At 65.1% G+C, this 55,348-nt stretch carries 63 protein-coding genes, 2 pseudogenes and 1 riboswitch (1 of these 66 cut by a window edge); of the genes and pseudogenes, 32 read left to right on the plus strand and 33 right to left on the minus strand.

The window, feature by feature from the left end:
- Both B0T44_RS27090 and hpf read left to right on the plus strand, forming a co-directional pair.
- Window positions 1-362 (plus strand): phosphoribosyltransferase family protein (locus tag B0T44_RS27090; RefSeq protein ID WP_303246073.1); only part of this gene is annotated, 362 nt, incomplete at its 5' end.
- A gap of 238 nt (window positions 363-600) precedes the next feature.
- The gene (gene hpf, locus B0T44_RS10175) at window positions 601-1,281 is read left to right on the plus strand and encodes a ribosome hibernation-promoting factor, HPF/YfiA family (protein WP_077117049.1); all 681 of its coding nucleotides are present in this window, start codon (window positions 601-603) and stop codon (window positions 1,279-1,281) included.
- A 182-nt stretch (window positions 1,282-1,463) separates the two neighbouring features.
- Here hpf and bluB read toward each other — a convergent pair whose 3' ends face one another.
- The 6 genes from bluB to B0T44_RS10205 all read right to left on the minus strand — a co-directional run bounded on the left by bluB (window position 1,464) and on the right by B0T44_RS10205 (window position 8,422).
- Complete coding sequence (gene bluB, locus B0T44_RS10180; RefSeq protein WP_077117051.1) at window positions 1,464-2,084, minus strand: 5,6-dimethylbenzimidazole synthase; 621 nt, start codon at window positions 2,082-2,084, stop codon at window positions 1,464-1,466.
- A gap of 121 nt (window positions 2,085-2,205) precedes the next feature.
- Entirely contained in the window at window positions 2,206-3,459 is a 1,254-nt protein-coding gene (locus B0T44_RS10185; protein ID WP_077117053.1) for a fatty acid desaturase family protein, read from the minus strand.
- Between the two features lie 100 nt (window positions 3,460-3,559).
- Entirely contained in the window at window positions 3,560-4,972 is a 1,413-nt protein-coding gene (locus tag B0T44_RS10190; RefSeq protein ID WP_077117055.1) for a fatty acid desaturase family protein, read from the minus strand.
- A gap of 170 nt (window positions 4,973-5,142) precedes the next feature.
- Window positions 5,143-6,297 (minus strand): ferredoxin reductase, encoded by a 1,155-nt coding sequence (locus tag B0T44_RS10195; protein ID WP_077117057.1) that lies wholly within the window; start codon window positions 6,295-6,297, stop codon window positions 5,143-5,145.
- A 96-nt stretch (window positions 6,298-6,393) separates the two neighbouring features.
- Window positions 6,394-6,999, minus strand: a complete 606-nt coding sequence (locus B0T44_RS10200; protein ID WP_077117059.1) for a DUF6912 family protein — start codon at window positions 6,997-6,999, stop codon at window positions 6,394-6,396.
- A gap of 10 nt (window positions 7,000-7,009) precedes the next feature.
- The gene (locus B0T44_RS10205; RefSeq protein WP_077117061.1) at window positions 7,010-8,422 is read right to left on the minus strand and encodes a WS/DGAT/MGAT family O-acyltransferase; all 1,413 of its coding nucleotides are present in this window, start codon (window positions 8,420-8,422) and stop codon (window positions 7,010-7,012) included.
- A gap of 276 nt (window positions 8,423-8,698) precedes the next feature.
- Here B0T44_RS10205 and secA point away from each other — a divergent pair, with 276 nt between their 5' ends.
- From secA to B0T44_RS10240, 7 genes are all read left to right on the plus strand, one after another.
- Complete coding sequence (gene secA, locus B0T44_RS10210) at window positions 8,699-11,539, plus strand: preprotein translocase subunit SecA (protein ID WP_077117063.1); 2,841 nt, start codon at window positions 8,699-8,701, stop codon at window positions 11,537-11,539.
- Between the two features lie 296 nt (window positions 11,540-11,835).
- Window positions 11,836-12,453, plus strand: coding sequence for a Uma2 family endonuclease (locus B0T44_RS10215; RefSeq protein WP_077117065.1), 618 nt, complete (start codon window positions 11,836-11,838; stop codon window positions 12,451-12,453).
- 73 nt (window positions 12,454-12,526) lie between these two features.
- Window positions 12,527-12,709 carry a hypothetical protein gene (locus B0T44_RS10220; RefSeq protein ID WP_077117068.1) on the plus strand — a complete coding sequence of 61 codons (183 nt, stop codon included), beginning with the start codon at window positions 12,527-12,529 and terminating at the stop codon, window positions 12,707-12,709.
- Between the two features lie 35 nt (window positions 12,710-12,744).
- Complete coding sequence (locus B0T44_RS10225; RefSeq protein ID WP_077117070.1) at window positions 12,745-13,095, plus strand: hypothetical protein; 351 nt, start codon at window positions 12,745-12,747, stop codon at window positions 13,093-13,095.
- A gap of 229 nt (window positions 13,096-13,324) precedes the next feature.
- Complete coding sequence (locus B0T44_RS10230; protein ID WP_077117072.1) at window positions 13,325-13,648, plus strand: hypothetical protein; 324 nt, start codon at window positions 13,325-13,327, stop codon at window positions 13,646-13,648.
- Window positions 13,649-13,819: 171 nt separating this feature from the next.
- Complete coding sequence (locus tag B0T44_RS10235) at window positions 13,820-14,686, plus strand: WXG100 family type VII secretion target (protein ID WP_077117074.1); 867 nt, start codon at window positions 13,820-13,822, stop codon at window positions 14,684-14,686.
- A gap of 19 nt (window positions 14,687-14,705) precedes the next feature.
- Window positions 14,706-15,053: a hypothetical protein gene (locus B0T44_RS10240; protein WP_077117076.1), complete on the plus strand. Its 348-nt coding sequence runs from the start codon at window positions 14,706-14,708 to the stop codon at window positions 15,051-15,053.
- Between the two features lie 1,319 nt (window positions 15,054-16,372).
- Here the strand turns inward: B0T44_RS10240 and B0T44_RS10255 are convergent.
- On the minus strand, window positions 16,373-16,729 hold the full coding sequence (locus B0T44_RS10255) for a hypothetical protein (RefSeq protein WP_217697496.1): 357 nt from the start codon (window positions 16,727-16,729) through the stop codon (window positions 16,373-16,375).
- Window positions 16,730-17,235: 506 nt separating this feature from the next.
- Here B0T44_RS10255 and B0T44_RS10260 point away from each other — a divergent pair.
- The gene (locus tag B0T44_RS10260) at window positions 17,236-17,739 is read left to right on the plus strand and encodes a hypothetical protein (protein WP_139347821.1); all 504 of its coding nucleotides are present in this window, start codon (window positions 17,236-17,238) and stop codon (window positions 17,737-17,739) included.
- A 148-nt stretch (window positions 17,740-17,887) separates the two neighbouring features.
- On the opposite strand, the gene B0T44_RS10265 is transcribed toward B0T44_RS10260, so the two are convergent.
- Window positions 17,888-18,211 (minus strand): YbjQ family protein, encoded by a 324-nt coding sequence (locus tag B0T44_RS10265; protein WP_217697502.1) that lies wholly within the window; start codon window positions 18,209-18,211, stop codon window positions 17,888-17,890.
- 263 nt (window positions 18,212-18,474) lie between these two features.
- Between B0T44_RS10265 and B0T44_RS10270 the strand changes: the two genes are divergently transcribed.
- From B0T44_RS10270 to B0T44_RS10280, 3 genes and pseudogenes are all read left to right on the plus strand, one after another.
- Window positions 18,475-19,011, plus strand: a complete 537-nt coding sequence (locus B0T44_RS10270) for a VOC family protein (RefSeq protein ID WP_077117084.1) — start codon at window positions 18,475-18,477, stop codon at window positions 19,009-19,011.
- A gap of 23 nt (window positions 19,012-19,034) precedes the next feature.
- Window positions 19,035-19,948: pseudogene (locus B0T44_RS10275) on the plus strand (3-ketosteroid-9-alpha-monooxygenase, oxygenase component).
- 48 nt (window positions 19,949-19,996) lie between these two features.
- Window positions 19,997-20,464, plus strand: a complete 468-nt coding sequence (locus tag B0T44_RS10280) for an alcohol dehydrogenase catalytic domain-containing protein (RefSeq protein ID WP_077117086.1) — start codon at window positions 19,997-19,999, stop codon at window positions 20,462-20,464.
- Window positions 20,465-20,468: 4 nt separating this feature from the next.
- On the opposite strand, the gene B0T44_RS10285 is transcribed toward B0T44_RS10280, so the two are convergent.
- Together B0T44_RS10285 and B0T44_RS10290 are read right to left on the minus strand one after the other, a co-directional pair.
- Window positions 20,469-21,545 carry an alcohol dehydrogenase catalytic domain-containing protein gene (locus tag B0T44_RS10285; protein WP_077117088.1) on the minus strand — a complete coding sequence of 359 codons (1,077 nt, stop codon included), beginning with the start codon at window positions 21,543-21,545 and terminating at the stop codon, window positions 20,469-20,471.
- Window positions 21,542-22,726, minus strand: a complete 1,185-nt coding sequence (locus B0T44_RS10290; protein WP_077117090.1) for an LLM class flavin-dependent oxidoreductase — start codon at window positions 22,724-22,726, stop codon at window positions 21,542-21,544. Before B0T44_RS10290 ends, B0T44_RS10285 begins: the two co-directional genes overlap by 4 nt.
- A 303-nt stretch (window positions 22,727-23,029) precedes the next feature.
- Here B0T44_RS10290 and B0T44_RS10295 point away from each other — a divergent pair, with 303 nt between their 5' ends.
- Window positions 23,030-23,665 carry a TetR/AcrR family transcriptional regulator gene (locus B0T44_RS10295; RefSeq protein ID WP_077117371.1) on the plus strand — a complete coding sequence of 212 codons (636 nt, stop codon included), beginning with the start codon at window positions 23,030-23,032 and terminating at the stop codon, window positions 23,663-23,665.
- Window positions 23,666-23,699: 34 nt separating this feature from the next.
- Here B0T44_RS10295 and B0T44_RS10300 read toward each other — a convergent pair whose 3' ends face one another.
- Window positions 23,700-25,238: an acyl-CoA synthetase gene (locus B0T44_RS10300; protein ID WP_077117092.1), complete on the minus strand. Its 1,539-nt coding sequence runs from the start codon at window positions 25,236-25,238 to the stop codon at window positions 23,700-23,702.
- A gap of 272 nt (window positions 25,239-25,510) precedes the next feature.
- Window positions 25,511-25,714, minus strand: a complete 204-nt coding sequence (locus B0T44_RS10305; RefSeq protein ID WP_077117094.1) for a hypothetical protein — start codon at window positions 25,712-25,714, stop codon at window positions 25,511-25,513.
- Between the two features lie 218 nt (window positions 25,715-25,932).
- Here B0T44_RS10305 and B0T44_RS10310 point away from each other — a divergent pair, with 218 nt between their 5' ends.
- Both B0T44_RS10310 and B0T44_RS10315 read left to right on the plus strand, forming a co-directional pair.
- A complete protein-coding gene (locus B0T44_RS10310) occupies window positions 25,933-26,565 on the plus strand; it encodes a VOC family protein (RefSeq protein WP_077117373.1) in 633 nt (210 codons plus the stop codon).
- A 311-nt stretch (window positions 26,566-26,876) separates the two neighbouring features.
- Window positions 26,877-27,851 carry an alpha/beta hydrolase gene (locus tag B0T44_RS10315; protein ID WP_077117096.1) on the plus strand — a complete coding sequence of 325 codons (975 nt, stop codon included), beginning with the start codon at window positions 26,877-26,879 and terminating at the stop codon, window positions 27,849-27,851.
- Between the two features lie 44 nt (window positions 27,852-27,895).
- On the opposite strand, the gene B0T44_RS27095 is transcribed toward B0T44_RS10315, so the two are convergent.
- A complete protein-coding gene (locus B0T44_RS27095) occupies window positions 27,896-28,066 on the minus strand; it encodes a hypothetical protein (protein ID WP_175648025.1) in 171 nt (56 codons plus the stop codon).
- 400 nt (window positions 28,067-28,466) lie between these two features.
- On the opposite strand from B0T44_RS27095, the gene B0T44_RS10325 reads away from it, so the two are divergent.
- A complete protein-coding gene (locus tag B0T44_RS10325) occupies window positions 28,467-29,003 on the plus strand; it encodes a hypothetical protein (RefSeq protein WP_077117100.1) in 537 nt (178 codons plus the stop codon).
- Between the two features lie 54 nt (window positions 29,004-29,057).
- Here the strand turns inward: B0T44_RS10325 and B0T44_RS10330 are convergent, their stop codons facing one another.
- Window positions 29,058-29,333: a WXG100 family type VII secretion target gene (locus B0T44_RS10330; protein WP_081511896.1), complete on the minus strand. Its 276-nt coding sequence runs from the start codon at window positions 29,331-29,333 to the stop codon at window positions 29,058-29,060.
- A gap of 217 nt (window positions 29,334-29,550) precedes the next feature.
- Entirely contained in the window at window positions 29,551-30,150 is a 600-nt protein-coding gene (locus tag B0T44_RS10335) for a TetR/AcrR family transcriptional regulator (RefSeq protein WP_077117102.1), read from the minus strand.
- A gap of 29 nt (window positions 30,151-30,179) precedes the next feature.
- On the opposite strand from B0T44_RS10335, the gene B0T44_RS10340 reads away from it, so the two are divergent.
- The 3 genes from B0T44_RS10340 (at window position 30,180) to B0T44_RS27105 (ending at window position 30,981) form a co-directional block, all read left to right on the plus strand.
- On the plus strand, window positions 30,180-30,527 hold the full coding sequence (locus B0T44_RS10340; RefSeq protein ID WP_077117104.1) for a DUF6463 family protein: 348 nt from the start codon (window positions 30,180-30,182) through the stop codon (window positions 30,525-30,527).
- Between the two features lie 38 nt (window positions 30,528-30,565).
- The gene (locus B0T44_RS27100; RefSeq protein WP_175648026.1) at window positions 30,566-30,715 is read left to right on the plus strand and encodes a hypothetical protein; all 150 of its coding nucleotides are present in this window, start codon (window positions 30,566-30,568) and stop codon (window positions 30,713-30,715) included.
- Window positions 30,716-30,822: 107 nt separating this feature from the next.
- On the plus strand, window positions 30,823-30,981 hold the full coding sequence (locus B0T44_RS27105) for a hypothetical protein (protein WP_175648027.1): 159 nt from the start codon (window positions 30,823-30,825) through the stop codon (window positions 30,979-30,981).
- A gap of 95 nt (window positions 30,982-31,076) precedes the next feature.
- Here B0T44_RS27105 and B0T44_RS10350 read toward each other — a convergent pair whose 3' ends face one another.
- On the minus strand, window positions 31,077-31,526 hold the full coding sequence (locus B0T44_RS10350) for a hypothetical protein (protein WP_077117108.1): 450 nt from the start codon (window positions 31,524-31,526) through the stop codon (window positions 31,077-31,079).
- Window positions 31,527-31,642: 116 nt separating this feature from the next.
- Window positions 31,643-31,757: riboswitch (cobalamin riboswitch) on the plus strand.
- Between the two features lie 11 nt (window positions 31,758-31,768).
- Here B0T44_RS10350 and B0T44_RS10355 point away from each other — a divergent pair.
- A complete protein-coding gene (locus tag B0T44_RS10355) occupies window positions 31,769-32,605 on the plus strand; it encodes a (2Fe-2S)-binding protein (RefSeq protein ID WP_245839476.1) in 837 nt (278 codons plus the stop codon).
- An 87-nt stretch (window positions 32,606-32,692) separates the two neighbouring features.
- Here the strand turns inward: B0T44_RS10355 and B0T44_RS10360 are convergent, their stop codons facing one another.
- A complete protein-coding gene (locus B0T44_RS10360; protein ID WP_077117110.1) occupies window positions 32,693-33,286 on the minus strand; it encodes a sugar O-acetyltransferase in 594 nt (197 codons plus the stop codon).
- A gap of 81 nt (window positions 33,287-33,367) precedes the next feature.
- On the minus strand, window positions 33,368-34,303 hold the full coding sequence (locus B0T44_RS10365) for a VOC family protein (protein ID WP_139347823.1): 936 nt from the start codon (window positions 34,301-34,303) through the stop codon (window positions 33,368-33,370).
- Window positions 34,304-34,690: 387 nt separating this feature from the next.
- On the opposite strand from B0T44_RS10365, the gene B0T44_RS10370 reads away from it, so the two are divergent.
- Window positions 34,691-35,695, plus strand: a complete 1,005-nt coding sequence (locus tag B0T44_RS10370; RefSeq protein WP_077117115.1) for a hypothetical protein — start codon at window positions 34,691-34,693, stop codon at window positions 35,693-35,695.
- Between the two features lie 145 nt (window positions 35,696-35,840).
- Complete coding sequence (locus tag B0T44_RS10375) at window positions 35,841-36,293, plus strand: NUDIX domain-containing protein (protein WP_077117117.1); 453 nt, start codon at window positions 35,841-35,843, stop codon at window positions 36,291-36,293.
- A 150-nt stretch (window positions 36,294-36,443) separates the two neighbouring features.
- On the opposite strand, the gene B0T44_RS10380 is transcribed toward B0T44_RS10375, so the two are convergent.
- Both B0T44_RS10380 and B0T44_RS10385 read right to left on the minus strand, forming a co-directional pair.
- Window positions 36,444-36,725 carry a hypothetical protein gene (locus B0T44_RS10380; RefSeq protein WP_077117377.1) on the minus strand — a complete coding sequence of 94 codons (282 nt, stop codon included), beginning with the start codon at window positions 36,723-36,725 and terminating at the stop codon, window positions 36,444-36,446.
- Window positions 36,726-36,930: 205 nt separating this feature from the next.
- Window positions 36,931-37,119, minus strand: a complete 189-nt coding sequence (locus tag B0T44_RS10385) for an LbetaH domain-containing protein (RefSeq protein WP_077117119.1) — start codon at window positions 37,117-37,119, stop codon at window positions 36,931-36,933.
- A gap of 228 nt (window positions 37,120-37,347) precedes the next feature.
- Here B0T44_RS10385 and B0T44_RS10390 point away from each other — a divergent pair, with 228 nt between their 5' ends.
- Window positions 37,348-37,854 carry a VOC family protein gene (locus tag B0T44_RS10390; protein ID WP_077117121.1) on the plus strand — a complete coding sequence of 169 codons (507 nt, stop codon included), beginning with the start codon at window positions 37,348-37,350 and terminating at the stop codon, window positions 37,852-37,854.
- A 35-nt stretch (window positions 37,855-37,889) separates the two neighbouring features.
- The gene (locus B0T44_RS10395; RefSeq protein ID WP_077117379.1) at window positions 37,890-38,708 is read left to right on the plus strand and encodes a MerR family transcriptional regulator; all 819 of its coding nucleotides are present in this window, start codon (window positions 37,890-37,892) and stop codon (window positions 38,706-38,708) included.
- Window positions 38,709-39,006: 298 nt separating this feature from the next.
- Here the strand turns inward: B0T44_RS10395 and rsgA are convergent, their stop codons facing one another.
- The 3 genes from rsgA to B0T44_RS10410 form a co-directional block, all read right to left on the minus strand.
- Window positions 39,007-40,056, minus strand: coding sequence for a ribosome small subunit-dependent GTPase A (gene rsgA / locus B0T44_RS10400; protein WP_425436859.1), 1,050 nt, complete (start codon window positions 40,054-40,056; stop codon window positions 39,007-39,009).
- Window positions 40,005-41,315 carry a 3-phosphoshikimate 1-carboxyvinyltransferase gene (aroA, locus tag B0T44_RS10405; protein WP_077117383.1) on the minus strand — a complete coding sequence of 437 codons (1,311 nt, stop codon included), beginning with the start codon at window positions 41,313-41,315 and terminating at the stop codon, window positions 40,005-40,007. The genes rsgA and aroA overlap by 52 nt, the downstream gene beginning before the upstream one ends.
- 61 nt (window positions 41,316-41,376) lie before the next feature.
- Entirely contained in the window at window positions 41,377-42,882 is a 1,506-nt protein-coding gene (locus B0T44_RS10410; RefSeq protein WP_077117123.1) for an aldehyde dehydrogenase family protein, read from the minus strand.
- Between the two features lie 165 nt (window positions 42,883-43,047).
- On the opposite strand from B0T44_RS10410, the gene B0T44_RS10415 reads away from it, so the two are divergent.
- On the plus strand, window positions 43,048-43,848 hold the full coding sequence (locus B0T44_RS10415; RefSeq protein WP_077117385.1) for an SOS response-associated peptidase: 801 nt from the start codon (window positions 43,048-43,050) through the stop codon (window positions 43,846-43,848).
- A gap of 96 nt (window positions 43,849-43,944) precedes the next feature.
- Here the strand turns inward: B0T44_RS10415 and B0T44_RS10420 are convergent, their stop codons facing one another.
- Both B0T44_RS10420 and ybaK read right to left on the minus strand, forming a co-directional pair.
- Window positions 43,945-44,379: a hypothetical protein gene (locus B0T44_RS10420; RefSeq protein WP_139347824.1), complete on the minus strand. Its 435-nt coding sequence runs from the start codon at window positions 44,377-44,379 to the stop codon at window positions 43,945-43,947.
- Window positions 44,380-44,474: 95 nt separating this feature from the next.
- Window positions 44,475-44,966 carry a Cys-tRNA(Pro) deacylase gene (gene ybaK / locus B0T44_RS10425; RefSeq protein WP_077117127.1) on the minus strand — a complete coding sequence of 164 codons (492 nt, stop codon included), beginning with the start codon at window positions 44,964-44,966 and terminating at the stop codon, window positions 44,475-44,477.
- A gap of 300 nt (window positions 44,967-45,266) precedes the next feature.
- Here ybaK and B0T44_RS10430 point away from each other — a divergent pair, with 300 nt between their 5' ends.
- Window positions 45,267-45,929: a sigma-70 family RNA polymerase sigma factor gene (locus B0T44_RS10430; protein ID WP_077117387.1), complete on the plus strand. Its 663-nt coding sequence runs from the start codon at window positions 45,267-45,269 to the stop codon at window positions 45,927-45,929.
- A gap of 20 nt (window positions 45,930-45,949) precedes the next feature.
- Complete coding sequence (gene rsrA / locus B0T44_RS10435) at window positions 45,950-46,243, plus strand: mycothiol system anti-sigma-R factor (RefSeq protein WP_077117390.1); 294 nt, start codon at window positions 45,950-45,952, stop codon at window positions 46,241-46,243.
- An 86-nt stretch (window positions 46,244-46,329) separates the two neighbouring features.
- Here rsrA and B0T44_RS28690 read toward each other — a convergent pair whose 3' ends face one another.
- On the minus strand, window positions 46,330-46,404 hold the full coding sequence (locus tag B0T44_RS28690) for a 50S ribosomal protein bL37 (protein WP_139347842.1): 75 nt from the start codon (window positions 46,402-46,404) through the stop codon (window positions 46,330-46,332).
- A 145-nt stretch (window positions 46,405-46,549) separates the two neighbouring features.
- Here B0T44_RS28690 and B0T44_RS10440 point away from each other — a divergent pair, with 145 nt between their 5' ends.
- The 3 genes and pseudogenes from B0T44_RS10440 to B0T44_RS28530 form a co-directional block, all read left to right on the plus strand.
- A complete protein-coding gene (locus B0T44_RS10440) occupies window positions 46,550-46,765 on the plus strand; it encodes a biotin/lipoyl-binding carrier protein (protein WP_077117130.1) in 216 nt (71 codons plus the stop codon).
- Window positions 46,766-46,797: 32 nt separating this feature from the next.
- A complete protein-coding gene (locus tag B0T44_RS10445) occupies window positions 46,798-48,312 on the plus strand; it encodes a sensor histidine kinase (protein WP_077117132.1) in 1,515 nt (504 codons plus the stop codon).
- A 149-nt stretch (window positions 48,313-48,461) separates the two neighbouring features.
- Window positions 48,462-48,800, plus strand: a pseudogene (locus B0T44_RS28530) (hypothetical protein); the annotation flags it as partial.
- Window positions 48,801-48,826: 26 nt separating this feature from the next.
- Here the strand turns inward: B0T44_RS28530 and B0T44_RS10450 are convergent.
- Entirely contained in the window at window positions 48,827-49,081 is a 255-nt protein-coding gene (locus B0T44_RS10450; RefSeq protein WP_011211115.1) for a WhiB family transcriptional regulator, read from the minus strand.
- A gap of 251 nt (window positions 49,082-49,332) precedes the next feature.
- Complete coding sequence (locus tag B0T44_RS10455) at window positions 49,333-50,298, minus strand: diacylglycerol/lipid kinase family protein (protein WP_077117136.1); 966 nt, start codon at window positions 50,296-50,298, stop codon at window positions 49,333-49,335.
- A 260-nt stretch (window positions 50,299-50,558) separates the two neighbouring features.
- Between B0T44_RS10455 and B0T44_RS10460 the strand changes: the two genes are divergently transcribed.
- Complete coding sequence (locus tag B0T44_RS10460) at window positions 50,559-50,975, plus strand: hypothetical protein (protein ID WP_077117138.1); 417 nt, start codon at window positions 50,559-50,561, stop codon at window positions 50,973-50,975.
- Between the two features lie 44 nt (window positions 50,976-51,019).
- Here B0T44_RS10460 and B0T44_RS10465 read toward each other — a convergent pair whose 3' ends face one another.
- The 5 genes from B0T44_RS10465 to B0T44_RS10485 form a co-directional block, all read right to left on the minus strand.
- A complete protein-coding gene (locus B0T44_RS10465; protein ID WP_081511898.1) occupies window positions 51,020-51,583 on the minus strand; it encodes a GNAT family N-acetyltransferase in 564 nt (187 codons plus the stop codon).
- 184 nt (window positions 51,584-51,767) lie between these two features.
- Window positions 51,768-52,367 (minus strand): acid phosphatase, encoded by a 600-nt coding sequence (locus B0T44_RS10470; RefSeq protein ID WP_245839475.1) that lies wholly within the window; start codon window positions 52,365-52,367, stop codon window positions 51,768-51,770.
- Between the two features lie 38 nt (window positions 52,368-52,405).
- Window positions 52,406-52,927 (minus strand): nitroreductase/quinone reductase family protein, encoded by a 522-nt coding sequence (locus B0T44_RS10475; protein WP_077117142.1) that lies wholly within the window; start codon window positions 52,925-52,927, stop codon window positions 52,406-52,408.
- Between the two features lie 304 nt (window positions 52,928-53,231).
- Window positions 53,232-54,458 carry an Rv3212 family protein gene (locus B0T44_RS10480; protein ID WP_077117144.1) on the minus strand — a complete coding sequence of 409 codons (1,227 nt, stop codon included), beginning with the start codon at window positions 54,456-54,458 and terminating at the stop codon, window positions 53,232-53,234.
- Window positions 54,459-54,484: 26 nt separating this feature from the next.
- Window positions 54,485-55,348 carry the 3' portion of a DEAD/DEAH box helicase gene (locus B0T44_RS10485; RefSeq protein WP_077117146.1) on the minus strand. The gene runs 900 nt beyond the window's last position, so the window shows 864 of its 1,764 coding nt (coding positions 901-1,764); its start codon lies beyond the right edge, outside the window — the gene reads right to left on this strand; the stop codon is at window positions 54,485-54,487.

A 55,348-nucleotide genomic window follows, 5' to 3' on the forward strand; every position in this document is an offset into this window, starting at 1 on the left:
AGCCGATGCGGCAGCTATCGATCAGCTGGTTCACCATGTGGACGCTGCTGGTCGCGCTCGCCGGATACACGGTGCTGCGCACGGCGCAGGCGGCGCAGCGGTGGCTGGACGATTGCCGGGTCGTGCCCGCGTTGCGGGTGTGGTGGGGGGTACGCGACTCGGTGGGATTGTCACCGAGTGAGCGCCAGAACAACCTCCGCGGCAGCTTCACCATCGACCCGGCCACCGCAATCAGGGAAAACGCGCAGGTAGTTGTGGTAGACGATGTGCTGACGACGGGGGCGACGGCCGCCGAGGCGGTCCGCACGCTGGCCCGGGCCGGAGTATATGCCGGTGCCGTGCTGGTTACCTGCGCTGCTTGACTTGGGGAAATTTGCGTGAACAGTGGCGAACCTCCGGTCGGCGTACTACCGTCGCGGTCACACACCCGAACTGGGAGTTTGGAGGTGGGCCTCGGACGTTTGGTGCCGGCCGACTACCTGTCGTTCTTCGCCGGCATTGTTCAATCCCGCCGCACGCGTTCTTCAGTCGTGCGGCCAGATCCGGGAGGTACGCGTGACGACTTCTTCACGACCTTCAGTGCAAGACAAAGCCCCTTCGATGCCGAGCACCCGGCAGCCAGAGCCACCCGCGGTGGACCGGCCGGTTCAGACCCGCGCGGATATCGTGGTGAAGGGCCGCAATGTCGAGGTTCCCGACCACTTCCGAATTTATGTAGCGGAGAAGCTATCTCGGCTGGAGCGCTTCGACCCGTCGATCTTCCTGTTCGACGTCGAGCTGTTCCATGAGCGCAACCGTCGTCAGCGTAAGAACTGCCAGCGCGTCGAGATCACCGCGCGCGGCAAAGGCCCGGTGGTGCGTGCTGAGGCGTGCGCGGACAGCTTCTACGCAGCGTTCGAATCGGTGACCGCCAAACTGGAGAGCAGGCTGCGCCGGACCAAGGATCGCCGCCGCGTGCATTACGGCGACAAGACGCCGGTATCGGTCGCGGAGGCCACCGCGGAACTGGTGGACGATTCGCTGTTGGAGCGAGCGGACGAGCGCCGGTATGGCGGTAGGACCGGTAGTACCGTGTCGGAGGAGGTCGATTACGCGGCCGGGCCAGGCCATATCGTGCGCACCAAGGTGCACCCGGCGACACCGATGTCGGTTGACGATGCCCTCTATCAGATGGAGCTCGTCGGCCACGATTTCTTCCTGTTCCATGACAAGGAAACCGATCGCCCGTCGGTGGTGTACCGGCGGCACGCTTTCGACTACGGCTTGATCCGGCTCGCCTAGGCGTGCGTACCTCCGCCTTCGCTCCGGGCGTACCTCCGCCTTCGCTCCGGCCATGCGCTTTGATGTGTACTTTTTGGTCGGCGCGGCGGAGGGTAGTTTCGCTGCGGCGTTAGGTGCGACTAGCTGTCGATAGCTCACTTCCGGCCGGTGCCCGTGTTCGGGTGCCGGCCGGTTTCGTGGTGTCAGCGGCGGTAGGTCTCCTGATGGACGGCGTCGGCCAGGGGGCGGCGGGCTCGCCAGCCGAACCGTTCCAGGTCGGGCACCTGCTGGAACTCGTGCACCGGTCCCACGCACAGCCAGGCGACCGGCCGGATATCGGCGGGCAGGCCGACCAGTGTGGCCAGGTGTAGCGGATCGTAGAACGACACCCAGCCCACACCGATACCTTCGGCGGTCGCGGCCAGCCACAGGTTCTGGATGGCGAGGACCGTCGAGTACAGCCCGGTTTCCGCAACGGTGGCGCGGCCGAGGATATGCGGTCCGCCGCGGGCATCGTCGTGGGTGACGACGACGCCGGTGCCGCTTTCGGTGATGCCTTCGATCTTGATCGGTGCGAACGTCGTCGCGCGCTCCGGCGGCAGCGATCGCGCGAACTCGAGCCGTTTCTGGGCGACATGTGCGGCGAAGGCGGATAGCGTTGCGGTTTCTTGCACCACCACGAAATCCCATGGCTGCGAATTGCCGACACTGGGCGCTCGATGCGCGGCTTCCAGAATCCGCCACAGGGTGGCGTCGTCGATCGGGGTGCCTGTGAACTCCGCGCGCACATCCCGGCGCGTCCGAATCGCCTCGTAGACACTCATATCCGCGCACACGAGATCAGTCAATCACGACGGGCCGACGGAACGCAGCACGCCCGGGTGTTCGCCGGAACTCAGCAGGGAGTGCCAGCGAAGGCATATGTATCAGCCGACGGGCTACATATCAGCCGATGGGCAGTGCGCGCCGGACGAAACGCCGCCGCCCTTCCGCGAGTGCGGTACGCAAACCGCGCCGCCGCCCGGTAACGGGGTCGATGCTTGCCGTCGTCTTCCCGTGGAATCTGCGTTCCGACGCGGTTTCGGGTGCGTCGTCGGTGGTGTGGCGCAGGTATTTGTTCGGCAGCGACAGCTTCAGGATGGTCCGCCACGATTTGAAGTACTGCACCGGCAGCGAACCGGTGGTGTAGGGCAGATCGTATTTATCGCACAGGGCCCGCACCCGGACCGCGATATCGGCGTAGCGGTTGCTGGGCAGATCGGGGAACAGGTGGTGTTCGATCTGGTGGCTCAGGTTGCCGGTCATGAAGTGCATGACCTTGCCGCCGGTGATATTGGCGCTGCCCAGCATCTGCCGCAGATACCACTCGGCATGGGTTTCGTTGTCGATATCGGCCTTGGTGAACTTCTCCGCGCCGTCGGGGAAGTGGCCGCAGAAGATCACCGCGTTGGTCCAGACATTGCGGATCATATTCGCGGCGATATTCGCGGTGAGCGTGGACAGGAACGCGGGACCGGTCAACAGCGGGAAGACTACATAGTCCTTCAGTGTCTGCTTACCGATCTTCGCCAGCACCTCGTCGCGTTTGCGCTCGAATTCGGCGCGTTCTGGGGTGCCGGGCTTGTACCTGCCCGCGGCGAGTTTGCCCAGTTCCAGATGCTGGATGGCGACACCGTATTCGAACAGCAGCTGTAGCACCAGGTTGTAGATCGGGTTGCCGATATTGAACGGCTTCCACCGCTGGTCACGGGTCACCCGCAGCAGCCCGTACCCGATATCGTCGTCCATGCCGAGCACATTGGTGTATTTGTGGTGCAGGTAGTTGTGCGTGATCTTCCAGTGCGCGGACGGGCCGGTATTGTCCCATTCCCAGGAGCTGGAGTGGATTTCCGGATCGTTCATCCAGTCCCACTGCCCGTGCATCACATTGTGCCCGATCTCCATGTTCTCGATGATCTTGGCGGTGCTGAGCAGGGCGACGCCGGCCAACCAGGCCGGCGGCAGGAAGCTGGCGAAAAGCACGCCGCGGCCGCTGATTTCCAGTGCACGCTGCAGCCGGATCACATTGCGGATATAGCGGGCGTCCTTCTCTCCACGTGTGGATTCGATGTCGCGCCGGATCGCGTCGAACTCCGCACCGAGCGCCTCGACATCGGCTTCGGTGAGGTGTGCGTATTCCTTGACATCCGAGATCGCCATGGCGGTTACAGTACCGTAGGTTACGGAACCGTAGGTAGGTGGCCGGGGGCCTGGATAATGTGGTGAATCTACTATTGCGCGGCTGGCGTGCGGATGATAGTCAGCGCCGCCGCGTCGGCCATATCCGCCGCCGCTCGCTCCCTGCTTTCGCCCGCAGCGCCGCCTTGGCTTCGCGCAGCACTTCCTTTTCGTGCCTTGCTTTGTGGCGCAGCGTTCGTTCGGCCTCGCGCAGCATTTCCTTCTCCTGCCGGGCCTTCTCCTGCAGGGCGAGCTTCGCCTCCCGCAGCGCCGAACGCAGCCCACGCCGTGTACCGGTCAGCGGGTCGATACCCCACGGCAGGTTCTCCGCGCCAGGAAGGCTCGCCGAGGTGCCCAACGTGATCCCGGCGAATTTGCGTTCCGACGAGGTCTCGGGGGCATCGTCGGGAGTGCGGCGCAGGAACCGGTCCGGAAGCGCGAGCTTGTGGATGGTGCGGAAGGCGAGCAGATACTGTTTGCCCAGCGAACCGGTGGTGTAGGGCAGATCGTATTTATCGCACAGGTCCCGCACCCGCGCCGCGACCTCCGGATAGCGGTTGCTCGGCAGATCGGGGAACAGATGATGCTCGATCTGATAGCAGAGGTTGCCGCTCATGAATGCCATCGCCGGCCCGGCCTGGAAATTGGCGCTGCCCAGCATTTGGCGCAGATACCATTCGCCCGGGGTTTCGTCGTCGAGCTGTTCGATGGTGAACTTCTCCGCCCCGTCGGGGAAATGCCCGCAGAAGATCACCGCGTACGCCCAGAGGTTCCGCACCAGATTCGCGGTGGCGTTGGCTTTGAGAGTGGAAACGAACGCGGGGCCGGTCAGCGCGGGATAGATCAGGAAATCCTTGGCCACTTGACGGGCGATCTTGCGCCCGAATGCCATATTCGGTTCGGATTTCAGCTGCCAGCGAGGGACCTCGGCCAACTGCTTTTCGATGCCCCAGTCGTGGAGTGCGATACCCCATTCGAAGCCAGCAGCCAGGATCAGATTGGCGATCGGCTGCACCAGATGCAGTGGACGCCACGGCTCATCGCGGGTCATCCGCAGAATGCCGAAACCGAGGTCCTCGTCCTTGCCGAGCACATTGGTGTAAGTGTGATGGGAGTAGTTGTGCGCTCGCCGCCACTGCGCCGACGGGCCGGTCATATCCCACTCCCAGGTGCTGGAGTGGATTTCCGGGTCGTTCATCCAGTCCCACTGGCCGTGGCTGATGTTGTGCCCGAGCTCCATGTTTTCGATGATCTTGGCGACCGAGAGCAGCGCGGTGCCGGTGAGCCACGCCCAGCGGTTACGGCTGCCGAACAGCACCGCGCGCCCGGCCAGTTCCAGGCCGCGCTGCGCGGCGATCGTGCGGCGGATGTATTTCGCGTCGCGTTCACCCCGTGATGCCTCCACCGAACGGCGGATCGCGTCGAGCTCCTGTCCCAGCGCCTCCACATCTGCGGCGGTGAGGTGAGCGAATGCTCTGATGTCGGTGATTGCCACCGGCGTCCCTTCTGTGCTCGAACCCGAGGTTCGAATGAAACCCGACAGCGGGCATATGTGGCCGATCCAGTCTGGGTGACTTGATACGGCATACCGTCCGATTCCCCGCCGAACGGCATCTGGTCCCGAGGGTACCCGGTCGCGGGTGTCCTATGTGGTCGGCCGCAGCCTCACACGTCCAGCGTGCAGTCTCCGGCGGCCGCGGAGACGCAGGTCTGCACCTTTTCGCCTTCGCGGCGTTCGGCGCCGTTGCGGAGATCCCTGGTGTGACCGGCGGAGATGGTGACCACGCAGGTCTGGCAGATCCCCATCCGGCAACCGAAAGGCATCTGCACGCCCGCCGCTTCACCGGCCTCCAGCAGGCTGGTCGCGCCGTCGGCCTGCGTGCTGCGACCCGTGCGGCTGAAGGTGACGGTGCCGCCTTCGCCGACCGCCGACCGTTCCACCTCGAACCGCTCCATATGCAGCCGGTCCCCGATACCCGCCTGCTGCCAGTGTTTTTCGATTTCGTCCAGCATCGGCAGCGGCCCGCACGCCCACGTCTCGCGTTCCTGCCAATCCGGGCAGCGCTCGTCGAGGTCGGCGAGCCGGAACTTGCCGTGTTTGCCGGTCAGGTGCAGATAGGAGGTGAAACCGGTCCTGCGCTCATCCAGTGCGCGCAGTTCCGCGCCGAACATGGTGTCATCGGCGGTGCGGGCGGAATGAATATGCACCGCATCGGTGAAACTATCGCGCCGATCCATGGTCCGCAGCATCGACATCACCGGGGTGATACCGCTGCCCGCGGTGAGGAAAAGCACCTTCGGTGGCGGCGGTGCGGGCAGCACGAACCCGCCCTGCGGCGCGGCCAGCCGCACGATGGAACCCACCGGAACCCCGCTCACCAAGTGGCTGGACAGGAACCCTTCCGGCATGGCTTTGACCGCGATGGAGATGACCCGTTTGCCGTAACGTTCATCGCTCCAGTCGGGCGGGCAGGTCAGTGAATACGACCGCCAATGCCAGCGGCCGTCCACCAGGATGCCGATGCCGATGTACTGGCCCGGCTGGTAGGTGAAGTCGAAACCCCAACCTGGTTTGATCACCAGCGTCGCCGAGTCGGCGGTTTCTTTGCGCACGTCGACCACCCGGCCGCGCAGTTCCCGCGCCGACCACAGCGGATTCGCCAAATGCAGATAGTCGTCGGGCAGCAGCGGTGTGGTGACCCGTGCGACCGCGCCGCGCAGCATATTGAGTTTGCCGCCGCGCTCGGCCACCTCCGCCGCCGGTGCCTCCAGCCATTCGCGGACGCCACGCAACGTGATATCGCCGAGTTTTCTGCCCATTGCCGCCGTTCGTCTCCCTGTTCCCGCGCCGTCGACGCGCTGTTGGCGACTAGGTTACGGCATCGTAGGTTGGTGTGGGTGGCGCAGTCGGGACGCTCAGAGCAGATCGAGCAGGAACGGCAGCTCCTGAGCCGCATACCAGGCCAACTGGTGGTCTTCGGCGTCGCCGAGGACGAACTCGGCGTCGGGGTCGCCGAGGTCGGCGGCGTCGATCACGTCCACGGCTTTGGCGACCGCGGGTTCGGCCTCGGCGAGGTCGACGTGCACCGAAGCGATGCGGTCGTAGGAGATCGGCCCGGACAGGCGGACCACAGCGTCGTCGAGGTCGGGCCGCAGCGTGACACCGGTGACGTCGGCGGCCACCACCGCCCGGCGATACACCGGACCGCTCGAGCGGGGGGCCGGGCGTGCGGGCTCGGCGTCGGCGACCGTGCTGTCGTCGCTGGGCTCCTCGGACTTCTCAGCTGCCGCATCGGCGGTGTCGTCGCTGGTGAGCGCGTCGCGTTCGGCCGCGATCAACCGCAGCGCGGCCCGCGCCGCCTCACCCATCGCGACCTCCGACAGTTCCTCGTCGTCACCGGATGCATACGCCTCGCGCAGCGCGGGGGTCAGCGCGAAAGCGGTGCCGCCGAAGGCACGCAGTTCCCGGTCGGCCACCAGATCGCGCAGCATCGGAATGGTCGCGGGCACATACACCCGCATGGTCTTGCGCTCAGAGGCAGGCACCGAGCATCTCCTCCATGGACTCGGGCACCGACGCGGCCAGCACCCCGATATCGGCCATCGCATCGCGATCGGCGTTGAGACCGTAGAAGACCCGCCCGTCATAGGACGTGATCCCGATACTCGACGCCTGATTACGCAGCAGCGGCGACACCGGATACATCTCCAGCATCCGCGCGCCGCCGATATACATCGGCGTCTGCGGACCCGGCGCGTTGGTGATCACCAAATTGAACGTGTTCTCTGCGAACGTACTCGCCGCCCGCACACTCATCGCATGCAGGCTCGCCGGGGCGAACCCGGCCATATGCACCAGGGTGCGGGCACGCACCCCGCGCCTGGATTTGCCGTCGGCGTCACAGGCATGCGCGATATGCGACAGCCGCATCACCGGGTTGGGTTCCCCGACGGGCAGGTCGACCAGGAACGACGACACCGTGCTCGGCGCGCGCAACTGGTCTTCGGCGCCTTCGGCATACACCGACATCGGCACCACCGCGCGCAGCACACTCGGCTCGGTCAGCGCCTTCCCCCGCGACAGCAGCCAGTTACGTAGCGCGCCGGTCAGCACCGCGAGGATGACGTCGTTGATGGTGCAGCCGTGCTCCTTGTGGATCTTGCGGTAGTCCTCCAGCTCGGTCACCGCCACATCGAACCGGCGATGTTTGCAGGTGGGGGCGTTGAGCGGGCTTGACGGAGTACCGCCCGTGGCCGAGCGCACCGCCTTCGCCATCGACTCGACCGCCTTCTCTGTCGCGCCGACCACACCGAAAACGTTCGCTCCCACACCGCGCAGCACCTCGACGGCCTCACTCGGCTGCGCGGCCAGATGACCGAGCGCGCCCAGCAGCAGATCGGTGTCGCTCGGCTCGTGCTGCGGATGCCAGGCATCGTCGGCGAGTACGCGCGGCGCGGGGCCGGTGTCCAGGATCACGTGCCCGATCTCCAACGCGGTTTCGCCGTCGACCAGCGCGGAATGGGATTTGGTGAACAGCGCGCACCGCCCGCCCGCCAGACCCTCGATCAGGTACATCTCCCACAGCGGCCTGCTCTGATCCAGTTGCCGCGACGCCAGCCGGGAAATCAATTCGTGCAGCTGCGCGTCGCTGCCCGGCGCGGGCAGCGCCGAGCGCCGGACGTGATAGGTGATGTCGAACCGGCTGTCCTCCACCCAGACGGGCCTACCCAGCGACAGCGGTATCTCGCGCACCTTGCGCCGGTAGCGCGGCACCAGCGGCAGCCTGGCCTCCACCAGGTCCAGCAGGGTGGCGTAGTCGAGGACAGGGCCGGTTTCCGCACCGGAATCCCCGGCCAGGATCGCCAGCGACCCGATATGGATCGGGTTGCTGGTCGATTCGAGCCGGTAGAAGGACGCGTCCTGCGGTGTCAGCCTCGTGATCACGCTGTGCGGTGCTCCCTTCGATGCCGGTATTCAGCCATTGTGACCCCGTGACAACTGCTGCTGCCCGTTTCTGTGATTAATTCCGGTGTGAGTTGCCACGCTGTTGGGAAAGATTGGTGGCCTGCCGCTCGCCGACGCCTACCATGGGGGCCGCATTACCATAGAGCCAGCTGCGGCTTTCGTACGCAGCGAGCTGCGGCTTCCGCGCTGCGTGAGCCGTCCCCCGGGTGGGTCCCGGGCGACCGACAACCATCGACCAGAGGACTGACGAGACTCGTGCCTGCGCTGACACTGACGAGGTTGCTACGGATTGGTGAGGGTCGCATGGTCAAGCGGCTCTCCCACCTTGCCGACGAGGTTATCGCGCTCGAGTCGGAGTACGAAGACCTCACCGATGCCGAGCTGCAGGCCAAAACCGGCGAATTCAGAGAACGCTACGCCGACGGCGAAGCCCTCGACGACCTGCTGCTCGAGGCGTTCGCGGTGGCCCGTGAGGCATCGTGGCGGGTGCTGAACCAGAAGCATTACAAGGTGCAGATCATGGGCGGCGCCGCGCTGCATCTGGGCAATATCGCCGAGATGAAGACCGGTGAGGGCAAGACCCTGACCTCGGTGCTCCCCGCCTACCTGAACGCGATCAGCGGCGACGGTGTTCATATCGTCACCACCAACGACTACCTGGCCAAACGCGACTCCGAGTGGATGGGCCGTGTGCACCGCTTCCTCGGGCTGGAGGTGGGGTCGATCCTGTCCGGTATGACTCCGGTGCAGCGGCGGGCCGCCTACAACGCCGACATCACCTACGGCACCAACAACGAGTTCGGTTTCGACTACCTGCGCGACAATATGACCCATTCGCTGGACGACCTGGTCCAGCGCGGGCACAACTTCGCCGTGGTCGACGAGGTCGACTCCATCCTCATCGACGAGGCCCGCACCCCGTTGATCATCTCCGGTCCCGCCGACGCCTCCAGTAAGTGGTACGGCGAGTTCGCGCGGATCGCGCCGCTGCTGAAAAAGGACCTGCACTATGAGGTCGACATCAAAAAGCGCACCATCGGCGTGCACGAGGCGGGCGTGGAGTTCGTCGAAGACCAGCTCGGTATCGACAACCTGTACGAGGCCGCGAACTCGCCGCTGGTCAGCTACCTGAACAACGCCATCAAGGCCAAGGAGCTCTACACCCGCGACAAGGATTACATCGTCCGCGACGGCGAAGTGATCATCGTCGACGAGTTCACCGGCCGCATCCTGGTCGGGCGCCGCTACAACGAGGGCATGCATCAGGCGATCGAGGCCAAAGAGGGGGTGCAGATCCAGCCGGAGAACCAGACCCTGGCCACCATCACCCTGCAGAACTACTTCCGCCTCTACGACAAGCTGTCCGGTATGACCGGCACCGCCGAGACCGAGGCCGCCGAGCTGCACCAGATCTACAACCTGGGCGTCATCCCGATTCCGACGAACAAGCCGATGATCCGCGTCGACGCCGCCGACCTGATCTACAAAACCGAGGAAGCCAAGTTCGCGGCCGTGGTCGACGATGTGGTGGAGCGGCATCAGCAGGGTCAGCCGGTGCTGATCGGCACCACCAGCGTGGAACGCTCGGAGTATCTGTCCAAACAGTTCACTCGACGCGGTATCGCGCACAGCGTGTTGAACGCGAAGTACCACGAGAAGGAAGCCGAGATCATCGCCCAAGCCGGTCTTCCCGGCGCGGTGACCGTCGCAACGAATATGGCCGGTCGCGGCACCGACGTCGTGCTCGGCGGTAACCCCGACATCATCGCCGATATCAACCTGCGCAAACAGGGCCTGGACCCGGTGGAGACGCCGGACGAGTACCAGAGGGCCTGGTTGCCGATGCTCGATCAGGTGAAGGCGCAGGTCGCCGAGGACGCCGAGGCGGTGCGTGAAGCGGGCGGACTGTATGTGCTCGGCACCGAACGGCACGAGTCGCGTCGTATCGACAACCAGTTGCGCGGTCGTTCCGGCCGTCAGGGCGACCCGGGTGAGTCCCGGTTCTATCTGTCGCTGGGCGACGAGCTGATGCGCCGGTTCAACGGCGCCGCGCTGGAAGCCATCATGACCCGGCTGAGCCTGCCCGACGATGTGCCGATCGAGGCGAAGATGGTGTCCAAGGCCATCAAGAGCGCGCAAACGCAGGTCGAGCAGCAGAACTTCGAGATCCGCAAGAACGTGCTCAAATACGACGAGGTGATGAACCAGCAGCGCACCGTCATCTACAACGAGCGCAACCGGATCCTGCGCGGTGAGGACATGGAAGGCCAGGTCCAGAACATGATCACCGACGTGATCACCGCGTACGTCACCGGCGCCACCGCCGAAGGCTACGTCGAGGACTGGGACCTGGAGAAGCTGTGGGGCGCGCTGAAAACCCTGTACCCGGTGAGCATCGACCACCGCGACCTCACCGGTGAGACCGAGATCGGCGAGGCAGGCGAGCTCACTCGCGAGGAACTGCTCGAAGCCCTGCTCGACGACGCCCACGACGCCTACGCCAAACGCGAACAGGAAATCGACGGCCTGGCAGGCGAGGGCAGTATGCGCAACCTGGAACGTCAGGTGCTGCTGTCGGTGCTGGACCGCAAATGGCGGGAACACCTCTACGAGATGGACTACCTCAAGGAGGGCATCGGCCTGCGCGCCATGGCGCAGCGCGACCCGCTGGTCGAATACCAGCGCGAGGGTTTCGACATGTTCATGGCGATGCTGGAGGGCCTGAAGGAGGAGTCCGTCGGCTTCCTGTTCAACCTGCAGGTCGAGGTACAGCAGCCGCAGCCAGAAGGCGTCTCCGTCGACCCCGGCCTCCGTTCCCCGGTGGGCGCGCTCGCCGGCTCCCAACCCGCCTACCCCGACCAGCACCCGGTCGGCAACGGCGCCGCCCCCGCCGCGCTACGCGCCCGCGGTATCGACCAGTCCGGCCCCCGCGGCCTCAGCTACTCGGGCCCCGACGAGGGCGGCCGCACCGCGGTCCACAGCGACACCGAGGAGTACGGCGCGGACGGTGCCCAGGGCACCCGCCGGGAACGCCGCGAGGCCGCCCGCGCCCAGACCAAGCCGAAGCGCGCCCCGAAGAGCCGCCGCAAGCACTGAGCGTCGACCGACGAAGGCGCCCACGAGAACTCGTGGGCGCCTTCGTCGGTCCACCGTCAATCTCACGAAGATATACGCGGAGGTTTTGCAGAAGCCGCACGCACCGAGAACGCCTAGACCGTTGACGTGATGATTGCGTCGATGTGTTATTGGGTTTGTGCTGTTTCCGACGCCCGCTGTTGACGGCAGTGGACGCTGAGGTGCTGGCTCGAGTTCGACGAGTCACCGCACCTGGCTCTGGGATAAGATCGGTAGCATTTCTGCAGGTGAACACCGTCGGTTGGAGAGGTGGAGCTGTGAGTGCCGCACTCGACGTCAGTTCCTCCTTCGGGCTGGGGCCCTACACCGCGGAGGACCTTCACAACAGCCCTGACGAGGGGAAGGGTTTCGAACTGTGGAACGGATGGCTGATCGAGAAGATGTCGCCGTCGCTGCGTCATAACCGAATGAGCCGAGGCCTCCGTCACCTGTTCATCGAAGCGGCCAGGCGCGCGGAAGCCGACGTATTGGTCGACGGGGGCGACTACGAGTTCACGTTCCCCACTGGGATCCGCATACCGGATGTCTTCGTTCTCGACGCGAAAGCGGAGGAGATCGGAGTCGCGGACGACGAAACCTACATCGACCCGGCCAACCTGCTATTGGTGGCGGAGGTCGTCTCCCCCAGGAGCGGGAGCGAGGCGCACGACCGCAAGATCAAACGGGATGAGTACGCGCTCGCCGGTATCCCGCACTACTGGATCGTCGATTTCCGGCCCATTCCGCGGATCGAGGCACTCGACCTCGAGCACGGCCGCTACGTCCGCAGCAGCATGGTGACCGGTGACGAAGTGCTGGTCGTAGAAAGGCCTTTCGAGATCAGTGTGTCGCCGACGGTGCTGTACGAACTCGGCCGCCGCGACTTCGCCGGCTAGCCTGATCAGGCTTCGAGGTTGTCCGGCTGTGTGCGCATGCCTGTGAGACGGCGGTGATGTCGAATGAGGCGTTGTGCGCGACCACCGGCAGTCCGGCGATGATGTCGAGCACTTCGGGCCAGCGTTGGGCGAAGGTGGGCTACCGCGTCACCCCCCCGCCAGCGACCTGTATTCGCTGGGCTGCCTCATTCACGAAGAGCGCTACGCCCTCGCCGCCATCATCCCCAACGCCGCCGACACTTACGCAGCTAAGTAGCTGCCGCCTGGTCCCTCGGCGGCGAACACCGCCGCGTGGAAAAGGAATACGCTGCCCTCGTCGACGCCTACCTCCGCGTCGAAGACCGCTACAGCACCTCTGCCTGGGACTGCCGAGCCAACGCCGCCCCCAGCCGCCTCGTCATCGGCCACATCGCCGAAGGTTTCGCCGCCCTACACATCCTCCTGGACGAAGTAATCGCCGCCACCGGCGACGGCTCCGACCACGTTCTCGAATTGCGCCTCGAAATCGGCGAACTACTTTCCAACACAGACAAAGCGGCAGCGAGGGCCTTCCTCGAACCGCTGTACGACGACCTGTGCCTGATCAAAGGCCCCGACGACGAACTGTCCCAGTGCGTGGCAGAACTACTGAAAAACCTGTGAGCAAAGCCAGGCCCTCATCCGACGCCGCACGTAGGACATTCAGTCTGTGTACGAAGCGGGGCCCGGCGCTGTCTCGACAGGGCAGCGGTGTGAATCAGCTTCTGCGACGGAAGCCCCATAGGCGGGTCCCCTCGTAAATGTTGCTCCAAAGAGCGGAAGATGTTTGACTGGCGGCGAAGCAGGAGCCACGCCGCCGACGCTGTGACGTGGCAGGTGGGAAGAGGTATGCATGGGGGGCACGCGTCGCTCTCGAAGTCTGGGCAAGATTGCTGTCGTCATCACGCGGATCGGCGCTCTGCTGGCCGAAGGGCTGTTGCGCCGTGAACTTCTGGTGGGTGCTGTTCTGCTGTCGTCGTTCACGGTCGTGATGGGTCTGACCTCGGATGGTGCTGCGTGGAAAGCGGGCTATTGCGCGGCGGGTGGGCTAGGAATCGCAGCATCGTTCGTTGTTATGCGTAGGGAATGGCGGCTGCAGTGGTTGGGTTCCGTCGGCATATGTTTGTTCAACGTGATACTGCTGGTTGTGCACGGGAGACTTTCCGGGAAAATTTGAAACTCTTACACAAAATAATACCTACTAGGGGACGTAATGGCACCGGTGACCGCAGTTGAGATCAGCGACCTTCGTGGTTGGGCCGCTCAGGTCGGACGATCCGGAACTCATCTTTTCGAAGGTCATAATTATGCTATTCGGAATGTAAACGATCCAGATTTTGGTCGTATTATGAATCTGATCAAGAGCGACTACGAGACTCTGCTTCCGGCTCTGCATGATGTGCTGCTGGCGAGTAGCGAGAATATGGATAAGGCCAAGCTGGCATTAGAGATAACGGCCAACGACTACGTTGACGTCGACCGGAAGATCGCCGGGTCGCTCGCCGGTCCGGACAGTAACGTGCCAGTCGACGTTGTCGACGACGGCGCCGCCGACGGTTTCGGTGACATATCTTCCCCTACCGAACATCTAAAGGATCCTAACAGGGGTGACAAGGAGATGCCGAAGGTGTCATTCGGTATCGCATGGGACAAGGTATGTGACCTGTTGGTTATGTTGGGTGCATCGGACCCCCGGACGAAGGTCGCCGCGTTGCTGGCGGGCGATATTCCCAAGACCACCGGCCAGGCCGACGCCTGGCGAAAGCTGGCCGAGTTCGTGGACGATGTGCAAGGCAACCTCGCGGCCGGACAGACCGCGATATCGAAAACATGGACAGGCGAAGCGTCGACGGCCGCGGCTGGGCACTTTCAATCGTGGAACACGAAGTTCGATCGTATCGAGTCGATTATGAAGAAAACCGCGCAATACCTCGATGATGCTGCCGGGCAGGCGGTGAATCTGGCGCAGAATGCGACCGACACTTTCGTATTGATAGTGAGTCTGCTCACCGCAGCGTTCACGAAGGCGTCCATCCCGCTCTACGGGCAGGCCTATCTGGCTGCAAAAGGGTGGGAGGCTTTCAAGCTCTACAAAGCTGTGGTGACCGTGCTGAACCTGTTTCTCACATTGTTGCGCACAATCAAGAACCTGTTCGTATCGGCGATCGGCGAGTTCAGTAGGGAGTCGCTGCCGAAGCCGCCGCAGGTCCGATGAAGGAGTCAGGAGTACAGTTATGGCAATAGCGGACCGAGGTGACGAGTTCGGTTCCGTCCTGGAAGAGCTCACATCAGCGCTGAGCGACTTGAAGCAGGAGGTAGAACGGCTCGCCCAGGGGAATGTGACGACCGCAGAAGAAGCTCGGCAGTTGCAGGAGTTAGCCGAGTCCGGTGAGTTGGGCCCGGAAATGGAACAGGCAGCCGGCTTAGTTGTCAGCGGCGCAGAAACGTGGGATTCGCTGTTCTCCGGACAGTCGGCGAACTCGTCTCTGCTCTTTCCTGTCATGGAAGCAAATGCTGCCCGCTATGGAGCGGATTTCAGTGCGAAAATCAGGTCGGAGCCCGAACCCGATGTAGTGGAATGAACGGCTTCGTCAACGTCCCTCGCCACGACTCGGCCTGTCGTTGGTTATAGGCGTGGAGGGCTAGCAGCGCGGCGTCGCAGACGAAGAACCGGTCGTTGCGTCCTTCGGTGCGTGGGCGGATCAGCCCGAGCTGGACCAGCTTCTCGAGGCCTTCGTTCGCTGCTTGATATGACACGGTGTGCAGTTCGGCGGCCGGCCTGGCGGTGCGCATCGGGTATCCGATGAGGTCGGGGCGATGAGAGCTGCGGCACTGCGCGATGGATCAGTCCCGGTAAATCTTTACGTAAGCGTTTGTAGCGGTCCCGATACTCATGGGACCCAAGCATGAGGCTGTGCTGTGACCGGATGGACTGAAGGAGCCACTCCACGAGCCTTGGTAAGGGCCGATGGCCATGAGTGGAAAGGCATTAGGCACGCCGTGCAGGCCGAAACACTCGACGATCAGAGCGTACTCCCGCCCAACGGGTGCGTCGTTGTCGTGGCATGTTGCCGTCGCGCTGACCAGGTCCCGCGTGGTGACGCAGTCCTGCGGCGCGGCTTGGGCCGTACCGGAGCCGAGTACCGTGGCGAAGGCCGAAGCCGAGGCGGCGGCAAGGATGATTCGTGCGGCGGCGGTTGTCGTCCTTCTCATGCGGAATCCCATCTTCGGAGTTTCTTGACCATCGCTTGCGTACTGTGAGCTGTTACGAATAGTGGGACAACGACCGTGGCAGGCGGCATCGATCCACTGCCGCGAGCCGGCACCAACTCACTGGGCTCAATCGGGGCTGCCAAGGGATAGGTCATGGAAGCCAAGCAAGATCGCGGCGTCGGATTTCACCTGATGCGACATTCGTCCGGCTGGGACCGACATCGAGATCCGCTGACAGACCACGTCACAGACCGCCGACAGAACCATCTGTAGGCCTTCTTTCCTCGATAGGTGTTGCTCTGAGAGCCGCAAAGCGATTGGCTGGCAGCACGTTCGGGGTCACGTCGTCGCAGCCGAGGCATGGCAGATGGGAAGGTACGTATGGGGCGCGCGTCGCTCTCGGAGTCCCGGCAAGATTGTTACCGCAACCACGCGGAACGGCGCTCTGTTGGTCGAAAGGCTGTTACGCCGTGAATCACTGGTGGGTGCTGTTCCGCTGTCGTCGTTCACGGTCGTGATGGGTCTGGGTGGTTACTGCTGGTTGTGCACGGAAGGCTTTCGAGAGCGCCTCTGAGAACTCAGCCTCGGGTGCGTTTTGAAGCTTACTCGGTCTTGACCCTTATCTTCGGGGTCGTATCCGGCTGCGGTGTGGCGCGTTCGACCGTCGCGGTGAGCTTGGGCAGTGTGTCTACACATCAGGGCGGGCGAGCGCATCATCGAGCGGAACAGTGTTACGTGCGGCGAACATGCGGCGGGCGCGAAGTTCGGCCCGAGTCCGCGGCCGGTATTTCGGTTCTCGGCCGCAGCCGCACGGTTCGAAACCCTCGTAACGCAGTCCGGTGCCGACCACGGCAGCGACTACCGACCAGGCCCGGGTGTCACGGTGAGGGGGCGCCGCGAAATCATGCCCCGCACACAGCATAGGTGTACTGCATCGTGTGCAATGATGCGCTGTACCGGCCGTCGGCGGGTGCCGCTTGAACGACACTCGGCACTCCACGCACACATAGTGCAGTTTGTAGTGCACGAAAGCGTAGGTACACATGAAGCGACGGTATCCCGATTGGTCCGGCCCGGCCATCGCTTGACATCAGCGCTGGGGAGTTCCCGTTGGCCGACAACCTGCTCGGCTGACGCTGTGGGCCAGTGGTTCCATCTCGGTCAGGCCGGAATAGGCGAGTCGATTGCTCGTCATGCGTGGCGTCGCTATGGTGCGCTCACCGTGCACGATGCTCCCCGTCAGCTGGGCTCGGCGGGCGCGTGCGCGCAGGGCAGCCTGCCGATTCCTGGCACCGTCAATGTAGAGGGGCTCCCGGTGCGACTGAAGTTTCCACACTATCTGTCGTAACCCGAGAACCCCTGAGCCAGCGACTCTTGCCTGCTCGTGTTCGTCGTGCCCGGCTCGCACATCGCATCTGAGCCGACAGGCGCAGACGAATATCCGCGCACGACGACTTCGGGTCATTCTGTAGATCTCGCATGATGGTGTTCATGATCGGTAACGGTGACGAGGCCGAATCCGAGGTTGTGACCGCAGAGATGTTTGGACAGATGTCCATACGTGCTGTCGGCAACCTCAGGCAAAGCGGACAGGACGCCGGATGTCCGGTGTTCGCGGAGCGGATGGTGCAAGTACTACTGGACGGGCTGCGTTCACTGGACGAACTGCCACGCGATGATCCGTTCTGGCAGGGGACCAACCACTTGACCACGGTGTACAAATTGCAGAAGTACGCTCAGCAGCGGCTCGAACACACCCCCGAGGATCATGCTGCTCGATGGGCGTTGGTTGCCATCGATCTGGCATTCGGGGCCATCGACGGCGGTCTGTCCTGGCTCGGGCCGCTGATCGCGGACGACGTAGCCGTCGTCGACGCCGCGGTCATCATTGCGAACTGGGTCGAGGAACTGATCGGACTGGATGCCTCTGACGCGCTCCGCGCAGCCTGCGCTTGGGCTGATTCGGATAGGCTTCGCGCGCTGGCGCGAACCGATGACGGCCCGGCGATCCACCGCATACTCGCTCTACTCGGGCACACCGTCGTCGACGGCTAGTCCGTCATCTCTGTGCGCGCCGACCAATGGCAGGCGTTTCTCGCACCGACCTCGGCTTGCAGGCGGCGTGAATTGCCCTGCATGGTGGTGCTCTGCTAACGGTTCAGGTGACTGTCTATTAGCAGATTCAGCGGCAGACGAACCAGCGCTATGTAGCAGGTTGGATCACGATCGCGGTGCCGTAAGCAGCCACCTCGCTCATGGTGCCTGCGATCTCGTTGCAGTCGAAGCGCATCGCGATGACCGCGTTGGCGCCAAGAGACATGGCTTGCTGGCACATTCGCATGATCGCCTCGTGCCGGGACTGATAGAGCAATTGGGTGTACTCGGGGATTTCGCCACCGCCGAGCGACCGGAAACCGGCGGCGAAGTTCGAACCGAAGCTGCGACTGCGTACTGTCAGGCCGGCTACCTCGCCGAACACTCGCACGATCTGGTGTCCCGGAACATCGTTCATAGTGGAGACCAAGATCGGGAACTGTGGTCCCGGTGGCTGCTGCTGCGGGTGGGGCTGCGGCGGAGGTTGGTGCGGGTAGGGCTGGTTCACGTGCGAGATGTTACGGCTGAAGCGGTGCAACGTCCCCGGTCCCGCCCGGCGCGGACATGCGGTGTCGGCGGAAATGCTGCCTGCGCCGATGACACTTCCCGCTGACCGGGCGGTAGCGCTGCAGCACCCGCGGTGGCTCGGTTTACTTTATTGCCTGATCTCGTGTCGGTAGTCCTGAGGAGTTCCCGATGCATTACCCAGCCGCCGAACCCGTCATGCAGGTCGGGTATGTCGTTGCCGATCTGGACGCCGGCATCCAGCAGTGGGTGGAGCACACAGGGATCGGTCCGTGGACCGTGTTTCGTGGCGCGAAGCTCGATGGCCGCTACGCGGGGCGCGATACCACCGTGACCATGGACGTGGCGATGGGCTACACGGGTGAACTGCAGATCGAGCTCATGCAGATCACGTCCTCTACGCCGTCGCCATACGCGAACGAGACCGGTGTTCCGAAACTCGGCCCGCACCATATCGCCTGGATCACCGACGATCTCGATGCGTCGGTCGCGCAGGCGCGCGAGCGTGGACTCGACGTGCTGTTCGCGGCGGAAGGGCCGGGCACGAAGATCGCCTACCTGCAGTCCGCAGCGGAGCCGGGGGTCGTTTTCGAGTACATCCAGAGCGACGGGATGCGGGAGATGGTCGCCCACGGTATCGAGCAGGCGCGCACATGGGACGGCTCCGACCCTGTCCGCGTGGTGTCTCCGGACGTGCCGAATCGATGAATCGGATCAGCGGAAGGAACACGATGACCACCGAAAATGCCGAAGTCGACGAGGTCAGGCAGATCGAATCGGGTACCAACCCCCCGGTTCGCCCGAGGCTGGCATTGCCTTGGCCTGCTCCGGGGTTTCCAGGACGGCCGACCGCATCAGATCGATGCCTTCGGAACGTCGCTGGTGGTGTTCCAGTCCGAGTCATACGGCAAGCTGCACGTGTTGGATGCGTTCTGCCGGCATATGGGTGGCAACCTCGCCCACGGCACCGTGAAGGGCGATTCGATCGCCTGCCCGTTCCATGATTGGCGCTGGGGCGGCAACGGCAAATGCACCGGCATCCCCTATGCACTACGCCTTCCCCCGCTATTTCAAGGGTGTCTTCGAAGGACACGTCGCCACCCAGATCATGCACTCCACGCCGCGCCACGACATGGTGGTCGGCACCAGCTACGACGACCCCAATTCGACTCTGCGCTCGGAGGCGTCCTATTACGGACCGTCCTACATGATCGACCGCCTCTGCAGCGAGGCCAACGGCATGACCATCGAGACCATCCTGATCAGCTCGCACTACCCGGTCAGCCCGGACTCCTTCGTGTTGCAGTACGGCGCGATCGTGAAGAAGATCCCCGGACTGTCCGAGGAGGAGAACGCGACCATGGGAGCCAAGTTCGTCGAAGGCGTCGAGTCGGGCTTCGAACAGGACGTCGAGATCTGGAAGAACAAGGCGCGCACCGACAACCCACTGCTGTCGGAGGAAGATGGCCCTGTCTACCAGCAGCGCCGCTGGTACCAGCAGTTCTACGTCGACGTCGAGGACATCACCGACGATATGGTGCGGCGCTTCGAGTTCGAGATCGACACCACCCGCGCGGTGCAGAGCTGGGAAGCCGAAGTCGCCGAAAACATCGAACGCGCTGCCGGACAACCCGCTGAAGCCTGACCGCGAACCTGCGGAGCCCGCCACATCACCCTCAGCAGGAGACATGCTGTGAAAGCCATTACCTACCAGGAGTACGGCGAACCGTCGGTGCTGGCAGAGACCGACATCGCTGACCGTCCGATGGGGGCCGACGATGTTCTCGTCCGAGTGGTCTCCGCGTCGGTCAATCCCGTCGACTGGAAGACCACCGCCGGCTACCTGGCCGAATACGCACCGGTCCAGTTCCCCGCGGTGGCGGGCTCCGACCTGGCCGGAACCGTCGTCGCGGCCGGAGACAACGTCGCGGATTTCCGAGTGGGCGAGGAGGTCATCGGGTCTGTCCCACCATTCGTCGGCTCCTTCTCCGAGCTGGTGCCGGTTCCGTCGGCCCTTGTCACGAAGAAGCCTGCCGAGTTGAGTTTCACGGCCGCGGCCTGCCTACTGAGCATGCCGATCCGCGACACCCGCGCCGCCTACGAGCGTCTTCGCGCCGGCGGCATACACGGCAAAATCGCACTCGACCCAACCACCTGGTAACGGACTATCTGTCGGTCCGCGTGCCCGGCAGGACCAGAATTTTGACGTGCTTGTCGGGCTTGCGAAGCGCATCGAAGGCGTCCGCTACTGCGTCGAGACCGACGCGGCCGGTGATGATCGCCTCGGCGTCGATCTTGCCGTCGGCGAGCCGCTGCAACGTGATGTCGTACGCGTTCTCGTAGGGGCCGTGCCCGAAGTTGATGGCGATACGGCGGAACTGGCCGACCACCGGGATGATGATCTCGTCGTCGAACGGCGCGGCCAGCACCTGGATGCGGGAGTTGAACGGCAGCGTGTGCAGCAGCGAGCCCAGAATCCCGGCGCGGCCGCTGCACTCGTAGGCGATGAGGATTCCTTGGCCGCCTTGACCGACGAGGGTGTTGCTCTCGGCGACCATGCGGTTGTACACCTCGATGGGGTCTTCCTCGGTCGGGTCGACGACAACGTCGGCACCGAGCGCGGCGGCGAGTCCGCGGCGTTTGGGTGAGGGTTCGGAGGCGATGACCAGTGCGCCGCGGGCCTTCGCGGCGATGATGGCGCCGAGACCGATGCTGCCGCAGCCGATCACCAGCGCCGAGTCCGCGGCGGTGAGGCCGGACTGCTGCACGTGCATCTCGCCGACGTGCAGTGGTTCGGCGAGCGTGGCGTGTTCGAGCGAGAGGCTGTCCGGTACGTGCCGCACCCAGAACGCGTCGACGACGATGTGCTCGCCGAATGCGCCGTGGTAGTCGTTGGAGTAGCCGATGATCTTGGGAATGCCGGTGCTCGTGTCGGTCGCCAGCCCGATCCCGGCGACCCGGTCGCCGACCGCGAAACCGGTCACGTCCGGGCCGATCTCGGAGACGACGCCGGCGTACTCGTGGCCGAGGACCACCGGCCGGTCGGTGGCGAAGGTGGCCAGCAGGTAACCGGCGTTCTCGGCGACGTGGACGAATCGGCAGGGGTCCTTCGACATGCTCAGGTCGCTGCCGCAGATACCGCAGGCGGCGACGTCGATGCGGATCTGCCCCGGCCCCAGCGCGGGCGCGTCCGGAACCTCGGTCACCGTGAAGGTGCCGTCGTGGAACTGTGCAGCTTTCATGCCTGTGCTCCTTCGGGCTGGCCGTAGTAGTCGGTGTGGGCCTTGGTGAGCGCGCCGATCAGGCCGCCGATGAGGTGGTCGCGGTTGTCTTCGGCGAATTGCAGGCTGGCTTGGCGGCCGACGTTGCGGTGTTTGAAATGCGGGATGACCTCGGCGGCGAAGAGTTCGTAGCTGCGTTTGGTGTCTTCCCAGTCGGCCATGTCGACGTGCAGGATCAGCAGAGTGCCGAAGCCGCCGGTCTTCTCGATCAGCCGCTCGAGCTGCGCGATCGCCTCGTCCGGGGTGCCGATGATCGCCTGACCGAACTCGCCGAGGGTGTCGTTACGCCACTGGTCGATGATGCCGGCCGGGGTCTGCGCCCAGTCCGGGTTCTCGCCGGTCTGGCGGTTGACGTACGCCGCCATCGAACCGATCCGGCGACTGACCGCCCGCTCCGCCTCGCCTCGTGTTTCGGCGAGAAACATCGGGTTCACCAGGCGCCAGGTCGAGCGGTCCGCGATATGGCCGTGCTCGGCCGAGATCTTCTCGTAGACGCCCCAGTTGCGGTCGAGGGCGTCGAAACCGGTGGGGGAGCTGGCGGCGAGGGAGAGCAGCGACAGGCCGTGGGTGCCTGCGAGGACGGACCCGTTGGGGGAGACCGTGGATGCGGTGACGACCTCGATACCGGCCGGGTCGTAGGTGGGTAGCTGGGCGCGGGCGTCGCGCAGGGTGAACCAGTCCGTCTCCATATTGACGACCTCGCCGCGCAGCAGCGGCAGGATCGCCTCGAGCGCCTCGCCCTGGCGGCGGCGCTGGTCGATCGGGTTGATGCCCATCATGTGGGCGTCGAGGGGGATTTTGCCGGGGCCGGTGCCGAAGATGACCCGGCCGCGGGTCTGCAGGTCGAGTTGGGTGATCCGGTCCGCGGTGATCAGTGGGTGGTGGTAGGGCAGGGACACGACGCCGGTGCCGAACCGGATGCGCTCGGTGCGTTCGGCCGCCGCGGCGATGAACACGTCCGGTGCCGGGACGATCTCGGCGCCGGTGGAGTGGTGTTCACCCATCCATGCCTCGTCGAACCCGAGGTGATCGAGGTGCTGCATGAGATCGATATCGCGCCTGAGCTGCAGGGCGGGATCGGCGTTGAGCGGATGGTAGGGGGCGAGGAAGGCCCCGAAGCGGATCGACGCTGCGGACCACATGATGACATCTCCTGTCGGCGGGAAGTGAGCTGTGTCACTCGCTCTGACGTCATGTCTAGCATGGATCAACTGATCTAAAAAGAGACTGGGAAGAAAGCTGATGCTGCGCATATAGTGTTCCCGACCAGCGGGATACGGGTTTGACTGCTAAAGCTCGGGTACATAAATGGATCAGTCGAACCAGCCAGGCAAGCGAATCGGGTCCGAACGCACGGCGAAACACGCTGATCACTCGTGCACACCGAACTCAGTGGCCTATCTCCACCTGGCGTCACCGCGAAACCACGTGCCAAGCTCATGCACATGACCGCCTCCCGCCAAAACCGTCAAGGTGACGCGACCCGCACACGTCTGGTGAAGACCGCTGAACGGCTCTTCGCGGCCAAAGGGCTGGACGCAGTCTCCCTGCGGTCGGTCAACGCCGCCGCCGGCCTGGGGCCGTCGTCGGTCCACTACCATTTCGGCACCAAGAACGAGCTGCTCGCTGCAGTTCTGTTGGATATGGGAACAGCGGTCCGGGACCAGATCAGCGCCAACGTGGACGCACTCGCGGCCGATGAGCAACCGCCCACCGTAGATGCCCTGATACGTGCCGTTACCGAGCCCTACAAGGTACTTCTCCTCCGCCACCGCACTCGGGGTATGAGATGGATCAAGATCGTCACGCACATCTCGCAACAAGGGCATCCAGCCCTAGAGGCAACCGAACTGCGCCTTCGCGACCGTCTCCTCGAACAAGTTCGCCGAACCTTTCCCACCACCGACCCCGACCGGCTCGAGACCCGCTGGGCCATCGCACTGATGGGCTTCTTACAGGCACTGAGCCGGGCGGACGACTGGAGCGACGACCGCAAACCGCTGACGAGTGAACAGCTGATCGACTTCTACGAAGACCAAGTCACCTTCCTCATCGGCGGATCTCGGCAACTACTCGGATGAAGATCCCGAGGAGACCGTGGTCGAGGACACCACATCAGACCGGATCGAGTTCCCCCCGCAGCTCTCGCTTGAGCAGCTTGCCGCTCTGGTTACGCGGTAGCGCCGCGACGAAACGAATGCGCTTGGGCACCTTGAACGGTGCGATGCGCTGTCGGGCATGCTCGATGAGCACCTCGGCGGTGACCTCGTCCGGGTCGGCGTCGTCACGCAGCACGACGACCGCTGTCACGGCTTCGATCCATTTCTCGTCGGGAACGCCGATCACGGCTACCTCGGCGACCCCGGGATGTGTGTAGAGAGCGTCCTCCACCTCCCGGGACGCCACGAGGATGCCCCCGGTGTTGATCACGTCCTTGATCCGGTCCACGACCGTGATGTACCCCTCGGCGTCCCGGGTCACCATGTCACCGGAGTGGAACCAGCCGTCTCGGAACGCCTCCGCTGTGGCCTCCGGGTTGTCCCAATACCCGTGGCACAGTTGCGGGGAACGGTAGAGGATCTCCCCGGGCTCGCCGTCGGGCACGTCGTTGCCGTCGGCATCGACGACGCGCGTCTCGACGAAAAATACTGCGCGTCCACACGACGAAGGACGCTCCTCGTGCTCGTCCGGTCCGAGCACCGTGGCGAGCGGACCGATCTCCGACTGCCCGAAGCAGTTGTAGAAGCCGAGATGCGGATACCGCGCACGCAGCCGGTTCAACACGGTGACCGGCATGATCGATGCACCGTACTGAGCTTTCTTCAATGACGAGAGATCACGCGTGTCCAGATCCGGGTGCCCGGCGAGCGGAACCCACACCGTGGGCGCGAGGAACAGCGAGCCGATCCGGTCGGCCTCGATGCGGCGCAGGATTTCCGGGATGTCGGGCGACTGCATCAGGTGCACGGTCGCCCCCACCGACAGATAGGGCAGCATGAACACATGCATTCCCGCCGAGTGATAGAGCGGCATGCAGATCAGTGGGTTGTCGTCGGCGTCGAGTCCGAGCGCGATCACCGACGACACGTATTCGTGAATCAGAGCGCTGTGCGACATCATGGCGCCCTTCGGTTTCGACGTCGTCCCGGATGTGTAGAGCAGCTGGACGAGATCGTCGCCCGACACGTCGACGGCAAGCTGCGGTACGTCACCGCTGCGTGCGGATTCGAGCAGCGAATCGGCCGCGTCGCGCAGCGCGACGACGTGTTCGACCCCGAGGTCGACGCGGACCGTTTCGAGGTTCTCGAGCAGTCCGGGGTCCACCAGCACCGCTCGCGCTCCGGACTGTGCGAGCAGATAGCGTAATTCGTCACCGGTGAGCGCGTAGTTCACGGGAACGTGAACGAGGCCGGCGCGGGCACAGGCCAGGAAACCGATGACGTACGCGTCGGAGTTGACGCCGTAGCCGGCCACCCGATCGCCGGACCCGAGCCCGAGTGCGAGCAGGTAACCGGCGGCGCGGGTGACGGCGTCGTCGAGTTCGCGGTACGTCCAACTGCGATCGCCGAATATCAGGGCAGTGCGACCGGGCTGCCTGGCAGCGGCCCGCCGGAGTACTCCGTCGACGGTGGCGATGCGTGGATCCTCACTCATATGACGCACGTTATAGGACGTCCAACTATTGCGTAAGGGTTTCTTCCGCGAACTGGGATGTTGTGCGGCCCCCCAAGCGACGCCACTTCAGCTGAAGATCATCGATCATCCTTTTCGCCTCAGTTCGTCGCAACACAGCAAACCTAAAAGCTCGAGTGCGCTCGAGGTCAACGCCGCTGAAGCGACCCGGTGCTGCTGCTGGCGAACCGAGTCGTGCGGGTGCATCGGGACGCGTAACGGCGGCAACGATGTTCCCTCGCGACTGAAAGCTCCTAGCTGCCCGAACCGCTGGCCGACAGCGATTCCAGCAGGCAATCCCAGTGCGGGGCGCCACCAGGGCAGCCCGGGCTGGCGACGGGTTCCGACTTTTCCGCGGGTGCGGGTTCGAGAGGGATAGCGGAAGCCGGTACGACGGCGGCGAAGGGTGCCAGTGCGATTGCGCCGGCGAGGATTCCGGCTCGAAGGTGGGCGCGCATTATGGTTCCTTTCCGGCGGCGCGGGGAGCCGCCGGAGGAGACGCTATTGGAGGGGACGCCGGAGCTGGCAGCCCCGGGAAGTTCTGCCGCAGACGTCAGGGGCATCGCTGCCGCACGGGAAACCCACACGCGGGGCGTTCTTGTGCGGCGTGACCAGGCATCAGACTGATCAGGAATCGAGAAGCGCCGGGCACCGGGCCGGAATTAGCGTGATCAGCATGAACACCAAGACCGGCGTCAACACAGATATCACCATTCACCTCGAGGTGTCCGACCCCACCGCCGCCGAGGCCACCTACGCCGCTGCCTTCGGGTTGGGTGACAAACTGAGCTTCCGTGCCGCGCTGGAGCCAACGACCGGCTTCCGTGGATTCCTGCTGTCTCTGGTGGTGTCCCAGCCGAGCACCGTCGACAGCCTCGTCGGCACCGCGCTCGACGCAGGTTTCACGGAGCTGAAGCCGGCCAAGAAGAGTTTCTGGGGCTATGGCGGAATCGTGCAAGCCCCCGACGGGGCGATCTGGAAGGTCACCACGTCGAACAAGAAGGACACCGGCCCGGCCACTCGGGAAGTCGACGATGTCGTGCTGCTGCTGGGCGTCGAGAATGTCAAAGCCAGCAAGCAGTTCTACGTCGATCACGGCCTGGCTGTGGCGAAGAGCTTCGGCAGCAAGTACGTCGAGTTCGCGACCCCGGGGTCGCCCGTCAAGCTGGCGCTTTACGGTCGCCGCGCCGCCGCCAAAGACGCCGGTGTCTCCCCGGATGGCACCGGTTCGCACCGGATCGTCATCGGCAGTGCTACCGGTCCCTTCACCGATCCGGACGGATTCGTGTGGGAGGCCACGACAGTCTGAGGTCGGGCGGTCCGATGTGAACATTCACCGATCGGCAGGACGCGTGACCGGGACAACGGTCAGCAGACCATCCAGCCCGGCGAAAACCTTACATCGTGGTCGAGGCGTTCGGCGACGCGGTGGAGTGCGCACGCAGCGATTTCCGAGGGACGCAAGTTCGGCGACGCTAGACTGCATCCAGCCGACGCCGAGTTGATCTCGGGCAGCCGGTGACATCGATCTCCACAAAGTCATGTATTCGGCAGGGCCAGGTGTCTGATCGCGTTGGGGCTCGTCCGGTGCAGGGAGTCTGATTGGAGCAGGTAGGGGTAATGCTTTTCGGGAAACGGCGAGGTTGGCTGCGCAAAGCTATGACTGTTGCTTCGGTAGCGGTGCTCATGGCGTCGATCGGCGCCTCCGTGGCCAATGCCACGCCGGTTCGCACACCGGTACTGCGCGCACCGGCAGGCGGTTATGAGGAGCTGTTCGTGCCGTCGAGCATGGGGCCGATCAAGGTCCAGGTGCAGTGGGCTGCGCGCGGTGGGAGCGCGGCACTCTATGTGCTGGACGGGTTGCGGGCACCGAACGATCACAGTCAGTGGGTCAGCGACACAAACGCGCTGCGCCAATTCGCGGGCGATAACGTCACCTTGGTGTTCCCGGTCGGCGGCCGGTCGAGTTTCTACGCCGACTGGTATCGGCCGAGTCATACCAATGGTCAGAAAATAACCTACAAATGGGAAACCTTCCTGACCGAGGAACTGCCCGCGTTCCTGGCCGGATATGGGGTATCGCGGACCAACAACGCCGTCGTCGGGGCATCCATGGGCGGCAACGCCGCACTGATTCTGGCCGCCTATCACCGCGACCAGTTCAAATTCGCCGGGTCGTTCTCGGGTTTCGTGCACCCGACGTTCCCGCTCTGGAGCGAAGCCATGCGCGCAGCGATGTGGGACGAGGGCCACTTCAACCCCGACGACATGTGGGGCCCGCCCAGCGACCCCGCATGGGCCCGTAACGACGCCACCGTGCAGGTCGGACGGCTGCGCGGCTTGCCGATCTACGTCACCACCGGCAACGGCCTACCCGGTGCGCTGGACGCACACAACAGGGTGTCCGACACCACGAATGGGATGGGTCTGGAGATCCTCACGATGATCGCCGCCCAGATGTTCCGCGACCGAGCCGCCGCCCAGGGCATCCCCGCCCGCGTGGACATCACCAACGGCACCCACAGCTGGCCCTACTGGCAACAAGCCCTCGCCACAGCCCGCCCGATGATCCTCGACGCCCTCGGCGCGCACTGACTGCTCAGTCGCGCCCCGTTTCCGTTACCAGCCGGGCGGGCTGCCTATCCCATAGGGGTGCTTGCGAGCAGAAAGCCGAGCAGGGCAGTGACGGCGATGATGCCGGTACCCAACAGTGGCCAGACGTGCATCCTGGTGTTACGGGAAAAGGCGACCACGGCGCCGACCACGCCCACCCCGAAGCCCGCCGCAATGCCCAACCACGTCAGAACCATGGCAAGCAAGATAGGCGGGTGCGGGCAGTGGGGACCAGGGCTGCAAGAAGGTACCCCCAGCGGGAGTATCACCGACATGAACAAGGCCAGCAGCGCCGTACCGCACAGGACGATGAACAACACGGCCGTGGCGGCCACCTGTCGGCCAGATACACTGGTACGCGTTTGTTTCGACATATCTCAAGGCTGGCGCACCACCAGCGCCGAAAGAATGCGTGTCACTACTCCTCGGCATGCGTAGTATCCCCCCACTGCGTTGAGCCCTCGAGGCACGTTGTGCGGCGACCGACCGGCCTGTGCAGCGCAGAAGAACCGTGCGCGTCCGCGTAGAAGTACTCAGGTCAAGCACCTCCCATCCGGCAATACTCGAAGCCGCAACTTGTTCGAGAGAGAAGGTGCTGTGAACGACGGTTTCGACGGTATGCGGGTGTCGGCGGTGATCACCGGTACGGCAATCCTGTTGGTACCGCTGGTCGACGCGGCGATTCGCCTCGCGACTCCAGGATGGATATTGGCTTTCGTGTTCCTCTACGGGGCGCCTATCTGGATGCTCGTCTACGCTGCGCTGATCTGGATGGCGTGCGGCTTGTTCTCGTCGACCAGCAGTTTCGCGGAGGCCCCGAGAACACCTCGGGCGATCGTGCTGGCACTGCTGTGGGTATATCTGGCCGGTCTTACCTTCTTCTGCTGGTTCATGTCCGACGGCGGAGACGCGGACGACTGGCAGTCGCCGGTGAGTCTGCTGCTCAGGGTGGACGGGTCCAACAGCAGTACACCCGAATACCTGAACCGGGCCCAGGAACTGGCGGTTCCCGCGCTGCTCATCGGCCTCGCGGCGGTGCTTGCCGCAATGATCGGATACGGCGTCGTCGTCTGGCGCCAGCGTCGACGGGACCGGGCGTACCTGACCGCCGCCGGTGTGGAAGTACAGCCATGACGGAACGCTGCTCATCGTGAGCCGGTGAGTCGGCAGACTCAGCCGAGATACCGCTCAGGTTCCTGATGATGCGTTCTGCGGTTCGTTTGTGCCATTTGTTCTTCGAGCGGGTGAAAGGTTCCACTTGCTCGCGGATGCCTCGGCGTTGTCGTCGAGTGCGACGGTGGTGTCGGCGATCGCGTCGAGCATCTCGGCGACGGCTTGCCGGACTTCGGCCCACCCTTGCTCGAACCGGGAACCCTGCCTGCCGGTCCAGGTGGCGATGAGCTGGTCGACGTCGGCATCCAGCGAATCGAAGCCGGATTTCAGGGAAGCGAGGATGTTCTTGATGGCCGCGGCGCGGCGACCAGCTCGGGAGTCGTCACGTTCGGCGGCTGTCCCTCATTCGAGGCTGCTTGGCTCATGATTCCCTCCCCACATCGGCACCGGACCGAAACGATCTCCTGGTCGAATGCCCGACTACTGCAGTGTGACTCGCGGTTCCAACGCGATCAACCGCTGACGTTCTCGCTTGTGCCGCGACCCGCCCGCTCAGGTTGGCATCGAGCTAGCGGGTGGCGGGTCGTCGGCTGAATTCGCGTATGACGGCGGACGATGCGGTGGCGACGACATCATCGACCCAGTCCGGGATCGGGGCTGCGCGGGCGATGAAGTCGCGGACCAGGCCGTATGGGATGGCCTTGACTGCGGCACCCGCGATGGTCATAGCGCGTTCATCGGCGGCGCCTAATTGCTTGGTGACGGCGTCGCGCAGGGCGGCGTTCATATCGTTGTTGACGGTGGCGATCCCGGTTCGCAGGTCGTCGGGCCCGGTCTCGAGCAACTCGTCGCGGTGGAACATCTTCATCGCCCGCGCCTCGGTCGGGTGATCGCGGCAATAGCGCGGCAGGTACGTCGCGGCGGCGAGGAGCGGGTCGGGTCCGGACAGCGCTTCGATGAGACCGGTCTGGAAACGGCGGATCGAGCGCAGCCATAGTCGCGCGAGCAGCTCGTCGCGGGAAGCGAAGCGCACGTAGATCGAGCCGGTTGGTATGCCGGAGGCGGAGCTGATCGCGGCGATTCCCGGTCGGGTGATCGCCGGGTCGGCGAGCAGATTGCGGGCGGCATCGAGGATCTGATCATCGGTGAAGCGCCGGGGTCTTGCCACGGGGACAGCCTAGGACATAGTTTTAGAATATGGATTCAAAAACAAAGTTCCCGGTAGTCGGCAGCATGCTCACCTTCATCGGAGCGGCCCATACCGCGCTGGGCGTTGTCATATGGGCCACGAAAGACCAGGACATCGAGCTGTCGTTCTGGTTCACCGCGTTCGGCGTCGCCGGAACCGCCCTGGGGGTCGCGGTCATCGAAGTGGAGCGAGCGCGCGGCCACGTCACCGCGCCGATCCTCGCCGCGACCGCGGTACTGGCCGGTTTCGGACTCGCCTTCGAGCCCGTATCTGGCTTCCTCACCGTCCTCGTGCCCCTCGCCGCCGGCGTCGGCGGCTGGATCAGGAGGCGGAATATCGTGACCGCCGTGGCCTAGGGCGCTAGTGACCGGATCACCCAGGAGGGGAGTCGCGAATGACACAGTGGCGGGACACCACATCGGCTTCGGCGCAAACCGACTTGGACGGCTTGCTGGACGCGGCGCTCGATATGGCCGAAGGCAGGCCGGCGGAGCGGGGAGCTTCTTTCCGTTCGGCGTGGTGGTGGACCGGGACGGTGCAGTAGAGGCTGACGCGGACGAATCCGCTTCGGCTCGAGCAGCTTCCGAGCAGCTGGTACGCGCCATACCCGGGATGCGCCGGGATGTCAGGCCGGCTGCGATAGCGACTGATGTGCGGCTGCCGGAAATCGGCGGCGACGGAATCAGCGTCTTTCTCGAACATGCCGAGGGAGTGGCGCTGAGCGTTCTCGAGGCGTATCGGTTGGACGCGGGTGAGGTGGTTCCGGGAACGCTGGAAGCACATTCCGAACGCCGCCAGATCTGTAGTTGACCGGGGCTTTCTGCTTCGGTCGGCCTCACCAGTGTGGTTCCGGTCGGTCATCTTCCCGCGCAACCGGTTTCAGTAGAAGCCTGTGGTTCGGTGCGTCATGCGATCTGTTGTCCATCTCCTGGTGCGGGGCGGGTGCCTCTGCGGCGGCTCACCACGGCCGTGATCAGGCCCGCCGCGACCAGGATCTGCCCCAACATCAACGATGCAGGCAGAAACAGCAACTCCCATCCAGTTGAGCCGTATTTCTGCGACCACACCACGATCGCGATGGCCAGAACGCAGGTGATCACGTGCCCGAGTGCCATCAACGTGCCAGCCCACGCCCGATCGACGCGCCGCACCAATCCGATCGTGAATCCAATCGTGCCCGCGATGGCTCCTACCAGCGCGGCGGCCAACCCGACCGGTGTCGGGAGCACCACCATCAGCTCGAAATAAGGGCCGGGCTCGATCACCCCGGTGGTTACCAGCTGCGGCGCCGTGAACAGCAATACCGATGCAGTGCACAGCACCGAGACGACCGATGTGGTCGCGAGTGTCTTCATGTCGGCAAACTATCCGAGACTTGCCAGGTTGCTCGGCAAGTTCCTGTCGCACAGTGTGCCGGAGCCACCCTGCCGGCCGGGGCGAGCTGCCTGTGCACCCCGGGCATAATGAACCGAAGAATTGCTGACATCCGAGTAGGGGAAGTCCGGTGCAAGTCCGGCGCTGACCCGCAACGGTAAACCGTCGATGCGACGGTGAGCCCGATTACCTGCCCGGATGTTCGCGACTCCCGAATATCGCCGTGGTCTGCGAGACGGAGTCCGGCAAGGCGGTGTGGGCTGCGCTCCCCGCGTGCGGTCTGCGTGTTGCGCCACTCGAGCAGAACGACGAGGTCGACATGTCCCGCCGCCGTGCCGCCACCATGGTCGCCGCGCTCACCGACGCCTATACCGTCGCCGCTGCCGCGCTCGGTGACTTCGCCGCCACCATCGACATCCCCTCGGCTTCGCTGCCGGGAACGCTGCTGACCGACCCGGCATGGCTGGCCGACCGCGTCGCCGACACCGGTCGCCGCTGGGACTGCGCCGACCCGCGGACCAACGGCACCCTGTGGTGGTATTCGGCCAGCTCCACCTTCGTCGCGGCGCCGCTGGCGATGCTGCTCACCACCGGATACGCACCAGATCCCGACCCCACTCGGCTGCGGATCTCGCTACGCGACTACGGGTATCTCGCCGCCGTCCGGTCCGATCGGCTGCTCGGGTCGGTCGACGAGCTCGCGCCCGCCCTGCACGCGGCCTGCGCTGCGATCATCGTCCCGCTCTCGGCGGTATCGGGCGCAGCGCCGCGGGCACTCTGGGCGATCGTCTCCGATTCGATCGCCAACCGTGCGCTCGGCATCGGCCGCGAAACCGGCCGTGTCGCCGACGGGTGTGCGCTGGCCGCCGCACTGTCCGCTCCGCCATTGCTGCCACCGCGGTACATCGACCTCACCAGTCCTGCCGGCCAGCGACGATTCGTACGCCGCAGTTCATGCTGCCTGATCTACCTGGCCACCGACAGCGACAAATGCTCGAGCTGCCCGCGCCGCAGCCCCGCCGATCGGGAAACCGCGCTGCTCCGGCATGTGCCGGGCTGACTGGTAGTTTCTTCGCCAGCAACGGTCGCACGATCGTGTCCAGAAGAATTCGGGTTCGGATAGCTCTGGCAACGCTCCAGGAAACAGTCAGCCTTGATCGGCGACCGTGATGGTGCGGATCACCCGCGCCGGGTTCCCGACGGCAACCACGTTCGGTGCCAGATCAGCGGTGACCACCGAGCCGGCACCGACCACCGTGTTCTCGCCGATCGTGACACCGGCCAAGATGATCGCGCCGCTTCCCAGCCACACGTTGTCACCGATGGTGATCGGTGCGGCTGATTCCCATTTCGCTCGGCGTTGTGCGGGATCGATCGGATGAGTGGGCGTGAGCAGTTGGACGTTGGTGCCGATCTGCACATCGTCTCCGATCGTGATGGACGCGACATCCAATGCCACCAGGCCGAAGTTGACGAAAGAGCGGGCCCCGATACGAATGTTGCTGCCATAGTCGACCCGCAGGGGAGGGCGGATCTCCGTGTCGGCGCCGAACTCGCCGAGCAACTTCGTGAGCAAAGCGTGCCGCTGGGCCGCTTGACGCATCGGTGTGGCATTGAACGCTTCCACCAGGTCCATTGCTCGCAGATGCAGTTCGATCAGTTCGGGGTCGTCGGCGATATACGGGTCACCGGCGAGCATGCGCTCGCGCATGGGGCGGTCATCCGAGGGCTGCCTGGACATCTGCCCGAGGGTAATCGCTGCGGGCGCGTCGGAGCGAATACGGCGCGCCCGCAGGGCCCGGTCCGCAACGGCGAGGCACGGTCAGGGCATGTACTCGGCGAGTTCGAAGGAGGTGCTGCCGACCTCGATGTACAGGCCGGTGGCGCTGCGGAAATAGGTCGCCATGAACGGGACCCTGGCGATGAACGTCATCCCCGATGCGGCCAGCCGGTGTTCCGCGGCCGACACGTCCGAGGTGAAATAGACCAGATGCACCGGTGTCGATGTCGGGGTGCACTGTTGCGCGATCGGGTCCGGGTCGGGGGTTTCGATACTGAGATGGGGAGAGCGCTTCGCCGAGGAATGCACCTCGTGCACGAGCGGCCGCACAACGCCATCGGCATACTGCCAGGGCAGCGGGACGGGCATCGGCATTTTCCACCGTATCCCGAATGCGTCCGTGAGCTGCCTCTTCAACCCATCGACATCACACGCGACCAACGTGAACGAACGTATCGAGCCGAGGCCGCTCGCGTCGACCGGCCCTGGCGCTGCCAGCGAGGCCGGGTCGATCAGGCGAACCAGCACACCACCGATACCGCGCCAGAAGGTGAAGTCGTCGGATTCGGCCACCAATGTGAAACCGCTGCCGGCGAGGCGTTTCCCGGCGGCATCCAGGTCGGGGGCGGCATACGACAGGAACGCTGATCCACCCGCCGCCCAAGGGCCGACCGCGGGCGAAGCCTGCTCGAACGTGAGGACCGGTGAACCGTCCACCGAATGGGTCCGCCGCAAAACCACCGAGCGCGGCTTCGTCTCTCCCGCCATGGTGACAGAAACAGTCGTTACGGATGCCGGGGCGAACCGGGTGCTCAACCCGGATGCCAATTCCGCAGCAGCACTGTCGACATCGGTTACCAGGAATCCGATGTGCTGTGGCACCTCGGAAAGGGCAGTGGTGTCGGCGCGGGCGGCCCCGACGGGACCGGTGATCGGTGTTGCCGCGAACGGCAACAGGGCTGCCATGACAATGGTCACCGAGAAGGCAACCTGCCGATATAAGCGAAACCTCATGTGTTCAAAACCTTGTGACACGGACGGCAATGGTTGTCGTCATACGAGCTCCAGAGCTTAGGGCACACCGCTCGAATTCGCGCTCGATTCACTTGTCGTATAGAGGCTTCTGGCGCTGCGGGCCGCCTGGCTGGTCGCTGATCCGATCTCGAGCCGTGATCAGCGCCGAGCCACGAACTCGGCCGGGCGGCGATTATGACATACACAACACCAATCGGCGATCTGGACACACTGCGATGGTGCGCCGAGTACGCTCCTTGCTGAACTTGGCCGCCGAGCGTGGCTATTCGGCCCCATGCGTGGATCTACCGGCTGGCCTCGTATCTTGCGGTTATCCGAAAGGTGCTGCGTATGGGCGTTGCTGGAGCTGCCGCGTTGTTCTGCCGCGCAACTGACGGCTTGGCAGCTGAGGTTATGCGCTTTGGACAGACGTACGGGCAGCATGTACGGCGGGTGTCCGCCGAGGCTCGTGCCTACGCCCTCGATGTGGTTCATCGGGACCCTGTCGGCGCGATGTCGCTGCAGCGGACGGCGTTGTTCTCCCAGGACGAGGCGGTATGGCTCTCCGGCCGAGTGTGGCATCCCAAACAAGAAGAAGAATCGTTGCGCGAGTGGCTGACGAGCCTGCCGCGGATGCAGTTCCGGTCCGATCAGGTCGACTACAACATTTTGGCCGATGCCGATGGGGTCCCGGCCAGCCTGTCTTTCTCCTTCTCGGAGAGAGATTATGTGCACTGGAAGGCTGATACGGGAGCGGTGGATCGCCGCATCCTTCGAGAGTACGAAATCGGTATTCCGGACGACGTACGTGATTTCCCTGGCCTTGAAGGGCGTTCCAGGTACGTGGACCGCACGCACACCGATGTGGTGCCGGCGCGGTGGTACCACCCCGAGGAACCCAGGAGGGCATGGACGGTTACCAATCACGGTTTTTTTGCCCAAGACAAGGGTTTGATCCGGATCAAGGTCGGCGAGGAGCCGTCCGGCGAGCCGAAGTACGCGGCAGTGATCATAGGCGGGCGGGAATTCGGCGATCTGCTGGTCACGAACCCGGACTTCTGGCGGCTCGCGGAGATCAACGGCGGCGACCTGATCTTCACGGGTTGTAGTCTCGCCGGACACGACAAAACATTTGCCGAGTTGTCAGCTCGCGGAGTGCATTCTCATGGCTTGGAAAGGCCCGTGCACGCCGCAACCGGCACCACCTGGCAACAGGCCTCCAATCCGGACGGCACGCTGCTGGCGCGACCGAGAGAGGGAGCCACCGATGTCCCCTGGTTGGATTGGGATCCTCGGCCGGCCCGGTCTTCGATCGTCGTCTTGGACGGGAAGTTCGTAACCTTCTATCCCCTATAGGCGGACGGGTTTTCCCGCCGAGCGTGATGCGGTGGGTACCGGGCCGTGTCCGGTGAGCGGGCCGAGGCCCACTGCCTGGAACGTAGCCAACCCTGCCGCAGAAACGAAACCGTCGAGCACGACCGACTCGAAATGGAAGGACACGATGATCCCAGCACGCCTGCTCGACCAACTCGTCCAAGAAGCTGACTGGGAGGGTATCCGACAACTCGTCGTCGGCGCGGTCATCGTGCACAATGGGCGGGTCCTGCTGCTTCGCCGCCCGGACACGGACTTCATGGGCAATATCTGGGAACTGCCGAGCGGAAAAGTCGAATCGGGAGAGCCACTCGATACAGCGCTGTTTCGTGAAATCGAGGAGGAGACGGGCCTCGACGCCACGAACCTGCGCCACTATCTCGGAGCATTCGACTATCTGTCGGGCAGCGGCAAACGGAGCAGGCAGTTCAATTTTGTCGTCGATATCGTCGAGCCGGAACCGGTCACGCTGACCGAACACGATGCTTACGTATGGTCAGACCTCGCGGAGGATCCACCGGTCACCGATGCGGTGAAAGAGGTGCTCGAACATTTCCGGAGTATCGAACCCGCTGGGTGATCCGCATCAGCAGCAAGGAGAAGCTCTTGCATCAACTGATGTTTCGCCGCAGCGACCCCGGCCGGGGACGGCCGGAGTCGCGAAGCGCGGCGGCTGCAGAAACGACCGCGGGGAGTGTTCTCGACTGTGCCGGTGCCGCTTCCGCGAGGATCAGCCGATCCCCGGGAGGCAACCGGCGGCGCGCAGCCGGGCCACGAGCCCGGAGCCGGCGACCGCGCTGGACCCGTTGCCCGCGCTGAGGGCCAGCAGGAGATCCATACCGAGCCCCGCGCCGATGGCGCAGCCAAGCAGGTTGATGTCGACCGAGATGATCTCGTCGGGCCCGCTGGGGGCGGGCTGGGCTGGAGCGGGCTCGTCGGCGTGCGCCGGGCTCGCCGCAGCGATGGTGGCGGCCAGTGCCACCGCAACGACACCGGCTTTGACGGAACGCAATTGTCCTCCTCGTTTGCGCTGGTTGGCGCGGTTCTCAGGCCGGGGAACCGATATCGCGGAAACCATCGTCCCGGTCCGACGGGCCGCTGCCTATCTGTTGACCGATTCGGCTGTTGGGAAACACCATCGGCTCAGCGGCCCACGACATTGGAGCCACGTCGCTATTCGTCACCACGGACCTGAGTCGCTCGACCAGTACGAGAGCTCACGCGTTTCCCGCAACGGTTTCCAGCTCATCGACACTGCCCGACATGATGGTCCGCATATTGTCGGTGATCCTGCCTTTAGGCCGCTCCCACCAAGCGATGCCGAGCAGCCGAGCGATATCGCTGCCGGGGTAGCGTACGCGGATCAACCGGGCGGGGTTGCCGTCGGCGATTCCGTAGTCGGGCACGTCATCGGTTCCGCACCGGAGGTGATGATCGCGCCGTGGCCGATCCGAACGCTGGATAACCGTTGCCGAGCCATACGTCGCAGCCGAGGACGGTGTCGCCTCGGCTGACAGAGATCGGTGATCAAATCCATGTGTTCGATCCAGGAACCACCCATAGGGCCATTGCGCTGCTGGGGCTGTTCCAGGCGAACTTGACCCTCACGTTACGTGAGGCCCGACGATGGCCTCATGAGCGACAACTTCCCCGCATTCGAGATGAGCCCGGTTCCCACCCCCGCGCCGGACGTCGAGGCTCCTGAGCTTTTCCGTGGCATCTACGGGATGCCGATGTTCGTGACGGTGCCCACGGCTGATCTGGCGGCTTCGGTGGGCTTCTGGGAGCGCGGGCTGGGTTTCTTCGATCTGTTCTCGGTACCCGGGCAGATCACGCATTTGCGCCGTTGGGCGTTTCAGGACGTGCTGCTGGTGCCGGGGGAGCGACCTGCTGAGGCCCCGACAGTGACTGTGAGCTTCTCCTGCGTGTTGAGCCAGATCGATCAGATCGCGGCCGCATGTGAGGAGCTGCTGCCTGGCTGCACAACGGGGCCGCGGCAGATGCCGTGGAACTCGGTGGAGGTGGAGGTGGTCACGCCGGAGAACACGCGGGTGATCATGACGGCGGCGCGGCCGTGGGATCCGGACAGCCCGGAGGCCGAGCATCTGCGGTCGATCGGGATCGACGCACCCGAAGCGTGACAGGGTCCCGCACTGTGGCTGCCAGACTGGGGTATGTGACGAAACGTTCCTTTTCCGAGGCCGAAGTGAACGCAGGCCGCACGGTGGGTGTCGTCGCACAGCTCGTGGGCGTCACAGTGCGGGCGCTGCACCACTGGGACGCAATCGGGCTGGTTCGTCCGTCCGAGCGCACCGACAGCGGCTACCGCTTCTATACGGCCGCGGACCTCGCCCGTATCCATCGGGTGCTCCTCTACCGGGAGCTTGGCGTGCCGCTCACCGAGATCGGGGCATTGCTGGACGCGCCGGCAGCAGATGGGGCGGATGCGCTGCGCAGGCAGCGTGACCAGTTGCGTGAACGTATCGCGCGGTTGCAGCGGATGGGTGGTGCGCTGGACCGCATGATCGAAGCCCGCGAATCCGGCATCCTGCTGTCGGCCGAGGAACAGGTGGCGATCTTCGGGGAGCATTGGCAGCCGTCGTGGGTCGGGGAAGCGCGCAAGCGCTGGGGTGACACCCCGCAATGGACGCAGTACGCCGAACGCGCCGCACACCGAACAGCCGAGGACTGGCAGGAGATCGCCGGCGCAGTCGAGGCGCTCAACGCGGAACTGGCCGCGGCGCACCGAGCGGGTGTGGTTCCTGGAAGCGAACGGGCCAACGCGCTGGCCGAACGACACCGCGCATCCATCGGCGTCTACTTCGACTGCACGCACGCCATGCAGGTCTGCCTGGGTCGCACTTACGCCACCGACCCGGAATATGTGGCGTTCTACGACACCATCGAGCCCGGCCTGAGCACCTGGTTACACCACATCATCGACGCCAATGCGCGTAAAAACGGCATCGACCCCGAAACGGCGACCTGGGTTTGACGGGACAGTCCCACCGCATACCTGGTTCGTTGGAGTCAACGGCCAGCCGATAACAGCGGCTCGCTGTACCCGCAAACCGCATGCCTGCGGAGACGATCGCTACTTGCGATGGTCGAAGCGGCGTGATTCTCGTCATCGAGGGGTGCGGCCGCATGTCGTGGAGACCGGGGTGGTGACGCTGGTCGATCACGCAGGCAGGCGGCCGTCGACCTGCGGGGAGGCGTCTCGGTCCGGCGGAGTGGTCAGCCGGAAACCGCTGTTGCCGCCCGCGCAACGTGAGCATCACGGAAAGCGGGTGCTACCAGGGGTCATTGGCGGTAAGCGCGGTCAGCAGCAGACGGATGGCGGCGACCCGGTGCTGTTTGCCTGCCAGCTCGTCCAACGCACATTCCGGGTCGGCGGGCGGTCCGAGGTGCGTGCACCCGCGCGGGCAGTCCTCGGTGGCTTCGGCCAGGTCGGTGAAGGCGGCGATGACATCGTCGGGGGTGATGTGGGCGAGGCCGAACGAGCGGACGCCGGGCGTGTCGATGACCCAGCCGCCGGAGGGCAGTGGTAGTGCCACCGACTGGGTTGAGGTGTGTTTGCCCTTGCCGACGCCGGAGACTTCGCCGACAGCACGGTCCGCCTCGGGAACAAGACGGTTCACCAGGGTGGATTTGCCGACGCCGGAGTGGCCGAGGAAGCAGGTGAGGTGGCCGGTGAGCAGGTCGAGGACGGGTTCGAGAGGGTCGTCGAGGCCGCCGTAGACGATGGTGAGGTCCAAGTCGTCGAAAGCGGAAGCGAATTCGGAGTCGGCGGCCAGATCGTGTTTGGTGAGACAAAGGATCGGTTCCAGGCCGCCCGCGTAAGCGGCGACCATGGCGCGTTCGACGAAACCGGTGCGCGGCGGCGGGTCAGCGAGGGCTACGACGATGAAGAGGCGTTCGGCGTTGCCGACGACGACGCGTTCGAACGGGTCGGTGTCGTCGGCGGTGCGGCGCAGCACGGTGCTGCGTTCACCGACGCGGACGATGCGAGCGAGGGTGTCGGGCCTGCCGGACAAGTCGCCCACCACATCCACCTGGTCGCCTACCACGATGGGGGTGCGGCCGAGTTCCCGGGCGCGCATCGCCACAATCCTGCGTTCCGGGTCGCCGCCGAGGACACAACCCCAGCGCCCGCGATCCACCGACACCACCATCGCCGTTTCGGCGTCCCGGTGCTGCGGACGGATTTTCGTGCGCGGCCGCGAGCTCCGGCCCGGGCGAACCCGCACATCGGATTCGTCGTAGCCTGCGGCGGAGCGGCCGCGGCGGCTCAGCGCACCGCTCCCTGATCGGCGGGCGCGGAATCGAGCATTCGCTCCCACAGTTCGACGAAATTGGGCAGTGTTTTGGCGGTGGTGCCGATGTCTTCGATCTCGACCTGGGGCACGGCGAGACCGAGGATCGCCCCGGCGGTCGCCATCCGATGGTCGGCGTAGGAATGCCAGCGGCCGCCGTGCAACTGCGCGGGATTGATCTCTAGCCCGTCCTCGGTTTCGGCGACCTCGCCGCCGAGGCGATTGATCTCGGTGGACAATGCGGCGAGCCGATCGGTTTCGTGCCCGCGCAGATGCGCGATACCGCGCAGCCGGGACGGGGAATCGGCCAGCGCGGCCAGCGCGGCGACAGTGGGTGTGAGCTCGCCCACATCGTGCAGGTCGATATCGATACCGGCCAGCCGGTCGGGACCGGCCACGGTGAGGGTTCCGTCGAAGAAACGCGCTTCCGCGCCCATCCGCACCAGGATTTCGCGGATCACATCACCGGGTTGGGTGGTCAGCCGGGGCCAATGCGGGATGGACACCTCGCCGCCGGTGACGGCGGCCGCGGCCAGGAACGGGGTGGCATTGGACAGGTCCGGTTCCACCGCCCAGTCCACGGCGCGAATCGGGCCGGGAGCCACCTTCCAGGTCTGCGCTTGCCGCACATCGGTCGGCGCCTCGACCTCGACCTCGGCGCGGCGCAGCATCTCCACTGTCATCTCGATATGCGGCATAGACGGCAGCGGATTCCCGCTGTGGTGGACTACCATGCCGTCGTCGAATCGGGCCGCGGACAACAGCAGACCCGAGACGAACTGCGACGACCCCGACGCGTCGATGGTGATATCGCCACCGCGCAGCGCGCCCGTGCCGTGCACGACGAAAGGTAATGCGTCGCCGTCGATCCGGGCGCCGAGACCACGCAACGCGTCGAGAATGGTGCGCAACGGGCGGACCCTGGCCTGAATATCGCCGTCGAAGGCGACATCACCGGAGGCCAGGGCGGCGACCGAGGGCAGGAACCGCATCACGGTACCGGCCAGCCCGCAATCGACCGCGCCGCCGGTGAGCGGGGCGGGGGTCACGGCGAGAGTGTCGGCGTCGCCGATGATCTGAACACCGAGTGCACGCAGCGCCGCGATCATCAGGTTGGTGTCTCGGCTGCGCAGCGCGCCGGTGATCGTCGACGGCCCGTCGGCGAGCGCGGACAGGACCAGCGCTCTGTTGGTGATCGACTTGGATCCGGGCAGGGTCACGGTCGCGTGCACAGGGACATCGACATGGGGCGCTGGCCAGAAACTCACTCGACCATCTTCTCTCATGGCAGAACCGGCCATGCCACGGGTGCTCGGTAACGCTGTCCCGAGCACCCGGGAACGGCGGTCACTTGTTGCGGCCGTGCAGCACCGGCACCAGGCGGCGCAGCAGCTTCATGGTCGATTCGGTGCGGCGGTAGCTCATCAGCGCCATACCGGGGATCGCGAAGTTCTGTACGGCGATCGCGTGCGGGCGAACGAACTCGCGCAGCCCCTGTTCACCGTGGATACGGCCGATACCGGAATCGTTGCTGCCACCGAACGGCAGGCCGGGGATCGCGGCGAAACCGAGCACCGAGTTCACCGAGGTCGCGCCGACCCGCAGGCGGCGGGCGATCTCCAAACCCTGCTTACGGGAGTAGACCGCCGAGGCCAGGCCGTAGGTGGAGTTGTTGGCCAGCTCGATCGCCTCGTCGATGCTGTCGACGGTACGAACGGTGATGGTCGGACCGAAGGTTTCCTCTTGCACAGCGGCCGAGCTCTCGTCGGTGTCGACCAGGATGACCGGCTCGATGAAGGGAGCCTTGACCGAATCCAGGCCGCCGAGCACGGCCTCGCCGCCGTTTTTCAGCGCGTCCTCGATATGGCGGCGCACGATATCGACCTGGCTGGGCATGGTCATCGGGCCGTAGGCGGCGTCCTTGCCCGAACCCGGCTGCACGTTCTCCAGGATGCGGCGTAGTTCGGCGACGAATTCGTCCTTCACCGACCGGTGCACGTACACCCGCTCGACCCCGGCGCAGGTCTGGCCGCTGTTGGAGGTGCCGCCCCAGGCGACCGCGTCGGCGGCGGCTTTGATGTCGGCGTCGGCGGCGATGACCACCGCGTCTTTACCGCCGCATTCGAGCAGCACCGGGGTGAGGTTCTGCGCGGCGGCCGCCATGATCTTCTTGCCGGTTCCCGGTGAACCGGTGAACGCGACCTTGTCGACCCCCGCCTGTACCAGTGCCGCGCCGGTCGCGCCGTAGCCGTTGACGGCGAGGAACACCCCTTCCGGCAGCTGTGGGTTGGCCTTACGGAACGCTTCGGTGAGGAAGTTGCCGATGCCGGTGGAGAATTCACTGGGCTTGAACACGACGGTATTGCCCGCGGCCAGCGCGTAGGCGATGGAGCCGTTCGGGGTGTACACCGGGTAGTTCCAGGGGCCGATAACGCCGATGACGCCCAGCGGGCGCTGTTCGAGTCGTGCGGTGAAGTTCGACATCAGCGGGCCGGGGAAGATCTTTTTCGGCGCCAGCACCTTCTTGGCGTGTTTGGCCGCCCATGCGATGTGTTCGAGGGCGAGCATCAGTTCCAGAAATGCGTCGTCGAGCGGTTTGCCGTTCTCGGCGTGGATGAGTTCGGTGAATTCGTCGGCTCGAGCGACCAGCTGGCTCGACCAGCGCAGCAGCGCCTTGCGGCGGCCGTCGAAACCTAGTTCTTCCCAGGTCGGGGCGGCGGCGCGAGCCTTGGCCACGGCGGCGCGCACCGCGTCTTCGTCAGCGATCGGGTAGGTGGCCAGCGTCGCGCCGGTGGCGGGGTCGACCGAGGTCAGCACCGAGGTCTTATCGCTGGCGGTATCGGTGGTTGTCACTTGGTCTCCTTTGGGCGGAAGCAGTTCGATGCGCGCGCGAACGGGTGTGACCCACCACCCATCCCCGTGTGTTGAGAGGATGGTATGACATGGTTCTCACCACGTCACCCCCTACTCGATCCATTCTCCTCGGATCTGTCGGTGTTCGGTGGGAGTATCGGCAATATGTGCGGACGCTATGCGACGACGACGAACCCGGGCCGCCTCACGGCCGAACTGGACGCGATCGACGAAACCGGCACACGCCCCGGTGCAGGCGGCAGCTACGCCGCGAATTACAACGTCGCTCCCACCACCCAGATCCTCACCGTGGTCGAACGCCATGACCACGACCACCCCGACGACGACACCCGCCGCCGTATCCGGCGCATGCGGTGGGGCCTGATCCCGCACTGGGCGAAGGCCGCCGAACCTGGCGTGCCGGTCACCGGGAAACCGCTGTTCAACGCCCGCGCCGAGAAGGCGGCGACCACCCCGTCGTTCCGGGACGCGGTGAAATACCGCCGCTGCCTGATCCCGATGGACGGCTGGTACGAGTGGCTCGTCGAACCCGACCCGTCGGGCCCCGGCAAGGGTGCGAAACCGAAGGTCGTCAAGTACCCGTACTTCATGTCCTACGCCGATGGCTCTCAGCTCTACATGGCCGGTCTGTGGTCGGTGTGGCGCGACCGCACCCAGCCCGACACCGAACCTCTGCTGTCGTGCACAGTCCTGACCACCGACGCCGTCGGTGACCTCACCCGCATCCACGACCGGATGCCGCTGCCGATGCCGGAACAACATTGGGAGGCCTGGCTCGACCCCGACCACCCCGCGCCCGCGGCACTCCTGGAGCCGCCGAGTGAGGAATTGGTGGCGGGGATCAGCGTGCGGCCGGTGTCGAGGCTGGTGAACAGTGTGCGTAACAACGGACCCGAACTACTGAACCCGGCCGAGGGGCAGGCGCAGCAGACAACCCTCCTGTGAGCGGAGGAGTGCACTACCTCGCCCGGTAGGTTGCGTCACAGAGGCCGGGTGAGCGAGCGGGTCGGCTCGGGGTGTCCGAGCCGCGCCCACCCATAATCAGAGCGGGCATTCGACTATCGGAGTCGCGATATGAAGCCCGCATTTGATGATGTCGGCGGAGAAGTCTATGACTCCGACGATGACACCGGCTCCCGCCTCCTCGGCGCGGTCGAGGAACTCGTGCCGTTCGCGTGACCGACTGTCGTCGGAAAAGTTGTCACGGTCACGTAGCCGGTTGTTGTCGAGGAACTCGTCGCGGTCACGCAGCCGGTTGTCTTCGCGGTCACGCGGCCGGTTGTTTTCGCGGTCACGCGGCTGGCGGTTGTCCGTGTTGTCTTGGAACGGGTATTCGGGTTCGATCTCGGTACCACGCGGTACGGGCTCCGCGACCGCGGACGGGGTCGACAACGTGGCCGGGACGAGAGTGCAGACCGCGGTGGTGGACAGGGCTACGAACACGGTGCGCAGAAGTCGGCGCGGGAACATTCGCATCACATCCTCGGTCGATGGACAGGAGATCCGACCGCCCAAGTAACGCACATCAAGCCGGGGGAATGCGGTATACCCGCCGATCGAGCAGCTGATTGTCAGACGGCAATCGATGCGGTGACAGCAGCGGTCAACCGGATCAGATCAGCAGGGGCGAGTTCGATTTCCATCCCGCGCCGACCGGCGCTACACAGCATCCGGTCCCATTCCAGCGCGGAGGCGTCCAGTACGGTCGGCAGCTGTTTGCGCTGCCCCAGCGGGGAAATGCCGCCGAGCACGTACCCCGTGCTGCGTTCGGCCTTGACCCGATCGGCCATGGCCGCCTTCGGGACGCCCAGCGCGGCCGCGGCCGCCTTCAACGACAGGCTGTGCGGCACCGGAAGCACCGCGACCGCCAGGCTGCCGGTGGACAGCTCCAGTACCAGCGTTTTGAAGATCTGCGCGGCGTCGACACCCAGACGTGCGACCAGCGCGTCGACGGCCTCGGTGCCGTAGGAGTCCGAACGCGGATCGTGTTCGTAGGTGTGGACCTGATGATCAGCCCCTGCGCGGATCAGCGCGCGGATCGCCGGTGTCGAGCCTCCTGCCATGACGATGAGCTTAGAACCGGCCGCCAGGGGCGCTGACGTGGTTTTTGCGGAGAAAATGGGAACAGACCGAGGTGTGCACATGTTGCATGCGGTGAGAAAGCGCAGGGCGGACCTGGAGATCGCCGCGCATATTCCCCGAAAGACGTGAAGGAGAGGTCGGTGCCCGTTCTGCTACAGGAACGTCCGGTGTGGACCGAGTTGTCACCGACACGCACTCGGTTCTCCGATGTTGTGGTGTTGCCGGTAGATTTGGCTGTTGAGCCGATCGAAGGGACACGTGTGACGAGCGACGAGGACTCGGTGAACGGCGAAGCCGGTGCCGCGAACGCGCAGCGCACCGTCGATGACACCGAGCTGGCGCAGCGGTTCGAGCGGGACGCGCTACCCCTGCTGGACCAGCTCTACGGCGCCGCGCTGCGGATGACCAGGAACCCGGCCGACGCCGAGGATCTGGTGCAGGAGACCTACGCCAAGGCATATCAGGGGTTCAAGTCCTTCAAAGAGGGCACCAACCTGCGGGCCTGGATGTATCGCATCCTCACCAACACCTACATCAACTCCTACCGCAAAAAGCAGCGTCAGCCCGCGCAATACCCCACCGACGAGATCACCGACTGGCAGCTGGCGGCCACCGCTGAACACACCTCGACCGGGTTGCGTTCGGCGGAGGTGGAGGCGCTGGACGCGCTGCCCGACGACGACATCAAAGCCGCCCTGCAGGAACTTCCCGAGGAGTTCCGGATGGCCGTCTACTACGCCGATGTGGAAGGTTTCCCGTACAAGGAAATCGCCGACATCATGGGCACTCCTATCGGTACGGTGATGTCCCGGCTGCATCGCGGTCGCAAACAATTGAAGGGTTTGCTCGCCGACGTGGCGCGCGAACGTGGTTTCAACCGCACCGGGGCTGCCTCCGAGCAGTCCGCATCCGCGGGCTCTGTGCGCCAGGAGGTCAAGCAGTGAGCACCGAGCGCGATCCCGATATGGAGCTCGACTGCACTGCGGTGCTCGCCGATGTGTGGCTGATGCTCGACGGCGAATGCGATGAGGCGACGCGGGCGCGGCTGCAACACCATATGGACCATTGCGCGCCCTGCATCGAGGCCTACGGCATCGAAGAGAAGATCAAAAGCCTGCTGCACCGCAAATGCGGCGGCGACCGGGCGCCCGACTCACTGCGCGAACGGCTGACCGTGGAGTTCCACCGGTCGATCACGATCGAGCACCAGAGCACCTTCACCGAATCCGCGGAGTCTGTGGAGTCTTCGGAGTCCTGACGCTTGCCTCGGGGCCCAGAAACAAACTGAGCGGCACGTCCTTCCGAAGGGAGGGCGTGCCGCTCGTTCGTATGCGAGGCGACGGCTCAGGAATTGGGCCGCTTGCCGTGGTTGGCGGCGCTGTTCTTGCGGCTGCGCTTCTTACGTCCACGCTTACCCATGGGTAGTCTCCCTCCTGCGGATCATCCCCGCAGCGCGGGGAGCACAATCTGACTGACGGCCATTGTTTCATGTGTGGTTGGCTGTACTTTCAGCGGATGGCGCCGCAGCAGCGGCGATGCTCGAGGACCTAGCGAACGGGGTGTTATGGCGGAGGAAGTGCGCGCGGAGATGGTGTCGACCGTGCTGACGGTCGAGGTGAAGGTGGGAGAAAAAGTTGAACTCGACCAGACCCTGGTGTTGCTCGAATCGATGAAGATGGAGATTCCGGTGATCGCTGAGGTCGGCGGTGAAGTCACCTCCATCGCTGTGTCTCCGGGCCAGGTGCTGCAGCAGGGCGATCTGATCGCTGTCATTTCCTGAGCGCGGCCCCGCGATAGACGAAGCGACAGTAGATGGCGACGCTCAGCGAGCTACTGGCCGAACACACCGATCTGCCCGGCATCGCAGTGGACCACCTGCAGCGGGTGGTGGGTGACTGGCAGTTGCTTTCCGATCTGTCCTTCGCCGACCTGCTGCTGTGGGTTGGTGCGGGACCGGTCAGCGATGGCGCCGATATCGTGTGCGTCGCGCAGTGCCGCCCCACCACCGCGGCCACCGTGCATCTGGAGGATCTGGTCGGCACCCAGGCGTTGCGGTCCGAGCATCCGCAGGTATTCGATGCGCTGACCACCGGTCAGATCGTGCGCACCGACGCCGAAAGCGAAGCCAAGGGCGTATACCACCCGCACCCGGTGCATGCCATCCGAGAAGCGATCCCGGTGCGCTGCGGCGACGATGTGATCGCGGTGCTCAGCCGGGACACAGACCGGCAGCGTTCCCGCGTGCGCAGCAGCCTGGAAATCGCGTATGTGGCCTGCGCCGACGACCTGTGTCAGATGATCGCCGACGGCACCTTCCCCACCACGGAGGACCGGGCGGCAACCCATTCCAGCCCGCGCGCCGGTGACGGTTTCATCAGACTCGACACCGCAGGCATCGTCACCTATGCCAGCCCCAACGCGCTATCGGCCTACCACCGGATGGGGTTGCAGAGCGACCTGGCAGGCCAAGATCTGGCCATCACCACCCGCTCCCTGATCACCGATCCGTTCGACGCACAGGAAGTGGTCGGCGATATCCAGGCCGCCCTCGCCGGGCGCACCGGCCGCCGGATGGAAGTCGAGGCCCGCGGCGCCACCGTGCTGCTGCGCACTCTGGTCCTGCGCCCGCACGGCGAACTGGCGGGCGCGGCGGTCCTGGTCCGCGATGTCACCGAAGTCAAACGCCGCGACCGCGCCCTGCTGAGCAAGGACGCCACCATCCGGGAAATCCACCATCGGGTGAAGAACAACCTGCAAACCGTCGCCGCGCTGCTGCGCCTGCAGGCCAGGCGCACCGAGAACGAGGAGGCCAGGGTCGCGCTCACCGAATCGGTGCGCCGGGTGACCTCCATCGCCTCGGTCCACGAAATGCTGTCGATGTCGGTCGACGAAGAGGTCGACCTCGACGAAGTCGTCGACCGTCTGCTGCCCATCATGGCGGATGTGGCCACCGTCCACACCGCCCGCATCAAGGTTCGCCGCGCGGGCTCTCTCGGAGTCTTCTCCGCCGAACGCGCAACGCCGCTGGTGATGGTCTTGACCGAACTGGTCCAAAACGCCATCGAACACGCCTTCGACGCAGGTCAGAACGGTACGGTCACCATCCGTTCGGAACGTTCGGCCCGCTGGCTCGATGTGATCATCAGCGACGACGGCCGCGGCCTACCTGCCGATTTCAGCCTGGAAACCTCCGACAGTCTCGGCCTGCAAATCGTCCGCACCCTGGTCACCGCCGAGTTGGGCGGCTCCATCGGCCTGCACCCCGGGGCTGATGTAGGCACCGACGCGGTCCTCCGGGTCCCGCTGGGCCGCCGCTCCGCACGGTGACCCGAGATCAGTATGGAGGACGTCGAGGTAGATGGTCGATCCCGGAATCCGGGGGGCCGGCTATGCGGTTCGCTATCGCGACCGTCCGGACTGCTGATCTTCGAACGCATCGGTATGCCTGAAGCCGGTACTCAGATCCCGCAGGCGATGTCCACCCAGGTGAGGCTCCGGCGCGTGCGGTCCTACGAGAGGCCACCGAGGAAACCGGGCTCCGCGGGGTCAGCGTGTCCCAGCCGGTCGCCAGCAACCAAGACAAGTGGCTGAGCCATACCGACCCCGTTGGAGAACCGGCCTCGGCCATACCCGCTGATCAGCACTTACTCAGCCCGCCCGGGTTTGCGGCCCAGCTCACGTTTCAGCTCTCGCAGCGCACACACGGGAGCCTCCCGAGCCACAAAGGGGCCGCAAACCCGCTCCGCCGGAGGGGGGCAAAAAAATACAGCCCGGCACCTTGGTGGTGCCGGGCGTCACTGGCGTTACCGGGCTGATGGCCCGGTAACGCCTGGTCCGCTACTTACACGACGGTGCGAGTGCGGGTACGCGCGTTGCGGCGCTTCAGGGCGCGTCGCTCGTCCTCGCTCATTCCGCCCCATACGCCGGCATCCTGTCCGGACTTCAGTGCCCAGGAGAGGCAATCGGCGGTTACGGGGCAGCGAGCGCAGACCAGCTTGGCATCGGCAATCTGCGCGAGCGCAGGACCACTGTTGCCCACCGGGAAAAACAGCTCGGGGTCCTCGTCGCGACAGATGGCCTTGTGGCGCCAGTCCATTCCTCTGCTCCTTTGCTGGGCGCCATGAGGCGCCGGTGGTTGGTGGGTCGTTCACTTGTGCGAAGAGAAGATTTCCGCACGGTTGCTTGTGAATGCTTTCACGAACACCGTAGATGTCAATAGGTATCCGGTGCACCGTGGGCAAGCTCACGCTCTGACGGTCCCCGCAGTGGGAACCTGCCCGGTCCTTTCTACCCGCTTCGACCGGTTTCTGCAGCACAACCGGCCTGTTTTCAGCGAGGTTTCCTGATTCAGGCCGGGTTCGGGGCGACAACACCGAGCACGTCGGGGACCGCGGTGAAATCCACCACGTGGCGTTTGCCGATGAAGTCGCCATCGATTTGCAGGCCGATAGGTTCTTCGGTCTCGATTCGCACCGAGGACACATCGTCGATACGGAATAAATTGCGCGACTTGGGATCTGCGTTGGGCCGCAGGAGTTGGGTGGCCAGCGCCAGTGTGGGCAACACCGCCATGGAGCGAACGGCGAACACACCGAGCCCGGTTTCGAAGCTGGTCCCGGGATTGGTGCGCACCGGAGCGTTGTTCAGATAAGTCCACGGGTTGGTATTGGTGACGAATGCGAAATGCACTCCCGGCACGGGTTCGTGTCCGGGCACGTGCAGCGTCACCTCTGGTTTCGCGCGTTTGGCGCGAAAGAACTGGCGCACCGTGGTCCGCAGGTAGCGGGCGGGGGTCGCAGCGTGCCCGTCGGCACGGCTCGAGTCGATCGATTCACAGACATCGGCGTCCAAGCCGACGCCCGCGCTGAAGCAGAACCAGCGGTCGTCGGCGATACCGAGCCCGATACGGCGGTCGGCTTGCGCCCCGTGCGGGCCGTTGTCGAGCGACAGCAGATGGATGAGCTGGTTGGTGGCTGCCACCGGATCGGGTTTCAGGCCGAGTGCCCGCGCGAACACATTCGCAGAACCGCCCGGGATCACACCGAGCCGCGGCCGCCACGCCTGCCCGTCGTCGACCTGCGGCAGCGGCAGGAATCCGTTGATGGTCTCGTTGACGGTGCCGTCGCCTCCGTGTACGACGATCAGGTCCATCCGGTTGGTGGCAGCCCACTGCGCCAGTTCAGCGGCGTGACCGCGGTGCTGGGTGTGCGCGACCGTCAACTGTGTCCGGCTCTCCAGCGCGTGCGCCAACAGATCCCTGGTCGACGCCGTGGTGGAGGTCGCATTCGGGTTCACGATCAACAACGTCCGCACCCAGCAACCCTATCGACCGACCAGGAAGTGACCGAGGGCGTACCTCCGCCTTCGCTCGGCCGTGCGCATTGAGGTGTACCTCTCGCGTATGCGCTGCTGTGTGCGGTTTGCCGATCTGTCGCCTTCGGTGCGGGTGTGCGGCGGGTGTACTTTTTGCGCTTGCTCTCGGTTGTGCGCGTTGGTGCGTACCTTCGCCTTCGCTGCGGCTGTGCGCGGGCTGCGGGCGAGCCTTGCTCGACCGGGCCATTTAGGCTGGGCTGGTGGCTGAGCAAGATGACGTCGATAGGGTGCCCGGGACTGTGCGGGGAGCTGGCGGCCTGGTGACGTTGGAGGGGGCCGTCGCCGTGATTGTGGCGGTCGTGCTGGTTGTGCGTGGTCTGCTCGGGCACGATCAGACCGCTGTGAGCGGGTACGGCACCGCGGCGTGGTTCTGTGTGCTCGGTGGTGGGGTGCTCGCGGCTGGTATCGCCCTGCTGCTCGGGCATCGGTGGGGGCGCGCTATCGGGGTCCTCGCCAACCTGCTGCTGCTGCCGGTGGTGTGGTCGCTGTTGACCGACTCGCATCAGCCGCTGCTCGGCACGGTGCTCGGTGTGGTGGTGGTGAGCGCGCTTGTGCTGCTGTTCAGCCCGCCGACCAGCCGGTGGATGGCGCGGGAGTACGGGCTCACGCAGGAGTGAACAGCCCGGCGTGGCACGCCTCTGGAGCGTCGTGCCCGCTGCGGTCAGCCGTTCCCGGGAGCGAGCTCGCCGGAGATCCGGGGATTCGCGTCCGGTTCTGTGCGGTCGTTCGTGGTGCCCGTTTCGGCCAAGCGGGTGAGTGCCTTGCCGGCGAGGCGGTAGCCGACCCATTCGTCCTGGACGGCGGCGCCGAGTGATTCGTAGAAGCCGATCGACGGGGTGTTCCAGGTGAGCACCGACCAGCTCACCCGCGTGTAGCCGCTTGTGACCGCCTCCTGCGCAAGGGCCGCGATCAGCGCTGCGCCGAGCCCGGTGCCGCGCGCTCGTGGCGTGACGTAGAGGTCTTCCAGGTAGATGCCGTGTACGCCGTCCCAGGTGGAGAAGTTCAGGAACCAGATGGCGCAGCCGACGACCTCGTCGTCGAGGGTGGCCACGTGTGCGTATACCGCGGGGGCAGGACCGAACAGCGCGGTGTGCAACTGTTCGGCGGTGAGGGTGCAAGCGTGTCTGGCCTTTTCGTATTCGGCCAGGTCGTAGACCAGCTCAACCAGCGCGGGAATATCGGCCGGGGTGGCGCGGCGGACGGCAGTGTGACCGGCGGGACTCACTGTGCTGCTCCCTGTCTCGACACGTGGTGGCGCTCGCCGGGTGAGGTCTCGGTTGCCGGCCGTACCGATCCGCTGTACCCGGCGGATAGCCGCCTGGTTGGTCGCCTCGAGGTGCGATGTGGGCGGATCGAGCTGCGGGCCGTGCGGTGCCGGCGCGGAGCGGGGGCAGGTGACACTGCGCTGCTCACTGGCTGGGGTCGTGCAGGTTGTGGGCGCGGATGGTGCGGTCGTCGTGTTCGTAGCCGAGGACGCTCACTGCGGCGGGGGACATGGCGAAGCGCCTGCCTTCCCGGATATCGAATCCTGCCCAGCGGGCGATCAGCGCGCGGGAGAAGTGGCCGTGGCCGACCAGGACGATATCGCGGCCGGGGAGCACCGCCCTGGCCGATGACAGCACCCGGTCGGCGCGGGCACGCACCTGGTCGGCGGATTCACCGCCGGGCACGGCGCCGGTCCAGATGGTCCAACCGGGCTCGGTTTCCCGGATTTCCGCGGTGGTGCGGCCCTCGTAGTCGCCGTAATCCCATTCGGCCAGATCGGCGTCGACGACGGGTTCGGGAAGCCCCGCCAGGGCGGCGGTGCGGGTGGCGCGCTGGCGGGGGCTGCTGCGCACCACGGGGTCGCGCAACCGCAACCCGGCCAGCAGGGCGGCCGCGGCGCGGGCCTGCCGCTCACCGCGTTCGGTAAGCGGCAGATCGGTGCGTCCGGTGTGTCGATGCTGGGTGGACCAGGTGGTTTCACCGTGGCGCAACAGCACCACCCGAGCGTCGTCGAGAGCGGACATGGCTTCCATCATGCCTGTCCCGCCCGAGGGGACACCTATCAGTCGGCTCGGTCGGTGCCGAGGGTCAGCACCACCAGGGGCATCGGCCGTTCGGTTTTGGACTGGAAATCGGCGAGCAACGGGTTGTTGTGCAGCACCCAGCTGGCGAACTCGTCGTATTCGGCTCCAGTGAGGACCTTCGCGGTTGCTCGGTAGATCCGATCGCCGAGTTCCACGATCACCGCGGGATCGGCTTTGACGTTGTGATACCACGCAGGATAGCGGCCTTCGAGGAACGAGCTGACGTACAGGACCTCATCGCGGTACAGTGCCCCCAGCGGCACGATATGCCGCTTCCCGCTCTTGGCTCCGGTGGTGGTGAGCAACAACAGGTTCCCGCCCTCGTAGGCCCCGCTGACCCGCCCGCCGTTCGCCCGGAACTCCCGGATCACGTCCTCGTTCCAGTCGGCGATGTTGTCCTCGGCGACCTGGTTCCACGGTGCGTCGGGGTCGTCGTAATCGGTGATCTCCCGCGGGGCTGTGCTGGTTGGGCTGATCGGGCTGTTCGGTTGGTTGCTCATGGGACCGGATTGTGCCCCAGGGCTCCGACAAGAACCGGTGTTTCGCAGCTGCGAAGAAATTTGCAAGATAACACAATTCGGATCTGCTGTGTGTTCGGCGAAAGCTATCCGAGAGCTACTGGATCCTGGAGCGGTCAGCAGTCGACGAGGACTGCCCCGTGTCCGGCCCCGGCCGCACCCATGGGTAGTAATGGGCGTGCACGGCCGCGTCCGAGAGGGAAGTGGGAGGCTGGGAAACAGCGCCGGGAGCGTTGCCCTGCGCAGCGGTAGCCGGGGAGGAACCGGGTTCGTGGCAGACCTGAGCTCAGCCGAGGGCGAACAGCTCGCTACTGCGCTGTTCCAGCACCGTTTCGCCCAGCACGGCCAGTGAGATCGGGGCACCGTCGTATCCGGGACGGTGCACCGGGATACGAGTGAGTTCCGCGCCGGTAGCGGGGTCGAGCGCGGCGATCGCGTCTGCGACGGGGACGAGCAGACGGCCTGCCATCAGTGCGGGTGTGCCGAGCGCGTCCGGGGCGGTCCACATCGGGTCGAAGGTGCTCGCATGCAACGCGATCACGCTGTTGCCGGTGAAGACCAGGAACGCCGAGCCGATGCGGACCGCTTCGGAGGTATCGGCCAGCGGGGCCGAAAGTTCGTGCACCACGGTGGGATTGCCTGAGGCGTCGAAAACCGTCAGGCGCGGCGCGCTCGGCTCCGTCCCGGTGGTCCCCGGCTGGTAGAGCACGATCCGGTTGTCGTTCACCGCGAGCACCCGCGAGCCAGGGGCGGCAGCGGCGGGGCCGGTGAGCACATGCGAGCCGTATTCCTCGGGGACGGTGTTGTCCTTGGGGGCGGGGTCGAGCACCGTCAGCCGGTTGGCGGGTTCGCCGGGGCAGTGTTCCAGCACTGCAAGCCGGGACGGGCTCGATTTCGCCGACAGTAGTGAACAGCCGTGGCGGGGCTGGGTTTTCACGTTCACCTTGGCGTCCACGTAGCCGTATTCGAGGGTGCGCACCAGGTCGGAGCGCCACATCTCCAGACGGCGCGGTCCCTGGGCGAGCAGATAGGTGCCGTCGGCGGAAAGCTCGATCGAGGAATCCATATAGCTGCTGCGTGCGGTGCGGCGCCCGCCGTCGGCGCCCGACAGCATGGTGGTCTGGCTACAGCCGCGCTGATCCCGGTACACCGCGATCACCATGCCGAACTGTGCTTCGACACCGCACAGCGGTAGATCGCGCCGATACCGCCACAACTGCTCCCCGGTGCGGGGATCATGCCCGGCGACGGTGCCGTCGTCGCCGGTGATCACCGCACCGTCGGAGGTCAAGGCCCGAGAGGTGGCGTCGCTGGGGGCGTGCCATAGTTCGCGCAACTCGGTGGGCAGCCGGTCTGCGGCAGGCAGCGGCTGCGCGGGTTCGGCCGCGGTCACCGATTCCGTACCGTTGGCCCCGCCGAACGCCCAGATCACCGCGAACGCGATCGCCACCACTACGGCGATCGCGACTGCGGTGATGACGTCGGCGCTGCTCCGCCGCTCGGGTGCGAGCACGATTTCGAGCGTAACGGATACGCGGCCTACGCCGACGCGGTGGCGTCGTTCGTCGAATCGGCTACCGAACCGCTCGCGGAGCCGTTGGATGCCTGCACCGCGGCGTCGTTCCCCGTCGCAGCGTCGGGGGTGGCGTCCGTGGCGGCCGGCTTGCGGCGTCGGCGACGGCGCCGTGCGGGCTTGTCGGTGCCCGCCGGGACATCGGTGGTGTCGATACCCGCGTCGTCGGTCTCGGGCGCCGAATCGGCGTCGGCACTGGTTTCCGCCGTGGTGGTCGTGTTGTCGCCGGTGTCGGACCTGCGCCTGCGCCGCCTGCGCCGCGCCGGGCGTTCATTCGTGTCCGCGGCGTCCGTGCCGCTCCCGGTGTCGGGCCGGGTTTCGCTGCCGTCGGCTGCCGTCTCCGGCTGCGGCACGGTGGTGTCTTGTTCGATCGGTTTACCGCCGCGAGTGCGCCTGCGGGTGCGGGTGCGCGGGGTGCGGGCGGGGCGTTCCACTACCACCGCGTCGTCGTCGCGCTCGCGTGCGGGTTTGCGGATGGCGCCGGAGACGCCCTCCGGGATCCCCAGATCCGAATACAGATGCGGGGACCGTGAATACGTTTCGACGGGGTCGGGAATACCGAGGCCGAGTGCGGCATCTATGGCTGCCCATCGGTTGAGTTCGTCCCAATCGATCAGCGTGACCGCGACACCGGTACGGCCCGCGCGACCGGTGCGGCCGATGCGGTGCACATAGGTTTTCTCATCCTCGGGGCATTGATAGTTGATGACGTGCGTGACGTCGTCGATATCGATTCCGCGGGCGGCGACATCGGTCGCCACCAGCACGTCGATGGTGCCTTTCCGAAATTTCGACAGCGCTTTCTCCCGGGCGATCTGTCCGAGGTCGCC

The organism is Nocardia donostiensis, assembly GCF_002081715.1.
Taxonomy (GTDB): Bacteria; Actinomycetota; Actinomycetes; order Mycobacteriales; family Mycobacteriaceae; genus Nocardia; species Nocardia donostiensis.

Excerpts from the sequence above, each read along its gene's own strand:
- B0T44_RS10450 (WP_011211115.1), bottom strand. The coding sequence starts at position 49,081 with ATGGACTGGCGCCACAAGGCCATCTGTCGCGACGAGGACCCCGAGCTG.
- B0T44_RS10440 (WP_077117130.1), top strand. The coding sequence starts at position 46,550 with ATGGCGGAGGAAGTGCGCGCGGAGATGGTGTCGACCGTGCTGACGGTC.
- B0T44_RS10195 (WP_077117057.1), bottom strand. The coding sequence starts at position 6,297 with ATGGGCAGAAAACTCGGCGATATCACGTTGCGTGGCGTCCGCGAATGG.
- B0T44_RS10390 (WP_077117121.1), top strand. The coding sequence starts at position 37,348 with ATGAGCGACAACTTCCCCGCATTCGAGATGAGCCCGGTTCCCACCCCC.
- B0T44_RS27100 (WP_175648026.1), top strand. The coding sequence starts at position 30,566 with ATGACACAGTGGCGGGACACCACATCGGCTTCGGCGCAAACCGACTTG.
- ybaK (WP_077117127.1), bottom strand. The coding sequence starts at position 44,966 with ATGGCAGGAGGCTCGACACCGGCGATCCGCGCGCTGATCCGCGCAGGG.
- aroA (WP_077117383.1), bottom strand. The coding sequence starts at position 41,315 with ATGAGAGAAGATGGTCGAGTGAGTTTCTGGCCAGCGCCCCATGTCGAT.
- B0T44_RS10300 (WP_077117092.1), bottom strand. The coding sequence starts at position 25,238 with ATGAGTGAGGATCCACGCATCGCCACCGTCGACGGAGTACTCCGGCGG.
- hpf (WP_077117049.1), top strand. The coding sequence starts at position 601 with ATGCCGAGCACCCGGCAGCCAGAGCCACCCGCGGTGGACCGGCCGGTT.
- B0T44_RS10260 (WP_139347821.1), top strand. The coding sequence starts at position 17,236 with ATGTCCATACGTGCTGTCGGCAACCTCAGGCAAAGCGGACAGGACGCC.
- B0T44_RS10310 (WP_077117373.1), top strand. The coding sequence starts at position 25,933 with ATGAACACCAAGACCGGCGTCAACACAGATATCACCATTCACCTCGAG.
- B0T44_RS10290 (WP_077117090.1), bottom strand. The coding sequence starts at position 22,726 with ATGTGGTCCGCAGCGTCGATCCGCTTCGGGGCCTTCCTCGCCCCCTAC.
- B0T44_RS10185 (WP_077117053.1), bottom strand. The coding sequence starts at position 3,459 with ATGGCGATCTCGGATGTCAAGGAATACGCACACCTCACCGAAGCCGAT.
- B0T44_RS10470 (WP_245839475.1), bottom strand. The coding sequence starts at position 52,367 with ATGTCCGCTCTCGACGACGCTCGGGTGGTGCTGTTGCGCCACGGTGAA.
- B0T44_RS10420 (WP_139347824.1), bottom strand. The coding sequence starts at position 44,379 with ATGCGAATGTTCCCGCGCCGACTTCTGCGCACCGTGTTCGTAGCCCTG.
- B0T44_RS10230 (WP_077117072.1), top strand. The coding sequence starts at position 13,325 with ATGGGGGGCACGCGTCGCTCTCGAAGTCTGGGCAAGATTGCTGTCGTC.
- B0T44_RS10360 (WP_077117110.1), bottom strand. The coding sequence starts at position 33,286 with ATGTCCAGGCAGCCCTCGGATGACCGCCCCATGCGCGAGCGCATGCTC.
- B0T44_RS10270 (WP_077117084.1), top strand. The coding sequence starts at position 18,475 with ATGCATTACCCAGCCGCCGAACCCGTCATGCAGGTCGGGTATGTCGTT.
- B0T44_RS10200 (WP_077117059.1), bottom strand. The coding sequence starts at position 6,999 with ATGCGGGTGTATGTGCCCGCGACCATTCCGATGCTGCGCGATCTGGTG.
- B0T44_RS10295 (WP_077117371.1), top strand. The coding sequence starts at position 23,030 with ATGACCGCCTCCCGCCAAAACCGTCAAGGTGACGCGACCCGCACACGT.
- B0T44_RS10315 (WP_077117096.1), top strand. The coding sequence starts at position 26,877 with ATGCTTTTCGGGAAACGGCGAGGTTGGCTGCGCAAAGCTATGACTGTT.
- B0T44_RS10375 (WP_077117117.1), top strand. The coding sequence starts at position 35,841 with ATGATCCCAGCACGCCTGCTCGACCAACTCGTCCAAGAAGCTGACTGG.
- B0T44_RS10370 (WP_077117115.1), top strand. The coding sequence starts at position 34,691 with ATGGGCGTTGCTGGAGCTGCCGCGTTGTTCTGCCGCGCAACTGACGGC.
- B0T44_RS10475 (WP_077117142.1), bottom strand. The coding sequence starts at position 52,927 with ATGAGCAACCAACCGAACAGCCCGATCAGCCCAACCAGCACAGCCCCG.
- B0T44_RS10415 (WP_077117385.1), top strand. The coding sequence starts at position 43,048 with ATGTGCGGACGCTATGCGACGACGACGAACCCGGGCCGCCTCACGGCC.
- B0T44_RS10240 (WP_077117076.1), top strand. The coding sequence starts at position 14,706 with ATGGCAATAGCGGACCGAGGTGACGAGTTCGGTTCCGTCCTGGAAGAG.
- B0T44_RS10255 (WP_217697496.1), bottom strand. The coding sequence starts at position 16,729 with ATGTGTACCTACGCTTTCGTGCACTACAAACTGCACTATGTGTGCGTG.
- B0T44_RS27095 (WP_175648025.1), bottom strand. The coding sequence starts at position 28,066 with ATGGTTCTGACGTGGTTGGGCATTGCGGCGGGCTTCGGGGTGGGCGTG.
- B0T44_RS10305 (WP_077117094.1), bottom strand. The coding sequence starts at position 25,714 with ATGCGCGCCCACCTTCGAGCCGGAATCCTCGCCGGCGCAATCGCACTG.
- bluB (WP_077117051.1), bottom strand. The coding sequence starts at position 2,084 with ATGAGTGTCTACGAGGCGATTCGGACGCGCCGGGATGTGCGCGCGGAG.
- rsrA (WP_077117390.1), top strand. The coding sequence starts at position 45,950 with ATGGAGCTCGACTGCACTGCGGTGCTCGCCGATGTGTGGCTGATGCTC.
- B0T44_RS10340 (WP_077117104.1), top strand. The coding sequence starts at position 30,180 with ATGGATTCAAAAACAAAGTTCCCGGTAGTCGGCAGCATGCTCACCTTC.
- B0T44_RS10235 (WP_077117074.1), top strand. The coding sequence starts at position 13,820 with ATGAATCTGATCAAGAGCGACTACGAGACTCTGCTTCCGGCTCTGCAT.
- B0T44_RS10445 (WP_077117132.1), top strand. The coding sequence starts at position 46,798 with ATGGCGACGCTCAGCGAGCTACTGGCCGAACACACCGATCTGCCCGGC.
- B0T44_RS10350 (WP_077117108.1), bottom strand. The coding sequence starts at position 31,526 with ATGAAGACACTCGCGACCACATCGGTCGTCTCGGTGCTGTGCACTGCA.
- B0T44_RS10285 (WP_077117088.1), bottom strand. The coding sequence starts at position 21,545 with ATGAAAGCTGCACAGTTCCACGACGGCACCTTCACGGTGACCGAGGTT.